The sequence below is a fragment of the Mesorhizobium sp. BH1-1-5 genome, from assembly GCF_020165615.1.
Lineage (GTDB): Bacteria > Pseudomonadota > Alphaproteobacteria > Rhizobiales > Rhizobiaceae > Mesorhizobium.
Window position 1 is genome coordinate 1 of the sequence record NZ_JAIUIM010000033.1, and the last position, 57,242, is coordinate 57,242.

General features: G+C 61.5%; 50 protein-coding genes. 20 read left to right on the plus strand and 30 right to left on the minus strand.

All coding sequences use genetic code 11. From position 1 onward, the window contains the following. Nucleotides 1–113 precede the first annotated feature (113 nt). The gene (locus LB572_RS30155; protein WP_224670316.1) at nt 114–749 is read right to left on the minus strand and encodes a LysE family translocator; all 636 of its coding nucleotides are present in this window, start codon (nt 747–749) and stop codon (nt 114–116) included. Between the two features lie 126 nt (nt 750–875). On the opposite strand from LB572_RS30155, the gene LB572_RS30160 reads away from it, so the two are divergent. Further along, complete coding sequence (locus tag LB572_RS30160) at nt 876–1,580, plus strand: helix-turn-helix transcriptional regulator (RefSeq protein WP_140807823.1); 705 nt, start codon at nt 876–878, stop codon at nt 1,578–1,580. 41 nt (nt 1,581–1,621) lie between these two features. On the opposite strand, the gene LB572_RS30165 is transcribed toward LB572_RS30160, so the two are convergent. Both LB572_RS30165 and LB572_RS30170 read right to left on the minus strand, forming a co-directional pair. Next, a complete protein-coding gene (locus LB572_RS30165) occupies nt 1,622–2,419 on the minus strand; it encodes a methyltransferase domain-containing protein (protein ID WP_140807824.1) in 798 nt (265 codons plus the stop codon). A 107-nt stretch (nt 2,420–2,526) separates the two neighbouring features. Next, on the minus strand, nt 2,527–3,639 hold the full coding sequence (locus tag LB572_RS30170) for a LacI family DNA-binding transcriptional regulator (RefSeq protein ID WP_224670317.1): 1,113 nt from the start codon (nt 3,637–3,639) through the stop codon (nt 2,527–2,529). Nucleotides 3,640–4,266: 627 nt separating this feature from the next. Between LB572_RS30170 and LB572_RS30175 the strand changes: the two genes are divergently transcribed. The 7 genes from LB572_RS30175 (at nt 4,267) to LB572_RS30205 (ending at nt 11,418) form a co-directional block, all read left to right on the plus strand. Further along, entirely contained in the window at nt 4,267–5,229 is a 963-nt protein-coding gene (locus LB572_RS30175) for a sugar-binding protein (RefSeq protein WP_140807825.1), read from the plus strand. Between the two features lie 106 nt (nt 5,230–5,335). Then, entirely contained in the window at nt 5,336–6,901 is a 1,566-nt protein-coding gene (locus tag LB572_RS30180) for a sugar ABC transporter ATP-binding protein (protein ID WP_224670318.1), read from the plus strand. Beyond that, complete coding sequence (locus LB572_RS30185; protein ID WP_140807827.1) at nt 6,898–7,893, plus strand: ABC transporter permease; 996 nt, start codon at nt 6,898–6,900, stop codon at nt 7,891–7,893. The genes LB572_RS30180 and LB572_RS30185 overlap by 4 nt, the downstream gene beginning before the upstream one ends. Nucleotides 7,894–8,078: 185 nt before the next feature. Continuing rightward, nucleotides 8,079–8,921: a transporter substrate-binding domain-containing protein gene (locus LB572_RS30190; protein WP_224670320.1), complete on the plus strand. Its 843-nt coding sequence runs from the start codon at nt 8,079–8,081 to the stop codon at nt 8,919–8,921. Nucleotides 8,922–9,115: 194 nt separating this feature from the next. Beyond that, the gene (locus LB572_RS30195) at nt 9,116–9,862 is read left to right on the plus strand and encodes an ABC transporter permease (RefSeq protein WP_224670321.1); all 747 of its coding nucleotides are present in this window, start codon (nt 9,116–9,118) and stop codon (nt 9,860–9,862) included. A gap of 3 nt (nt 9,863–9,865) precedes the next feature. Then, nucleotides 9,866–10,603 (plus strand): ABC transporter permease, encoded by a 738-nt coding sequence (locus tag LB572_RS30200; protein WP_318014091.1) that lies wholly within the window; start codon nt 9,866–9,868, stop codon nt 10,601–10,603. Continuing rightward, the gene (locus LB572_RS30205) at nt 10,603–11,418 is read left to right on the plus strand and encodes an ABC transporter ATP-binding protein (RefSeq protein WP_140807829.1); all 816 of its coding nucleotides are present in this window, start codon (nt 10,603–10,605) and stop codon (nt 11,416–11,418) included. Before LB572_RS30200 ends, LB572_RS30205 begins: the two co-directional genes overlap by 1 nt. A gap of 73 nt (nt 11,419–11,491) precedes the next feature. Here LB572_RS30205 and phnN read toward each other — a convergent pair whose 3' ends face one another. The 10 genes from phnN to LB572_RS30255 all read right to left on the minus strand — a co-directional run bounded on the left by phnN (nt 11,492) and on the right by LB572_RS30255 (nt 22,775). Beyond that, nucleotides 11,492–12,118 carry a phosphonate metabolism protein/1,5-bisphosphokinase (PRPP-forming) PhnN gene (gene phnN, locus LB572_RS30210; RefSeq protein ID WP_181179776.1) on the minus strand — a complete coding sequence of 209 codons (627 nt, stop codon included), beginning with the start codon at nt 12,116–12,118 and terminating at the stop codon, nt 11,492–11,494. Beyond that, the gene (locus LB572_RS30215) at nt 12,115–13,254 is read right to left on the minus strand and encodes an alpha-D-ribose 1-methylphosphonate 5-triphosphate diphosphatase (protein ID WP_140807830.1); all 1,140 of its coding nucleotides are present in this window, start codon (nt 13,252–13,254) and stop codon (nt 12,115–12,117) included. The genes phnN and LB572_RS30215 overlap by 4 nt, the downstream gene beginning before the upstream one ends. 125 nt (nt 13,255–13,379) lie before the next feature. Further along, a complete protein-coding gene (locus tag LB572_RS30220) occupies nt 13,380–14,087 on the minus strand; it encodes a DUF1045 domain-containing protein (RefSeq protein ID WP_140807831.1) in 708 nt (235 codons plus the stop codon). Nucleotides 14,088–14,572: 485 nt separating this feature from the next. Further along, nucleotides 14,573–15,385: a 5-deoxy-glucuronate isomerase gene (iolB, locus tag LB572_RS30225; protein WP_140807832.1), complete on the minus strand. Its 813-nt coding sequence runs from the start codon at nt 15,383–15,385 to the stop codon at nt 14,573–14,575. 360 nt (nt 15,386–15,745) lie between these two features. Beyond that, nucleotides 15,746–15,958: a DUF3329 domain-containing protein gene (locus LB572_RS30230; protein ID WP_224670323.1), complete on the minus strand. Its 213-nt coding sequence runs from the start codon at nt 15,956–15,958 to the stop codon at nt 15,746–15,748. A gap of 82 nt (nt 15,959–16,040) precedes the next feature. Continuing rightward, complete coding sequence (gene iolE / locus LB572_RS30235) at nt 16,041–16,955, minus strand: myo-inosose-2 dehydratase (protein WP_224670324.1); 915 nt, start codon at nt 16,953–16,955, stop codon at nt 16,041–16,043. 37 nt (nt 16,956–16,992) lie between these two features. Next, nucleotides 16,993–18,837, minus strand: a complete 1,845-nt coding sequence (iolD, locus tag LB572_RS30240; protein WP_224670326.1) for a 3D-(3,5/4)-trihydroxycyclohexane-1,2-dione acylhydrolase (decyclizing) — start codon at nt 18,835–18,837, stop codon at nt 16,993–16,995. A gap of 53 nt (nt 18,838–18,890) precedes the next feature. Beyond that, nucleotides 18,891–20,825, minus strand: a complete 1,935-nt coding sequence (locus tag LB572_RS30245) for a bifunctional 5-dehydro-2-deoxygluconokinase/5-dehydro-2-deoxyphosphogluconate aldolase (protein ID WP_224670328.1) — start codon at nt 20,823–20,825, stop codon at nt 18,891–18,893. A gap of 212 nt (nt 20,826–21,037) precedes the next feature. Next, nucleotides 21,038–21,895, minus strand: a complete 858-nt coding sequence (locus LB572_RS30250) for an abortive infection system antitoxin AbiGi family protein (RefSeq protein WP_224670329.1) — start codon at nt 21,893–21,895, stop codon at nt 21,038–21,040. A 34-nt stretch (nt 21,896–21,929) separates the two neighbouring features. Continuing rightward, nucleotides 21,930–22,775 (minus strand): MurR/RpiR family transcriptional regulator, encoded by an 846-nt coding sequence (locus tag LB572_RS30255; protein WP_224670377.1) that lies wholly within the window; start codon nt 22,773–22,775, stop codon nt 21,930–21,932. 158 nt (nt 22,776–22,933) lie between these two features. On the opposite strand from LB572_RS30255, the gene LB572_RS30260 reads away from it, so the two are divergent. After that, nucleotides 22,934–24,043, plus strand: coding sequence for a Gfo/Idh/MocA family protein (locus LB572_RS30260; RefSeq protein WP_140802092.1), 1,110 nt, complete (start codon nt 22,934–22,936; stop codon nt 24,041–24,043). Nucleotides 24,044–24,056: 13 nt separating this feature from the next. Here the strand turns inward: LB572_RS30260 and iolG are convergent, their stop codons facing one another. The 6 genes from iolG to iolE (LB572_RS30290) all read right to left on the minus strand — a co-directional run bounded on the left by iolG (nt 24,057) and on the right by iolE (LB572_RS30290) (nt 29,929). Further along, nucleotides 24,057–25,049 (minus strand): inositol 2-dehydrogenase, encoded by a 993-nt coding sequence (gene iolG / locus LB572_RS30265; protein ID WP_224670330.1) that lies wholly within the window; start codon nt 25,047–25,049, stop codon nt 24,057–24,059. 20 nt (nt 25,050–25,069) lie between these two features. Beyond that, on the minus strand, nt 25,070–25,888 hold the full coding sequence (locus LB572_RS30270; protein WP_224670331.1) for an ATP-binding cassette domain-containing protein: 819 nt from the start codon (nt 25,886–25,888) through the stop codon (nt 25,070–25,072). After that, nucleotides 25,888–27,006, minus strand: coding sequence for an ABC transporter permease (locus LB572_RS30275; RefSeq protein ID WP_412033608.1), 1,119 nt, complete (start codon nt 27,004–27,006; stop codon nt 25,888–25,890). The genes LB572_RS30270 and LB572_RS30275 overlap by 1 nt, the downstream gene beginning before the upstream one ends. A 67-nt stretch (nt 27,007–27,073) precedes the next feature. After that, nucleotides 27,074–28,036 carry a sugar ABC transporter substrate-binding protein gene (locus tag LB572_RS30280; RefSeq protein ID WP_140802096.1) on the minus strand — a complete coding sequence of 321 codons (963 nt, stop codon included), beginning with the start codon at nt 28,034–28,036 and terminating at the stop codon, nt 27,074–27,076. Nucleotides 28,037–28,167: 131 nt separating this feature from the next. Next, complete coding sequence (locus LB572_RS30285; RefSeq protein WP_224670333.1) at nt 28,168–29,010, minus strand: polysaccharide deacetylase family protein; 843 nt, start codon at nt 29,008–29,010, stop codon at nt 28,168–28,170. Continuing rightward, nucleotides 29,000–29,929: a myo-inosose-2 dehydratase gene (gene iolE, locus LB572_RS30290; protein WP_224670334.1), complete on the minus strand. Its 930-nt coding sequence runs from the start codon at nt 29,927–29,929 to the stop codon at nt 29,000–29,002. The genes LB572_RS30285 and iolE (LB572_RS30290) overlap by 11 nt, the downstream gene beginning before the upstream one ends. Nucleotides 29,930–30,457: 528 nt before the next feature. On the opposite strand from iolE (LB572_RS30290), the gene LB572_RS30295 reads away from it, so the two are divergent. The 5 genes from LB572_RS30295 to LB572_RS30315 all read left to right on the plus strand — a co-directional run bounded on the left by LB572_RS30295 (nt 30,458) and on the right by LB572_RS30315 (nt 35,849). After that, the gene (locus tag LB572_RS30295) at nt 30,458–31,993 is read left to right on the plus strand and encodes a PLP-dependent aminotransferase family protein (protein WP_224670335.1); all 1,536 of its coding nucleotides are present in this window, start codon (nt 30,458–30,460) and stop codon (nt 31,991–31,993) included. Nucleotides 31,994–32,189: 196 nt separating this feature from the next. After that, nucleotides 32,190–32,501, plus strand: coding sequence for a hypothetical protein (locus tag LB572_RS30300; protein WP_224670336.1), 312 nt, complete (start codon nt 32,190–32,192; stop codon nt 32,499–32,501). Next, on the plus strand, nt 32,501–33,622 hold the full coding sequence (locus LB572_RS30305; RefSeq protein ID WP_224670337.1) for a helix-turn-helix domain-containing protein: 1,122 nt from the start codon (nt 32,501–32,503) through the stop codon (nt 33,620–33,622). The genes LB572_RS30300 and LB572_RS30305 overlap by 1 nt, the downstream gene beginning before the upstream one ends. Before the next feature lie 17 nt (nt 33,623–33,639). Continuing rightward, entirely contained in the window at nt 33,640–34,128 is a 489-nt protein-coding gene (locus LB572_RS30310; protein WP_224670338.1) for a hypothetical protein, read from the plus strand. A gap of 353 nt (nt 34,129–34,481) precedes the next feature. Continuing rightward, entirely contained in the window at nt 34,482–35,849 is a 1,368-nt protein-coding gene (locus LB572_RS30315) for a tyrosine-type recombinase/integrase (RefSeq protein ID WP_224670339.1), read from the plus strand. A gap of 198 nt (nt 35,850–36,047) precedes the next feature. Here LB572_RS30315 and LB572_RS30320 read toward each other — a convergent pair whose 3' ends face one another. After that, nucleotides 36,048–37,412, minus strand: a complete 1,365-nt coding sequence (locus LB572_RS30320; protein ID WP_224670340.1) for a hypothetical protein — start codon at nt 37,410–37,412, stop codon at nt 36,048–36,050. Beyond that, complete coding sequence (locus LB572_RS30325) at nt 37,409–39,481, minus strand: sensor histidine kinase (RefSeq protein ID WP_224670342.1); 2,073 nt, start codon at nt 39,479–39,481, stop codon at nt 37,409–37,411. The genes LB572_RS30320 and LB572_RS30325 overlap by 4 nt, the downstream gene beginning before the upstream one ends. A 247-nt stretch (nt 39,482–39,728) precedes the next feature. Between LB572_RS30325 and LB572_RS30330 the strand changes: the two genes are divergently transcribed. After that, nucleotides 39,729–40,919: a restriction endonuclease gene (locus LB572_RS30330; RefSeq protein ID WP_224670344.1), complete on the plus strand. Its 1,191-nt coding sequence runs from the start codon at nt 39,729–39,731 to the stop codon at nt 40,917–40,919. Here LB572_RS30330 and LB572_RS30335 read toward each other — a convergent pair. From LB572_RS30335 to LB572_RS30370, 8 genes are all read right to left on the minus strand, one after another. After that, a complete protein-coding gene (locus tag LB572_RS30335; RefSeq protein ID WP_224670345.1) occupies nt 40,910–42,997 on the minus strand; it encodes an AIPR family protein in 2,088 nt (695 codons plus the stop codon). The two genes, LB572_RS30330 and LB572_RS30335, sit on opposite strands and share 10 nt — an antisense overlap. Further along, entirely contained in the window at nt 42,994–43,959 is a 966-nt protein-coding gene (locus LB572_RS30340; protein WP_224670346.1) for a PD-(D/E)XK motif protein, read from the minus strand. Before LB572_RS30340 ends, LB572_RS30335 begins: the two co-directional genes overlap by 4 nt. Beyond that, the gene (locus LB572_RS30345; RefSeq protein WP_224670347.1) at nt 43,956–46,730 is read right to left on the minus strand and encodes a Z1 domain-containing protein; all 2,775 of its coding nucleotides are present in this window, start codon (nt 46,728–46,730) and stop codon (nt 43,956–43,958) included. Before LB572_RS30345 ends, LB572_RS30340 begins: the two co-directional genes overlap by 4 nt. Continuing rightward, the gene (locus LB572_RS30350) at nt 46,730–48,271 is read right to left on the minus strand and encodes an ATP-binding protein (RefSeq protein WP_224670348.1); all 1,542 of its coding nucleotides are present in this window, start codon (nt 48,269–48,271) and stop codon (nt 46,730–46,732) included. Before LB572_RS30350 ends, LB572_RS30345 begins: the two co-directional genes overlap by 1 nt. Further along, the gene (locus tag LB572_RS30355; RefSeq protein ID WP_224670349.1) at nt 48,222–49,712 is read right to left on the minus strand and encodes a DNA cytosine methyltransferase; all 1,491 of its coding nucleotides are present in this window, start codon (nt 49,710–49,712) and stop codon (nt 48,222–48,224) included. Before LB572_RS30355 ends, LB572_RS30350 begins: the two co-directional genes overlap by 50 nt. Beyond that, nucleotides 49,709–50,116: a very short patch repair endonuclease gene (locus LB572_RS30360; protein WP_224670350.1), complete on the minus strand. Its 408-nt coding sequence runs from the start codon at nt 50,114–50,116 to the stop codon at nt 49,709–49,711. Before LB572_RS30360 ends, LB572_RS30355 begins: the two co-directional genes overlap by 4 nt. A 372-nt stretch (nt 50,117–50,488) precedes the next feature. Then, the gene (locus LB572_RS30365; RefSeq protein WP_224670351.1) at nt 50,489–50,737 is read right to left on the minus strand and encodes a conjugal transfer protein TraD; all 249 of its coding nucleotides are present in this window, start codon (nt 50,735–50,737) and stop codon (nt 50,489–50,491) included. 1 nt (nt 50,738) lies between these two features. Further along, entirely contained in the window at nt 50,739–51,065 is a 327-nt protein-coding gene (locus LB572_RS30370) for a conjugal transfer protein TraD (protein ID WP_224670352.1), read from the minus strand. A 171-nt stretch (nt 51,066–51,236) separates the two neighbouring features. On the opposite strand from LB572_RS30370, the gene traA reads away from it, so the two are divergent. Both traA and LB572_RS30380 read left to right on the plus strand, forming a co-directional pair. After that, nucleotides 51,237–54,284, plus strand: coding sequence for a Ti-type conjugative transfer relaxase TraA (gene traA, locus LB572_RS30375; RefSeq protein ID WP_224670353.1), 3,048 nt, complete (start codon nt 51,237–51,239; stop codon nt 54,282–54,284). Nucleotides 54,285–54,413: 129 nt separating this feature from the next. Further along, nucleotides 54,414–54,617: a helix-turn-helix transcriptional regulator gene (locus LB572_RS30380; RefSeq protein ID WP_224670355.1), complete on the plus strand. Its 204-nt coding sequence runs from the start codon at nt 54,414–54,416 to the stop codon at nt 54,615–54,617. On the opposite strand, the gene LB572_RS30385 is transcribed toward LB572_RS30380, so the two are convergent. After that, a complete protein-coding gene (locus tag LB572_RS30385) occupies nt 54,608–54,838 on the minus strand; it encodes a transcriptional regulator (protein WP_202379836.1) in 231 nt (76 codons plus the stop codon). The two genes, LB572_RS30380 and LB572_RS30385, sit on opposite strands and share 10 nt — an antisense overlap. Before the next feature lie 135 nt (nt 54,839–54,973). Here LB572_RS30385 and LB572_RS30390 point away from each other — a divergent pair, with 135 nt between their 5' ends. The 3 genes from LB572_RS30390 (at nt 54,974) to LB572_RS34665 (ending at nt 57,047) form a co-directional block, all read left to right on the plus strand. After that, nucleotides 54,974–55,573: a hypothetical protein gene (locus tag LB572_RS30390; protein ID WP_224670356.1), complete on the plus strand. Its 600-nt coding sequence runs from the start codon at nt 54,974–54,976 to the stop codon at nt 55,571–55,573. A 168-nt stretch (nt 55,574–55,741) separates the two neighbouring features. Next, complete coding sequence (locus LB572_RS30395) at nt 55,742–56,047, plus strand: hypothetical protein (RefSeq protein ID WP_224670358.1); 306 nt, start codon at nt 55,742–55,744, stop codon at nt 56,045–56,047. Nucleotides 56,048–56,159: 112 nt separating this feature from the next. After that, entirely contained in the window at nt 56,160–57,047 is an 888-nt protein-coding gene (locus tag LB572_RS34665) for a pentapeptide repeat-containing protein (protein WP_224670360.1), read from the plus strand. Nucleotides 57,048–57,242: the final 195 nt, after the last annotated feature.

Genomic DNA, 57,242 nt, shown 5'->3' on the forward strand with positions numbered 1-57,242 from the left:
TCGAATCGGATGGCCATCCGGTTCGAGGCTCAGTCGCTCTTCTCGCACAAAGTCTCCTCCGTGCAGATACAAGGGGTATTCGTAAGGTGCGGCGTGGGCTCCCTGGCAGGAGTTCACGCCGCCCTCAGCCCTTCCCAGGCCATGAATATCGAAACGGCAAACAAAAGCAGCCCTGCCGCCCGGCCTGCAAGTATGGTCGCCTTTGGATTGTCGATCAGCAGTCCCCGGCTGCGGCCGGCGGTGACGGCAAGCCCGCCATAGATCGCCGCCTGTGTGACGACCGTCAGCAATCCCATGATCGTCGCCTGCATCCAGATCGGACCGTAAGCCGGCTTCAGGAATTGCGGATAGACGGCGAGGATGAAGAGATAGGCCTTCGGATTGATCAGGCAGGTGACCAGTCCCTGGCGAAACGCCTTCCAGGCCGAGCGGCTCCCCGTGGGCCCATTATCGCCGACGGTGATCGAGCTGCGCATCAGCGAAATGCCGATATAGGCCATGTAGGCGGCGCCGGCGATCAGCAGCGGCGTGAACAGGATCGGCACGAAATGCATGAGCAGGCCGATCCCGATCGCGCCGTTCAGCGTGTGCACCGCGCCGCCGAGCATGATGCCGGCGGTCGCCGCCAGGCCTCGGTTGCTGCCGCCGGTCAGCGCATTGGCCAGCACGAACAGCATGTCCATGCCCGGAACGGCGATGATGCCGAACAGAAGCACGAAGAACAGCCAGAGGTTTTCGGCATAGCTCATGTCAGTTGCCTGTCGCTTCGGTCGCAGGGGCAAAAAGGAATCTGTTGATTTTCAAGCGGGTAGGCGGCCCTATAGGTCACTCCAACTGACGGGGATGTGTCAGTTGCGTTTCGATCGGGTGGAAAAATGCGCAAGGCCTCGCGCCTGTTCGAGATCATCCAGATCCTGCGTCTGGCCAGGAAGCCGGTGACCGCGGCTATGATGGCCGGACAACTGGAGGTGACGGTGCGCTCGGTCTATCGCGACATCGCCGCGCTGCAGGCGATGCGCGTGCCGATCGAGGGCGGCCGCGGCATCGGCTACATATTGCGCCCCGGCTTCGACCTGCCGCCGCTGATGTTTTCCATCGAGGAGATGGAAGCGATCGTGCTGTCGCTGGCGCTGCTCGAACGCACCGGCGACGACGAGCTCAAGCAGGCGGCAAAACGCGTCGGCGCCAAGATCGCCGGCGCGGTGCCGTCGCCCTTGCGGCAGGCCCTCGACGCCAATGCCCTTCATGCCTGGGGTTTTGCCGCACCTTCCGCTTCCGCCATCGACCTTGCGCTGGTTCGCCGCGCCATCCGCGACGAGGAGAAGCTCAGCCTCTCCTATCGCGACGAGGCGGGACGCGCGACCGACCGCATCATCCGCCCGGTCGCGCTGATCTATTATGCCGAGACCGCCAACATCGTCGCCTGGTGCGAACTGCGCCAGGCCATCCGCAATTTCCGCAGCGACCGCATCGAGGATTGCCGGGCGGCGGGCCTATGGTTCAAGGGCGAAGGCGACCGGCTGCGGCAGGTCTGGGTCGACGGCTGGGAGATCAATGCCGCGGCCGCCGCCGGCAATTGAGGCGTTGCCAAATCAGCGATTCTGCGCTGTCGACGTGAATTTCAGGGCACGATGCCGCGGCAGGCCCAGGCGACATTGGCGAAGGATCGCGGGCCGTCGGGCCTGCCAGCCTGATAGGCATCGCGCACGGCAGCCTCGACGCGCTCCCGCTCGGCCGCGTCCAGTGTCATGTATCTGCCGAGCGGGCCTTCGCCGGCGCCGATCGGCGCCCAGAAGTCGTCGAAATCCGCGTAATCCATGCGGATCATCAGCTCGGTCTCGGTGACATCGGCCAGGCCTTGCTCGACGAAGGCCCGCTTCATCTCGCCCGGCTGCACCATCGGCTGGAAGCAGTAGCGGCTGCGCATCTGGCGCCCGCCTTCGCTGAGCGCCGCCACCGTGTCGATCATCATGCGCATGCCGCTCATGCCGCCATAGTGGTCCCAGACCACGGCCGCGACCACGCCGCCCGGCCGCACGACGCGGCGCATCTCGGCCACCGCCTTGCTGGCTTCCGGCACGAAGTGCAGCACCAGCAGCGCCAGCGCGCGGTCGAACGCATTGTCGGCGAATGGCAGCGCCGTGGCGTCGCCCTGGCTGATGGTAATCCGCGGATCGCTGTTGCGCTGCTTGGCCGCCTCGACGAAGACGGGCGAAAAGTCGATGGCCTGGATTTCGGCAAGATCCGCCGATTTTGCCAGCTCGAAGGTCAGGCTGCCGGTGCCGCAGCCGACATCGAGGATTGTCTCGCCCGGGGCAAGCCCGGCGAAGTCGATGAACTTGGGCGCGAGCCTGCGGCTCCAGCGTCCCATTAGTTGCTCATAACCGGATGCCGCACGGACGGTGAAGGTGGACGTCATCTGAGCCTCCCATTCATCAGCCTAAGCTAAACGACGGCGCAGCTGCTGCATAGGCGCCGGGCAATCGGCATCATCGGGAGCGAAGATAACTCGAGTAACCCGGCGCTTTATGTAGGCGATTTCACGGTCGCGACCGACTCCCGCTCCACCAGCGGGCACTCCAGCTTCGTGATAGGATAGCGGCCGCGGCCGGGCGTCGGCGGCGTTTCCAGCTGCTCGATCGCCCATTGGCCCATCGCCAGATGCGGCAGGATGGAGGTGGTCAGCGGCGGGAAGAGATGGCGGGCGATCTCCTCGTCGTCATAGCCGACTACCGAAATGTCCCGCGGGATATGCAGGCCGGCTTCCTTCAGCGCCTCGTAGCAGCCGATCGCGGTGCGGTCGTTCTGGCAGAAGATCGCGGTGGGGCGCTCCTCGAGCCCGAGCAGCTTGACCGTCGCGGCGTAGCCGGCGCTGGCCGACCAGTCGCCCTCGACCACCAATTCCGGATCGAACGGGATGTCGGCGGTGGCCAGGGCGCGGCGATAGCCTTTCAGCCGATCCTGCGCCGCCTGCATCCACGGCTCGCCGGTGATGGTGGCGATGCGGCGATGGCCATGGGCAATCAGGTGCCTGGTGGCGCTCTGGCCGCCGGCGATCTCGGAGGGAACCACCGCCGGGAAGGCATAGTCGGCGGTATAGCAGTTGAGCAGGATCACCGGGATGTCGAGGCTGTAGAGGAAATCCGGCGCGGCGATCTCGCGGGTGAAGATGGTCATGTAGATCAGCGCCGAGATGCCGCGCCGCGTCAGCGCTGAAATCGCGCGCGGCTCCATCACCGCGTCGCCCATGGTCTGCGCCACCAGAAGCACATTGCCGGCGTTCCATGAGGCCTGCCGCGCGCCCTCGATGGCGACCACCGCCTCGGGGCTGGTGGCGAGCTGGTCGACCGCGAAACCGATCACGCCGTCGAGGCCTTCGAACGGCGTCACGGGCGGCCGAAGCGCCGAGAAGACCGGCGGTGAATAGCCCAGCGCGCGGGCTGCCTCGATCACCCGGTCGCGAGTCTGCTGCGACAGCCTGATGCCGGGCGAATTGTTGAGCACGAACGACACCGTCGCCTGCGAGCAGCCGGCGGCGCGCGCGATGTCCGTCATGGTGACGCGTCCCTTGGGCTTGGCTGCCGGCTTGCGGCGCCTGGAAGCCCCGGGAGGATCGCGCAGTTCCGTCGGTTCACTCATGGTCGTTTCCCAAACCCAGCCGGCTCTAGAGCAAAGGCGGCGGCAACGGCAAGATGGTCGAGGTCGATACGCTTATCGAGATTGCGCCAGACTAATAGCTATTATCATGCGGCGCATGCAAATCGCCAGCTGCGCCGCTTCGCGACGAAACCGGTCGGACAAGGTCAGCAGTGCTGACAATTCCGATGCTTTCCGCGCAGCTGCGGACCTTGCGGCGCTCGCTCTCCTCACTCCCGGCGCGTCTTGCGATCAGCGTCTCCTCCGCTTCGAAAACGCGCGTTTCGGCTTCATAACTAATACTCTTTACTAATAGCCGTAAGCGTTCTACTGTCAACTCGTCGTAACCGTCCGGGCTTCCGCTCGGTGCCGGCAAAGTGTGAAGGACGCCTGCCCGGAGCTCGGCGGCATGTCGGATTGGGCGCGCGCTCCATTTCACGAAAATGTCAGACAAATCGGACTATTTACGAACGCCACATGAGTGTCTAGTGTCTCGACCGCGGCCGGATCGGCACCGTTCTTAAGTCGGCGGACCTTTGCGCCACACCCTTGAGGAGGAGGGTTGTCCGGGCCGCAGCCGAGACATCGGCGACGAGTTCTACAGGCAAGTTCTACAAGGGAGGTTGAACTATGAAATCCATGATCCGTAACGCATCTGTCGCCGCGGCGGCCCTGCTCATCGGACTTGCGGCCACGGCGGTTACCCGCGCGGACGACAAGCCGACGCTGGCCTTCGTCGTCAACGGTGCGTCAGACTTCTGGAAGGCGGCGGAAGCCGGCGTGAAGAAGGCGCAGGGCGAGCTGCCCGACTACAATCTCGAGCTCAAATATCCGGAACAGTCCTCGGTCGCCATCCAGCAGCGGCTGATGGACGATCTGGTGACGGCAGGCGTCAAGGGCATCATGGTCTCGGCCGTCGATCCCAAGACCTCGACCGACGGGCTGAACAAGATCGCTTCGGAAACCGCGCTGTTCACCACCGACTCCGATGCGCCGCAGACCAAGCGTGTCGCCTATATCGGCTCGTCCAATGTCGATGCCGGCAAGCAGGCGGCCGAGATCGCCAAGAAGGCGATGCCGAACGGCGGCAAGTGCCTGGGCTTCGTCGGCCTGCTCGGCGCCGACAACGCCAAGGAGCGCATCCAGGGCATGAAGGACGGCCTAGCCGGCAGCAAGATCGAACTCGTCGACGTGCGCGGCGACGACATCGACCAGGCGCGCGCCAAGAAGAATGTCGAGGACGCGCTGGTCGCCAGCCCCGACATCACCTGCATGGTCGGCTTCTATTCCTACAACACGCCGCGCATCTATGAAGCGCTGCGCGACGCCGGCAAGCTCGGCCAGATCACCGTCGTCGGCTTCGATGACGATCCGATCACGCTGGGCGGCGTCAAGGAAGGCACCGTCGCCGCAACGGTGGTGCAGCAGCCCTTCGAATGGGCCTATCAGGGCATGAAGCTGATGGCCGCCTACCTCAAGGGCGACAAGTCGGGCATCCCGGCCGGCAATTTGATCATCATCCCGACCAAGATCATCGGCAAGGATGACGTCGACGCCTACGCCGCCAACCTCAAGGCGATGGCGGGCAACTAAGTCCAAGACAGTTGCGCCGGCTCGAGGGTCTCCTTGAGCCGGCGTTCGTATTGACGGGGCCGCCAAGGCCCGTCAGTCTGTGGCCCACCGGCTGCTATCAGGCGTGATGATCTCTATCGACACCACTCACCCAAACACCGCTCCGTTCCTGAGCCTGGAGGCCGTGCGCAAGACCTATCCGGGTGTTGTCGCGCTGGACAGGTTCTCGATGGAGGTCCGGCCCGGCGAGGTCATCGGCCTCGTCGGCGAGAACGGCGCCGGCAAATCGACGCTGATGAAGATCCTCGGCGGCGTGACGCGGCCCGACACCGGCACCGTCACCGTCGATGGCGCGGCGCATGACGGGCTCACCGTCGAACAAAGCATCGGTTCCGGCATCGCCTTCGTGCACCAGGAGCTCAACCTCTTCGAAAACCTCGACGTCGCCGCCAACATCTTCTTCGGCCGCGAGCCGCTGCGCGCCGGGCCGCTGAAGCTGGTCGACCGCGCGAAGCTGCGCGAGATGGTGGCGCCGCTGTTGAAGCGCGTCGGCGCCAATTTCTCGGCCGACGCGCCGGTGGCGTCGCTGTCGCTCGCCCAGCAGCAGATGGTCGAGATCGCCAAGGCGCTGTCGATCAAGGCCCGGCTTGTGATCCTCGACGAGCCGACCTCCAGCCTGCCGATCGCCGAGACCGAAAAGCTGCTCGACGTCATCAAGGGTCTGAAGGCCGAAGGCATCAGCGTCATCTTCATCTCGCACCGGCTGCATGAGATCGAGCGCGTCGCCGACCGCGTCGTGGTGCTGCGTGACGGCACGCTGGCCGGCACGCTGGCGAAACACCAGATCAATCACGACGAGATGGTCAGGCTGATGATCGGCCGCATGCTGAAGGAACGCGAGAAGGCGGGCGAAGCCGCCCGCGCGCCGGGCAGCGTAGCCCTGTCGGCGCATGCCATCCGCACCAGCACCTATCCCGATCGGCCGGTCAGCCTGGAGTTGCGGCGTGGCGAGATCCTCGGCCTCGCCGGCCTGGTCGGTTCCGGCCGCACGGAACTGGCGCGCGTGCTGTTCGGCATCGACGAGCGGCTCGCCGGCAATGTCACGCTCGACGGCAAGCCGCTCGATGTCGGCTCGGCCGCCGACGCGGTGGCGAACGGCATCTTCCTGGTGCCGGAGGACCGCAAGCTGACCGGCATATTGCTCGATCTCTCGATCGCCCAGAACATCTCGCTGCCCAACCTGCCGGCCCATGCCAGGCGTTCGCTGGTTTCGACCGGCGCCGAGCTCGCGACGGCCGAAAAGCAGAAGAAGAATCTTGGCATCAAGGCGCCGTCGGTGCTCACCCGCACCGGCACGCTGTCGGGCGGCAATCAGCAGAAGGTGGTTCTGGCCAAATGGCTGGCGATGAACCCCAAGGTTATGATCCTGGACGAGCCGACGCGCGGCATCGACATCGGCGCCAAGGCCGAGATCTACGGGCTGATGCGGGCGTTGGCCGATGCCGGCGTCGCCGTGCTGATGATCTCCAGCGACATGGAAGAGGTGATCGGCGTGTCGGACCGCATCGCGGTCATGCATGAGGGGCAGATCTCCGGCATCCTCGACAAAGATGATTTCAGCCAGGAGAACGTGCTCTTGCTGGCGGTCGGCAAGAAGCCGAAATTGCTGCAAGCGGCGGGAGGAGTTGAATGAGCAAGAAAGATCTCGGCCTGCTGATTCTGATTCTGGTGGTCGGCGCGGTGGTGACGGCCATCAACCCGCGCTTCCTGTCGACGATCAACCTCGCCAACACTTCCAACCTGGTAGCGCTGTTCGGCATCCTGTCGATCGGACAGGCCTTCGTCATCATCACCGGCGGCATCGAATTGTCGGTCGGCTCGCTGATCGCCCTGCTCGGCACGCTGTTCATCGATTTCATCGCGGTGCGCGAGGTGAACTGGCCGCTGGCCTTCGTGCTTATCCTGGTGCTCGGCGCAATCATCGGCTTCGTGCATGGCTGGCTGATCACGCGGCTCAAATTGCAGCCTTTCGTGGTGACCCTGTGCGGCCTCTTGATCTATCGCGGCGTGGCGCGCTTCTATACCGCCGACGGCACGGCGGGCTTTGCCTTCGGTCAGAATTTCCCGGACCTCGAATTCCTGACGGCAGGCCGTTCGGGTGGCGTACCGAACAGCTTCATCGCGCTGATCGTCATCTCCATCGTCATGTGGGTGGTGCTGCACCGTTCGGTGTTCGGCCGCTATCTCTATGCGATCGGCAAGAACGAGGAGGCGGCGAAATATTCAGGCATCCGCACCGACCGGGTGGTGACATCGGCCTATGTCATCTGCGGCGTGCTGACGGCGCTGTCGGCAATCTATTTCGCCATGTACACGCGCTCGATCTCGCCGGCGAGCCACGGCCAGTTCTATGAGCTTTATGCGATCGCAGCCGCAGTGCTCGGCGGCTTTTCGCTGCGCGGCGGCGAAGGCTCGCTGGTCGGTGTCATCCTCGGCACCGTGCTGCTGCAGGAGCTGCAGAACCTGGTCAATCTGCTCGGCATCCCCTCCTCGCTCAACTTCGCGGTGATGGGCGGCGTGATCCTGATCGGCGTGCTGGTCGACCAGCAGTGGGGCGTCTTCCGCGCCCGGCGCCGGATGATGGAGGCGACTCGCCAGAACGTCGCCGGAGCGCCGGCGGAGTAGCTTTACTTTCTCAAGCGACGGTCCTGATTGGATCGATGCTCGCGGGATACCCGCCGGGCAAGTCCGGATTTGTGGACGAATTGCAACAACGCGTGAACCGGAAAACGGCCCTTGTCGGAGAATCGGGGCTGCGCTAAGCAATTGGTATCTGAGGGCTCCAAGAACAAAATATGGGAGGAATTACCGTGACATCAACACGTTGGATTGCGCTCGCGGCGCTGGCGCTGACCTGCTCGACCCCGGCCATGGCCAAGGACTGGAAGACCGTGACGGTCGCCATGGAGGGTTCCTATGCCCCCTGGAACCAGACCGACGCCAGCGGCAAGATCGTCGGCTTCGAGGTGGACATCCTCAACGACGTCTGCGGCCGTGCGAAGCTGGAATGCAACATCGTTGCGCAGGATTGGGACGGCGTCATTCCCGGCCTCACCGCAGGCAAGTTCGACATCGTCATGGACGGCATGTCGATCACCGAAGAGCGGATGAAGACCATCGACTTCTCGATCCCCTACGCCTCTTCGCCGGTGGCTTTCCTGGCCGACAAGAACGGCCCGCTGGCGCAGCTCTCCAACAGCGGCAAGATGATCGATCTGTCGAAGGACGACGCCGAATCCAAGGCTGCGCTCGACACGCTGCGCAAGGAGCTGACCGGCAAGAATGTCGGCCTGCAGGTTTCGACCACGGAGGCGACCTTCGCCGACAAGTATCTCAAGGATGTCGCCAGCGTCCATGAATACAAGACCACCGACGAGCACGACCTCGACCTGATGGCCGGCCGCATCGACGTCGCTTTCGCCGACACCACCTATTTCCTCGGCACGCTGGCCAAGCCGGATGCCAAGGACCTGGAATTCGTCGGCCCGCAGTTCAAGGGCGGTCCGATCCTCGGGCCGGGCATCGGCGCTGCTTTCCGCAAGACCGACAAGGACCTGCAGGACATCTACAACAAGGCGCTCAAAGCCGCGCTCGATGACGGCTCGGTGTCGAAATACTCCATGCAGTGGTTCAAGATCGACATTACCAAGTAATGTCGCAACGGGAGCAGCCAAGGCTGCTCCCGTTTTGCATTGAGTGCATGTCGCCCGAAAGTGCCCAGCGGTTCCGGGAAAACGACATGCACAAAATGAAGTGCATGTCGCCCGAAAGTGCGCGGCGGTTTGGGAGAGCGCATCAAAGGCAGGCAACCCGTCGATGCCTATCTCGGCGCCCGCAGGAGCCGTAAGTGGAGTTTCTCAGCGATCTCAAGGACCAGGTGTCGACGGCCTATGAGCTGTTGGCCGCCGGTTGGGGCGTGCAACTGCTCTGGGGCATCGGCTGGACACTCGCCGTCACCGTCGTCTCGATGCTGATTGGCGCCGTGCTGGGCTCGCTTGTGGCGGCGGCCAAGCTTTCGTATCGCGGCGGACTGAGGTTCATCGGCGAGAGCTACACCACCGTGTTTCGCGGCGAGCCGGAACTTTTGATCATCTACCTGTTCTACTATGGCGGCACGCAGGTCCTGACCGGCGTGGCCAGGTCCACCGGATCGATCGGCTCGACCGACATCTTGAACATGCCGAGCTTCCTCGGCGGCGTTCTCGCGGTCGGCATCATTTCCGGCGCCTACCAGGCCGAGGTTTTTCGCGGGTCGTTCCTGGCGATCCACCGCGGTGAGTTGGAAGCGGCGCGCGCCTACGGCATGTCGGCCTGGCTGCGCTTTCGCCTCGTGATCATGCCTCAGGTCCTGCGCCTCGCGGTGCCGGGGCTGGGCAATGTCTGGCAATTGACCATCAAGGATTCGGCGCTGATCTCGGTCACCGGCGTCGCCGAGCTGATGCTGACCGCGAACAAGGCGGCGCGTTCGACGCATCATTCGCTGCTTTTCTACACGGTAGCCGGCATCCTTTACCTGGTGATGACCTCGATCTCGACGCCGATCTTCGAGAAGGCCGAGCGTTACACCTCGCGCAGTTTCACGCGGCCGAAGTGAGGGGTGGCGGTGGATTTCGACTTCTACCTTTCGACCATGTGGAGCGTGCTGAAGGCGCTGCCGCTGACGCTCGAGATCTGGTTCTTCGGCATCGCCTTCGGCCTTGTCATCGCCACCGGCCTGACCTGGCTGCGCGCTTCCGGCCACAAATTCGGCGAGTATTTCACCCGCGCCTATGTCTTCGTCTTCCGTGGCTCGCCGCTGCTGGTGCAGCTCTATCTGATCTATTTCGGGCTCTCCCAGTTCGACTTCGTCCGCCACAGCCCGATCCTGTGGCCGATCCTGCGCGATCCGATGTATTGCACGATCGTCGCCATGGCCTTGAACACGGCCGCCTATGAGAGCGAGATATTCCGCGGTGCGCTGCGGGCGGTGCCTGTCGGCCAGATCGAGGCGGCCAAGGCATTCGGCATGTCGGCTTTCACCCGTTTCCGCCTCGTCACGCTGCCGATCGCGTTGCGGCTCGCCCTGCCGGCCTATTCGACCGAAATCATCCTCATGACCAAGGCGACCGCGCTCGCCTCCGTGGTCACCATCATGGAGATGATGGGAACGGCGCAGAAGATCCAGCACGACACGTTCCGGCCGATCGAGGTGCTGACCTGCGCCGGTGTGATCTACCTGCTTCTCAATTTGTCGATCGCCCGGCTGTTCGCCTGGGTCGAATACCGGCTTTCACCGCATCTGCGCCCCCCGCCTGAGCAGGGCCAGCAAGTCAAACTCGTCCCGGAGGTGTTGTGATGTCGGCAAATGTCGCTACTGCCGCGCAAGCGGCATCGTCCCCGGACGACAAGGCAGCCATCAGCGTCAAGGACCTGCGCAAGTGCTTCGGCGATCATGAGGTGCTCAAGGGCATTTCGCTCGAGGCCCACAAGGGCGACGTCATTTCCATCCTCGGCTCCTCGGGCTCCGGCAAGAGCACGATGCTGCGCTGTATCAATCTCCTGGAGACCCCGGATTCCGGGGAGGTGCGGGTCGACGGCGAGCTCATCAAGATGAAGCAAAGCCGCGACGGCCATCAAATGCCGGCCGACATCCGCCAGGTGGAGCGGATCCGCGCCAACCTCGCCATGGTTTTCCAGAGCTTCAATCTGTGGTCGCACATGACTGTGCTGGAGAACCTCGTCGCCGCGCCGACGCATGTGCTGAAGCGGCCGCGCGCGGAGTGCCTGGAGCAGGCCGAGGCCTTGCTGAAGCGCGTCGGCATATGGGAACGCCGCAATTACTATCCGCCGCACATGTCGGGCGGCCAGCAGCAGCGCGCGGCAATCGCGCGGGCGCTGGCGATGAACCCCAAGGTGATGCTGTTCGACGAGCCGACATCCGCGCTCGATCCGGAACTGGTCGGCGAGGTGCTGCGCGTCATGCGCTCGCTGGCCGAAGAAGGCCGCACCATGCTGGTCGTCACGCACGAAATGGGCTTTGCCCGCGACGTGTCGAGCAAGGTGATGTTCCTGCACAAGGGCGAGGTGGACACGGTTGGCGAACCGAAGGAAATGTTCGCCAGGCCGCCAACGCCGCAGTTCAAGCAGTTCATCGCCAACTTCAACAAGTGAAGCCGCACCTTGCTCGGCGCCAAGATGTGCTGAGATTCAGGTCAGGCCGGCCTCACCTGAATATCCGCATATCTTAGATCATGTCCGACAGATCCGAGAACGCCATCGCCTTGCGCAGCACCTCGGCGAAGCGTTCGCCGGCGGCCTCCTTGTCGCCGCTGTTGTCGATCGGCGTGACGTCCGGTCCCGTCAGCTTGACGCTCGTGCTGCGCGCCAGGCGGGCAAGCACTTCGCCGCGCGATTCGCGGCCGCGCGCCGCAAGTCGCTCGGCGAGGATCTCCGGCGTCGCCGTGATCTCGACCACGGCCAGATTGGCGTAGCGTTCGCGCAGCGCCGGGATGACGGCGCGGGATACGTTGGCGACCGCCACATGGCCGTTCGCCACAACCCAGTCGACATCGGCAGGCAGGCCATAGCGCAGGCCATGCGCGTCCCAGCACAGCGAGAAGGCACCGTCGGCCTCGGCTTCGGCGAAGGCGGCATCGGCCAGCGTGTCGTGGTCCTCGCTCGCCGTATCGCTCGGCCTGGTGATGACCCGGCGCACGAATTCCAGCCGCGTCTCGCCGGCAAAGCGCTGCTTGGCGTAGCCGATGACCGTATCCTTGCCGGCGCCGCTCGGGCCGACCACCGCGACGAAGACGCCGTTGCGGATCGGCAAGGTCTCGGCCAGCTCGCGCTCGATGAGGGCCGAAACCATCATGCGACCCGGCTGCCCTGGCGCCACACGGTGCGCACGACCGGCACATGGTCGTCGACGCGCACGCGCACGAGGTCGGCGCGGCGGCCCGGCTCGATGATGCCGCGATCGGAGAGGCCGATCGCTTCGGCCGGGTTCTTCGACACCATGGCGACCGCCTGCGGCAGCGAGATGCCCTCGACGACATCGCCGAGGAAGAAAGCCGACTGGATCAGGCTGAAGGGGATGTAGTCCGACGACAGGATGTCGAGCAGGCCGTCGGCGGCAAGCGTGCGCGCCGAGACGTTGCCGGAATGCGAGGCGCCGCGCATGACGTTCGGCGCGCCCATCAGCACGCCGAGGCCCGCTGCCTTCGAGGCCTTGGCCGCCTCTTCCGTCGTCGGGAACTCGGCGACGCGCACGCCCTGCTCGATCGCTTCGTCGACATGCCCCGCGGTCGCGTCGTCGTGGCTCGCCAGCACGATGCCGCGCTCACGGCAGGCGGTCGAGATGAAGACGCGGTTCGGGCCGGAATTGCGGGCCGAGTCCGCCATCCGTTTTTCGCAGAACTTCTGGAAGTCGCGGTCGGTCAGCTTCAGCTTGCGCTGGTAGTAATAGGCATAGGTCTCGAGATTGACGAACTGGCGCTGTCCGGGCGCATGGTCCATCAGCGACGCGAGCTTCACCCGGTCGTCGGTCTCGAAATTGGCGAAGGCATCGAGGCAGTCCGGCGCCGAGACTTCGCAGCGCAGGTGGATGAAATGGTCGGCTCTCAGCCGATCCTGGCGCACGCTGTCCTCGATCGCGTCGGCCAGCTTGCGGACGTCGTCGGACTTCAGGTCGGCATCCTCGTCCATGCCGACGCGCAAGGCGTCGAGCACGGTGGTGATGCCCGCGGTCGCCACCTGGGCGTCATGGGCAAGCACGGCGGCGATCGGGTTCCAGCGCACTTTCGGGCGCGGCGCGTAATGGCCTTCGAGGTGATCGGTGTGAAGCTCGACGAGTCCGGGGACGATGTAGTCGCCGCCCATGTCCTCGCCGGCGCGGGCAGCGCCCGGTTCGACGGCGGCAATCAGGCCGTCGCGCAACAACAGCGAGCCCTCGACGATCTCGTCGGGCAGCACGATGCGGGCATTGGTGAGAACGGTTTCGGCGGTCATCTCGGGCGGTCCTATCTCGGTCGGCGGTCAAATCAGAGCAATTCCAGGAAAAGTGCTTTGCGGTTTTCCGTTCGGAATTGCGTAAAACTAAAGATAGGGCGGTTCAGCGTTTCCGCTGATCCGCCCTAGGCGGTCTTGCGGGCAGGGCCGCGGCCAAGCGCATGGTGGGAAAGCACCATGAACGGCGCGCCGGGCTCGCTTTCGACGAACAAGGTCAGCGCATCCACCGGCACCGGCTGCCGCAGCACGTCGGCGAACAGGCCGTCTATCGCTGCACGAAGACGTGGGCTTTCCTGTGGCCCGACGCGCCCCGAGAGCGTCATGTGGAAGCGGAACGTGTCGAAGACGTAGGGATAGCCCCATTGGCAGAGGTTGCGGAACTCGTCCGGCTTCAGCGCGTCGGGACTGCGGCGCTCGATCTCGGCCTCGGTCAGCGGCGCCCGGAACGGATCGAAGGCGCGCACCACCTCGCCGGCGAAATCGTTGAGCGGTGCAAACTGCGTTTCCGGCACCAGCGCGAAGAACCCGTCGATCTGCCCGACGACCAGACGCGGAACGATGACCGGCGGCGTCGCCTCGGCGAAACCGTCGAGCGCGGCGCGCAGCGAGGCTTCCGTCTCGTTCGGTGCCAGCCGGAACGGCGCTTTCAGCGTCGCGTGGAACCCATAACGCCTGGCGGAGGCGGTGTGGAAGGCGACCTCCGCGGCCGACAGGTCGCCCACGGCCTCGACTGGCCGCGTCGCCGCGCCGAACGGGTCGCGGCCCAACCAGTTGGCGGCAATGCGCGCCAACGGCTCGTCCTGTCCCGGGGTGTAGTAGATGGCGTAGCGCATGGTCGTTCCTCGTCAAGCGCGCTGCGCGCCCCGAAGGATCGTGCGACACGCTTCAAGTCATTGTCTTGGCAGGTCGTGCCCCAAAAACGCCGGAGCGTTTGCGGCGACATGCACCGGAACCGCTGCCATAGGTGATTTCCATGACGGATTGACGAAGCTTTCATGGGTTTTCGAAGGCAAGTCCAGCCGCAAGGTCGTTAGCCGACGATTTTTTCCAACTGGACCAACGGCTTTGCCGATCTGCTTAGGGTGTGTTGAGATTCAGGTCATGCCGAGTCGGAGTCGAAGACGGGCGCGAAGCGACCAAACTGGGTGGCTTCCGACAACCGGCCCACGCCGGCCGTAGCCTTCATAGAGCGGAGGCGCTTGTGAGGGCTTCGGCCGGCGAAGGCCGGAGCGGAGCGTACTTGAAGTACGTGAGCACCGGAAGCGCAGGAAGCCGCCATTTGCAGGCCGGCATCACCTGAATACCAACACCCCGCCAATCAGGCCTTCATCAACCATTCGTGCTCGGCCGCGTTGTGGAATTTCCACGTCCGCTTCGGCCCAGCCATGACGTTGAGGTAGTAGAGGTCGTAGCCGTGGCAGGCCGCGCAGGGGTGATAGCCCTTCGGCACCAGCACGACATCGCCGTCCTCGATCGCCATCGCTTCGTCCAGCTCGCGCACGCCGTTGCGGTCGGCATCGGTATAGACGCGCTGGAAGGCAAAGCCCTGCGGCGGGTTGAGCCGATGGTAATAGGTCTCCTCGAGATAGGATTCCGCCGGCAGGTTGTCCTGGTCGTGCTTGTGCGGCGGATAGCTCGACGTGTGGCCGCCGGGCGTGATCACCTCGACCACCAGCAGCGAATCCGCCGGCTTGCCCTCGGGCAGGATGTTGGTGACGTAGCGCGTGTTGGTGCCCTTGCCGCGCACTTCCTGGCCGAGATCGTCGGGCCCGATGACGCGCACCGGCAGGCCGCCGCTTAAGCCCGGCGCCGAGCAGACAGCGAGCTCCAGCTCGGTGTCCGCGGTGACCGACCAGTCGGCGCCTTGCGGCACATAGACCGACCACGGCTTGCCCTCGAAGGGCGACATGCGCTCGCCGAGCAGGCCGAGGTCCTTGCCGCCGGCCGACGCCTTGCCCTTGCCGGTGACGAAGACCAGGCAGACCTCGCGGTCGCCGGTCTTGCCGGACGCCGTCTCGCCCGCTTTAAGCCGATGCAGGTCGAAACCGACATAGGTCCAGCCGGCGCTTTGCGGCGTGACGTGAGCGACGTGGCCGTGGCCCTTGTCGGCCTTGACGATGAGTTTCGACATTTTGTCTCTCCTAATTCCATTGGCTCTGCCGGATTGCGGACCCGGAGGTTTTTGCAGGATTTGAAAATGACAACCGCAAAACCTTCGAGATTGGCCGAGGCCTCCGAACTTCGTCATTTTAGGGCGGAGCAGGAGCGTAGCTCCGTCGCGAAGACGCTAGAATCCATGCCGTTACCTCAGTCCAGGAGCGCAGCGGACCAGAATTCTGCACCGCTGCGGCTGGTTTGACGTCACGGCATGGATCCTCGGGTCTGCGCGCGTCGCTTCGCTCCTTGCGTCGCCCGTGGATGACGAAGCGGAGGCGTTTCAGCCAATCTCCAACGCATCCGATCCGCCCTGCGCGCCTGTCCCATGGACCGCCTATTCCCTCGGCTCGGCCGGAGGCTTGTTCTCCTCCGCCGGCTTGTAGAGGTAGAAAAACTGCCACACCGCATAGCCAGCGAAGCCGAGCGCGATGACGCCCCAGAACGGCGTGCCGGAGGCGAACTCGATCGCCGACCAGATGAGGCAGACCGCGACGACGGCAATGCGCCGCCACAGCGGCCGGAAGAAGGGGTGCTCATAGTCTTTCATCGCGCCAATCCAGGATTTTGCCCAAGCGCATCAGATAGACCGGGCGCCCCGACTAATCCATCATTCATGACTAATCCACCGTTCAGGCCGGAAACCCTTGTGTCTCCACCGTATAACCAGCGGCCGTCATCACCCGCATCAACTCCTTGTGGCCGACCTGCGCCATCTTCAGCGGTGGGTTCTTTTTCGGATCCTGCTCGGCCTCGACGACGAACCAGCCCTCATAGCCATGATCGGCGAAGCGCTGGACAATGGCGCCGAAATCGAGCGAGCCGTCGCCCGGCACGGTGAAGGCGCCGAGCGCCACGGCATCGAGGAAGGACTGTTTCGAGCGGTCGAGCCCGTCGATGACGCCCATGCGCACGTCCTTCACATGGACGTGGTTGATGCGCTTGTGGTGGTTGTCGATGGCGCGCAGCACATCGCCGCCGGCAAAGGCGAGGTGGCCGGCGTCGAGCAGGAGCGGAATGCCTTCGCCGGAATGGCGCATGAAGGAATCGAGCTCCGGTTCGGTTTCGACCACCGCCGCCATGTGATGATGATAGGAAAGCGGCATGCCCTGCTCGGCGCACCATTCGCCGAATTCGGTGACCCGGCGGCCATAGGCCTTCATCTCGTCACCGGTGAGCTTTGGCTTGGTGGCCAAAGGCTTGGAGCGGTCGCCCTGGATCGAGCGGCCGACCTCGCCATAGACGATGCAAGGCGCGTTGACCGCCTTGAACAGCTCGATCATCGGCCGGATGCGGTCCTTGTTCGTGGCGAGGTCCTCATTGACCAGCGTGCCCGAGAACCAGCCGCCGCAAAGCGTGACATCGGCTGCCTTCAGGATAGGCAGCATCGCCTTCGGATCTTCGGGAAAGCGGCGGCCCTTCTCCATGCCGGTGAAGCCGGCCGAGCGCGACTGGCGCAGGCATTCCTCCAGCGACACGTCATCGCTCAATTCCACGAGATCGTCGTTCCACCATGCGATGGGGGACATGCCCAGTTTGGCTTTCAAGTCGTCACTCCAAATGTCGGTTCGCTGCGAGGCCGGCTCAGCCCTGGCGGCTGCCCAAGGCTTCCTCGTATTTCTTGCGCGCGGCGTTCACCTGTGGCCGCGACGAGACTTCCGGCACCGCGACATCCCACCAATGGCCGCCGGCATCGGTCGAAACCAGCGGATCGGTGTCGATGACCAGCACGGTCGTCTTGTCGTTCTTCTTCGTCTTGGCCAGCGCCGTCTCCAACTCGGCGATCGACGCCACCTTTTCGGCGACGGCGCCGAGGCTTGCCGCATGCGCGGCGAAGTCGACGTCGGGCAGCACCTCGTGGCGAGCGTCCTTCAGGAGATTGTTGAAGTTGGCGCCGCCGGTCGCCATCTGCAGCCTGTTGATGCAGCCATAGCCGCGATTGTCGAGCAGCACGATGGTGAGCTTCAGGCCAAGCATCACCGAGGTGGCGATCTCGGAATTGAGCATCAGATAGGAGCCGTCGCCGACCATGACGACGACCTCCTGGTCGGGCTTCGCCATCTTGACGCCGAGCCCGCCGGCGATCTCGTAGCCCATGGTCGAGAAGCCGTATTCGGCATGGTAGGAGCCCGGCGCGCCGGCCTGCCAGAGCTTGTGCAATTCGCCCGGCAGCCCGCCGGCGGCATGCAGCAGGGTTACGCCCGAGCCCATGGCGCGCTGCACGGCGCCGATCACCTGCGCATCGGACGGATAGGCGGCGTTGGTCGCGGCCGTCACCTTGGCAGCGGCGGCCTGCCAGTCCTTCTTGCCCTTCAGCGCGTTGTCGGTCCAGGCGGCGGGCGCCTTCCAGCCCTTCAGCGCGGCGGACAGCTCGGCGAGCCCTTCGGCGGCGTCGGCGACCAGCGGCAGCGCCCAGTGCTTGCCGGCGTCGAAGACCTGCGTGTTCAGCCCGATGATGGTGCGGCCGGCATTCTTGAACAGCGCCCAGGAGCCGGTGGTGAAGTCCTGCAGCCTGGTGCCGACCGCAAGCACGACATCGGCTTCCTCGGCCAGCCGGTTGGCGGCGGAAGTGCCGGTGACGCCGACCGCCGCCATGTTGAGCGGATGGTCATCGGGGAGCGAGGACTTGCCGCCCTGCGTTTCGCAGACCGGAATGCCGACGCCCTGCACCAGCTTCGCCAGTTCATCGGAAGCCTGCGAATAGAGCACGCCGCCGCCGGCGATCACCAGCGGCTTCTTCGCTCCCTTCAGCGCCGCGACGGCTGCGGCCAGCTCACTGCGGTCCGGGCGCAGCCGGCGCGGCGTCCAGACGCGCTCGGCGAACAGGCTTTCGGGATAGTCAAAGGCCTCGGCCTGCACGTCCTGGCAGAGCGAGAGCGTCACCGGGCCGCATTCGGCCGGATCGGTCAGCACCTGCATGGCGCGGTTGAGCGCCGGGATGATCTGCTCCGGCCGTGTGATGCGGTCGAAATAGCGTGATACAGGGCGGAAGCAGTCGTTGACGCTCGCAGTGCCGTCGGAAAAGTTCTCGGCCTGCTGCAGCACCGGATCGGGCAGCCGGTTGGCGAAGACATCGCCCGGTAAAAACAGGACGGGCAACCGGTTTACGTGCGCGAGCGCGGCGGCCGTCACCATGTTGAGCGCGCCAGGACCGATCGAAGAGGTCGCGGCCATGAAGCGGCGGCGGAAATTCGCCTTGCCGTAGGCGATCGCCGCATGCGCCATCGCCTGCTCGTTATGAGCGCGGAAGGTCGGCAGCTCGTCGCGGACCTGATAAAGCGCCTCGCCGACGCCGGCGACATTGCCATGGCCGAAGATCGCCCAGACGCCGCCGAAGATCGGCACCGTCTTGCCGTCGATCTCGGTCATCTGCCGGCTGAGAAAGCGGGTCACAGCCTGCGCCATCGTCAGGCGAACGGTCTTCGTCATTGTCGTTTCCTCCGGCTTTCGTTGACGCCGTTTTTCTTATGCTGCCCGTGTTCTTATGCTGCTTTGCGCCCACGCGCGGCAAGCCATGCCTCGGTCAGTTGCTCGAAGCGCGCGGCCATGTCGGCCACGGCCTCGTCGTCCGACATCTTGCCGGCCAGCCATTGTTCGGCGGCGTTGATGAAGATGGTGCGCCCGACCGCAAATCCCTTGACAATCGGCGCGTTGCTCGTTGCGGCAAACGCCGCGACCAGCTCGTCCTGCGGCGCTTCCAGACCGAGCAGAACGACGCCCCGGCACCATGGATCGTTCCTGACGATCACCTGTTCGATCTTCGCCCAGGCGCCGGCCGAAGCCTGTGGCTCCAGCTTCCACCAGTCGGGCTTGATGCCCAGCGCATAGAGTTCCTCCAGCGCGCGTGGAATGGTGGTGTCGTCGAGCTTGCCGTGCTTGCCGGCGATGATCTCGACCAGCAGTTCGCGGCCGACCTTCCGCGCCGCCTCGAACAAAGCTCTGATCTTCTTCTTCTGCTCTGTCTTCAGCGCCTCCGGGTCGTCCGGGTGATAGAAGCACAGGCACTTGATGCAATGGTCGACCGGCCATTCGGTGAGCTGCGAGCCGACGTCCTGCGAGAATTCGAAGCGCAGCGGCCGCGATCCAGGCAACTCCACCGGGCGGCCGAGCCAGGCGAAGGGATGGCGGGCGAATTCGAACATCGCGTCGCGGCCGTATTTCTCGTCGATCAGCATGCCGTAGCCGTCCCGGCCGGCGGCGACCTTTGCCGCCGCCTTGACCGTCAGCACCTTGAAGTCTGGAATGCGCGCAACGTCGGCGCCGACCTTGGCGGCAACGTCCTCCAACTGGACGCGATGGTCGCAGGCCAAAGCCATCAGCGAGGGAATGTCGCGCCTGCGCGTCGTCGCCCAATGGATGTGGTTGATCGCCTCGTCCTTGCGCAGCGCCAGATGCTTGCTGCCATGCTTCAGGAAGAACTGCAGCTCCTCGAAGGTCGGATATTCCGGCGCGCAGAGCAGGCGCGACACGGCGAACGCGCCACAGGCATTGGCCCAGGTCGCGGCGGTGGCAAAGCTTTCGCCGCCGAGCCAGCCGCGCAGGAAGCCCGACATGAAGGCGTCGCCGGCGCCGAGCACATTGTAGATCTCGATCGGAAAACCCTTGCCGACGATGCCGTCCTCGAGGTCGTCGCTGATCGGCCCGTCATAGACGATGCAGCCCTTGGCGCCGCGCTTCAAGACGATGGTGGCCGAAGACAGCGCGCGGATCGTCTTCAGCGCGCTCAGGCAGTCGTCGGCGCCCGAGGCGATCATGATCTCCTCCTCGGTGCCGACGATGAGATCGCAATCCGGCAGCACCGTCTTCAGCTGCGCCGAGACGCGGTCCGACTTGACGTAGCGCTCGAAACCCTCGGCATGGCCGGCAAGGCCCCAGAGGTTCGGGCGGTAGTCGATGTCGAACACCACCTTGCCGCCCCGGGCCTTCATCAGGCGGATCGCCTTGCGCTGCGCGGCATCGGAATTGGGGCGCGAGAAATGCGTGCCGGTGACGACCACCGAGCGGGCAGAGGCGATGAAGGCCTCGTCGATGTCTTCCTCGGCCAGCGCCATGTCGGCGCAGTCGGAGCGGTAGAAGATCATCGGCGAGACGCCTTCGCTCTCGACCGAAAGCAGCACCAGCGCCGTCAGCCGCTCCTTGTCGGTCTTCAGGCCGTCGACAGACACGCCCTCGCGCTGAAGCTGCTCGCGGATGAAGCGGCCCATCTGCTCGTCGCCGACCCGGGTCAGCAGCGCCGAGCGCAGCCCGAGCCTTGCCGTGCCGACGGAAATATTGGCCGGGCAGCCGCCGACCGACTTGGCGAAGGAGGTGATGTCCTCCAGCCGCGAGCCGATCTGCTGGCCATAGAGATCGACCGAGGCGCGGCCGATGGTGATGACGTCGAGCGGCGGGTATTTCCCTTCCACGGCTTCGCCCATTCGAACCTCCCATCGGCCTTGTTGTGCAGAGCAGCGTCGTTGTGGACAGCACGCGCCAGCGGCAGCGTGGTGCCGTCAATATGAAATAATAATTCCAATCCATAGTCAATATGGAATGAGCATTCCTCTGCTGGAAAGTCGTTGGGGCGAGTCGAGGAGCAGGCTCAACACTGACGCTCGATTGCCCGCACCCGCAGCGCCTGGCTTTGCAATCAAAAGTGCATGGTCGCGTCGAGGTCTACCTCGATTGGCCAGTTTCCTGTTCTTGGGCCCGGCGGGCCTTCGACTCGGTTGCCATGGTCGTCAACACTTTTGATTTTCTCGATCTGATCGAGAATCCCGAGCTTCGTTTCCCATTGTGCTGGGTTCTTTATCGACAAACAGGGGTAGATGATCATAGAAAACCATCCATCTAGCGGTATCAGGTACTTGAGCTTTCTCTGTTGCTCAGGTGGAAGGCCATTGAAATATTCATGATGGGCGGCGTTGGTGCTATCGCGTGGATCAATGATCTTTCGATTCCTCAGCAGCTCCTCGAAATAGAGGATTCGCCATTCCGACTCGGCATAATATTCGTAGGTGAGTTTGTCTCGGTTCATTGGTTTGAAGAAATTCAGCAAGCTTTTGTCTTGAAGGTCGCGTGAACACGCCTCAAAAAGTTTGTCATTGCTGTTTTCCTCGCGGTAGCCAAAATAGGCAAGCGGTCTGCCAAAGCGTTCAAATAGGAACGGCCGTTTAACCCCGATACCCAGACGCCCATAGCTTTTCGCGTGCCGGCGGGATTCGGATAGTTTGAGTTCTGTGAAACAGCATTGCGGCGTTGCCGGAATGGTAATCTGCCCAGTTCCTAAATTTCGTGTACGCTCACCTTCGTCGGTCATCCAGAGCCCATAGGTCAGGATGTTGCGGAGGCGTTCGAGGTAAAGTTGGTCCAATTCAGGCGAGGTTCTGGATCGGTGACTGCTCGTGTGCCAGTTTGGTGAGTGCACCCCATCCAGGTCCTTTCCTGTCCAATGGATCAGGAAATCCGAATGAACCGCGCGATCATAGTGGTCTAAGAATTCATCCATTTCTTTAGTATCACCAAGCCGAGCCCCAAAAATACTAGCCTTTGCGCCGGCGTCCGGCTTCGCGGCGCTTCTCGCCGACGGCGACGGTCAGCGCCATGGCCAGCGCCATCGTCGCCGAAATCGAGCGGAAGCCGCCGAAATCGGCCTCGGCGACCTCGAACCAGACCTTGGCGAATTGCGCCAGCGGCGAGAAGGACGAGTCGGTGATGGCCACGATCGGCACGCCCTGTTCGGCGATCGAGCGCGTCTCGTCGATGGTCGCCGGCGCGTAAGGCGAGAAGCTGATGGCGATGACGGCGTCGCGCGGCGTGGCGAAGCCGATCATCTCGGCGTTGAGCCCTGCGGCTGATTCCACCAGCTGGTTGCGGATCTTGAGCTTACCCAGCGCATAGGCGATGTAGGACGCCACCGGATAGGAGCGGCGCTTGGCCAGCACATAGATGGTCTCGGCCTTCGCCAGCAGCGTCACCGCCTCTTCGAAATGCGCATCGTTGAGCGAGCGCGAAATGTCGCCCAGCGAGGTGCTGGCGGCGGCGACGAAGCCGTCGAAGATCGCCCGATGCCCGCCGCCTTCCTCGGCTTTGGCGCGCAGCGCCGCCAGCCGCTCGTCATAGGAGGAGTTGCGCTCGCGCAGCCGCTCGCGGAAAACCTGCTGCAGGCTGGTGAAGCCGTCGAAGCCGAGCTGCTGGGCAAAACGGATCAGCGTCGAGGGCTGCACGCCGGCCGAGGCGGCAATGCTTGCCGCCGTGCCGAAGGCGATGTCGTCGGGGTTGTCGAGCGCATAGGCGGCGATCTGCGCGATGCGTTTGGGCAGGCTCGCGCGCCTGTCCAGGATCGTCGCGCGCAGCGTTTCGAAATCGCGAGGCACCCGTTCGTCCATCGTCGCTCCGCCCACGCCCATAAGGTTTTTCCCTCTCCTGCCTCATCATAGCGAGTTCGCGCAAGAACACCATAAAAAATGATTTGGATATTCCATTCTTTGCCAAAATGGACTAATTCATCCACATCAATTCTTTCCTCATCTTGGAGACAATCGACATGGTCGGAGTGGGCCTCATCGGCACGGGCTTCATGGGCAAGTGCCACGCCATCGCCTGGAACGCGGTGGGCACCGTCTTTCCCGATGTCGAGAAGCCGAAGCTGGTGCATCTGGGCGAGGTGAATGACGAGCTTGCCAAGCGCAAGGCCGGCGAATTCGGCTTCGCAAAGGGCTCCGGCGACTGGCGCGCCGTGGTCGACGATCCGGACGTCGATGTCGTCTCGCTGACCACGCCCAACCAGTTCCATCCGGAAATGGCGATCGCCATCCTCCAAGCCGGCAAGCATCTGTGGTGCGAGAAGCCGATGGCGCCGAGTTTCGCCGAGGCCGAGACCATGGCGGCCGCGGCGAAGAAGTCCGGCAAGGTCGCGGTGCTCGGCTACAACTACATCCAGAACCCCGCCATCCGCCATATCGGCGCGCTGCTCGAGGAAAAGGTCATAGGTGACGTCAACCTCGTGCGCATCGAGATGGACGAGGATTTCATGGCCGACCCGGAAGCGCTGTTCTTCTGGAAGCACGAGGCTTCGTCCGGCTATGGCGCGCTCGACGATTTCGCCGTGCATCCGCTGTCGCTGATCAAGGCGCTGTTCGGCCGTGTGTCCCGCGTCATGTGCGACATGGTCAAGCCCTATGCCGACCGCAAGACCGCGTCCGGCGCCCGCCGCGCGGTCGAGACCTACGACATCGCCAGCGTCTTGATGCATCTCGAGAACGGCGTTGCCGGCACGCTTATGGTCAACCGCTCGGCCTGGGGCCGCAAGGGTCGCATCGCCATCCAGATCTTCGGCTCGAAGGGCTCGATCCTCTACGACCAGGAGCGGATGAACGAGTTCCAGCTCTACCTCACCGCCGACCGGCCGACCGAGCAGGGCTACCGCACCATCCTGGTGGCGCCGCACCACAAGCCCTACGATTCCTTCCTGCCGGCGCCTGGCCATGGCCTCGGCTTCAACGACCTCAAGATGATCGAATGCCGCGAGCTTCTGATGCGCATCGCCGACAAGCCGGCCCGCATCATCGACTTCGACGAAGGGCTGGAGATCGAGCGCACCGTGCATGCCATGGCGCGCTCGTTCCAGGAGCAGCGCTGGGTCGATGTGAGATAGGGCAGGCAACGCCTCAGAACCGGACAGGCTCGAAGCGGCCGGACTTCGCCGAGGCAAGCGCCGCTTCGCACAGGATCATCGCCTTGCGGCCATCGGCGGCGCCGACCGCCGGCTTCCGCCCCGCACCGACCGACTGGATGAAATGGTCGAGCTCTGCCTCGTAGGATTGGGCATAGCGCTCGACGAAGAAATAGAGCGGCCGTTCAGTGGCGATCCCGCTCTCGCCGCTGAGGCTGACCGAGGTCGGCGTGCGGTTGCCGGCCTGCAGCATCCCCTTCGCGCCATGCACCTCGATGCGCTGGTCGTAGCCATAGACGGCGCGCACGCTGTTGTTGATGTGGCACTGCCGGCCGGACGCCGTGCGCAGGATGAACATCGCTGTGTCGTAGTCGCCGAGCTTGGCGTAATAGGGCTCGACCAGCGATGAGCCGGTGGCGAAGAGCTCGACCGGCTCCTCGCCCAACAAAAAGCGCGCCATGTCGAAGTCATGGATGGTCATCTCGCGGAACACGCCGCCGCCGCCGGCCAATGCTTCCTCGGTCTCCGGCTCCGGGTCGCGGCTGGTGATGACCACCTGCTCGACCGCGCCGATCTCGCCGGCCTCGATCCTCTTCTTCACAGCGGCGAAGGATGGATCGAAGCGCCGGTTGAAGCCGATCTGCAGCGGCACGCCGGCCTTCGCGACGGCCGCCAGGCACTGGTCGGTGCGCGCGATGTCGAGGTCGATCGGCTTCTCGCAGAAGATCGCCTTGCCCTTGGCGGCGGCCTCGATGATCAGGTCGGCATGGGTGCGGGTGGCGGAAGCGATCACCACGGCCTTGATCGACGCATCGTTCATCACCGTCGCGGTGTCGGCGATCTCGGCGCCCGTTGCGGCGGCGATCCGCTCGGCCGCGTCGCGGCGCGGGTCGACGATGGCGCGCAGGCGCACGCCTGGATGGCGGGCAAGATTTTTCGCATGCACCGAGCCGATCAGCCCGGCGCCGAACAATGCGGCGTCGATCATTTTTCTCTCTTTTCAGTCCTTCAGGAGACAGCCGCTTCCGCGCCGGAACCCGGCTTGGTGAAGCGCTCCAGCTCCTGCTGCAATTCGCGGATCTCGCGGCCGCCGGCCATCATGTCCAGCACCTCCTTCTCGCTGATGTCGCCCTTGCGGAACGTGCCGAGCGAGCGGCCGCGGTTGAGCATGGTGAAGACGTCGCCGATCGGATAGGCGTGATGGATGTTGTGGGTGATGAAGATGACGGCGAGCCCGCGCTGGCGCGCCTGCGCCACATAGCGCAGCACGATCGAGGCCTGGTGCACGCCGAGCGCCGAGGTCGGCTCGTCGAGGATCAGCACGCGGGCACCATGATAGACGGCGCGCGCGATCGCCACGCATTGCCGCTCGCCGCCGGAAAGCGTGCCCACCGCCTGCTGCGGGTCGCGCACATTGATGCCGATCCTGGCGAGCTCTTCATAGACGATGGCGTCGGCCTTCTTCATGTCGATGCGCTTGGTCACCCAGGCGCCCTTCACCGGCTCGCGGCCGAGGAAGAAGTTGCGGGTGATGCTCATCAGCGGGATCATCGACAGGTCCTGGAAGACCGTGGCGATGCCGGCGTCGAGCGCGTGGCGCGGCGAAGCGAAGGTCACCGGCCTGCCGTCGACATACATCTGGCCTTCGCTCGGCGTGTGCACGCCCGACAGCGTCTTGATCAGCGTCGACTTGCCGGCGCCATTGTCGCCGAGCAGGCAGTGCACCTCGCCGGCATGCGCGGCAAAAGACATGTCGCGCAGCGCCGTCACCGAGCCGAAGCGGCGGGTGACGTTGCGCAACTCGATGAGCGGAACGGCATCAGTCATCAGCGCGCCTCCGTCGCCTTGCGGCGCACGTAATTGTTGACCAGCACTGCGATCAAAAGCATCGAGCCGAGGAAGACCTGGAACCAGTCGGTGTCGATGCCGGTGTAGAAGATGCCCATCTCCACCGTGCCGAAGATCAGCGCCCCGAACATTGCGCCGATCGCCGAGCCGTAGCCGCCGGTGAGCAGGCAGCCGCCGATCACCGCCGCGATGATCGCCTGGAATTCCTTCTGCGTTCCGCGCAGCGTGTCGGCGGAGCCGGCCTCCAGCACCTGGATGACGGCGAACAGCGTCGCCGACAGCGCCGTGCCGATGAACAGCAGGATCTTCACCCGGTCGACCGGCACGCCGACATTGCGCGCGGCGCGGTCATCGCCGCCGACCGCGAACACCCAGTTTCCGAAGCGCGTCTTGACCAGCAGCCAGGTGGCGAAGGCGGTCACCGCCACCCACCACAGGATCGACATGGACAGGCCCTGCACCATCGCCGAGCCGTCGGGGCGCGCGGCGATCACGCCATGCGCGGCGAGCCAGGCGAAGACCGGCGCGCCGAACTTGCCGCCGAACAGCCAGACGACGAAACTGCCTTCCTGGCCGTCGGTGATATAGGGGATCTGCGTGCGCCCGGTGACGGTGCGCGTGATGGCCAGCGTCAGCCCGCGCAGGATGAACAGGCCTGCCAGCGTGACGATGAAGGAAGGCAGCCTCGTGCGCACCACGAGGATGCCGTTGAGCGCCCCGACGATGATCGCAATGACGAAGGCGGTTGCCACCGCCACGGGGATCGAAAGCCCGAACTGGGTGACGCAAAGCCCGATGGTGACGCTGGCAAAGCCGATCATCGAGCCTAGCGAAAGATCGAACTCGCCACCGATCATCAGCAGCGCGACCGCCGCGGCAAGGATGCCGAGCTGCGCCGACACCTGCAGGAAATTGGCGATGCCGGCCATCGAGAACAGGCCGCTGTTGCCGGCGGTGATGCCGAAGGCGAGGAAGACGATGACGGTGCCGGTGATGGCGCCGAGCTCCGGCCGCCGCATCAGGCGCACCAGGCGTCGCGAAACGGGTTTCGGCTCGGGTGGATGAGCCGGGTTCAGTGCATCGGTCACGATCGTCATCCCAATAAGCGTCCAGGGCACCCAACAAGAGGCTCGCCGGCGCCTTCGCCGGCGAGCTATTATAGCATCAGCGGATGCCGGCCTTGCTGAGATCGCGCACGGCGGCCGCGTCATCCTTCATGATGAAGGACGGACCGGTGCGCACGGCCGATGTCGGGAAGGTCTTGTACATCGCCTTGTTGGTCAGGAAGACGACGGGATAGTAGCCCATCATATATTGCTGGTTGTCGATGCCGAACATCATGGTGCCCTTGGCCACCGCATCGAGGATCTCGGGCGACAGGTCGAACGTGCCGATCTTGTAATTGCCGATCGTGCCGGCGTCCTCGAACATCTTGAGCAGCGGTGCGGCGACCGTCGGGCCTAGCGTCAGCACGCCGGTGACGTCCGCATGCGCGGTGAGGTAGCCTTCGACGCGGCGCGTCACGTCGGTCGGGTCCATGGTGGCCGCGACCACGTCGGAGGAGCCGCCGCTCTTCTTCAGCCCGTCATTATAGCCTTCGCAGCGCTTGTCGAGGCTGACATTGCCGACTTCGTGGTTGATGCAGATGCCCTTCTTGACGCCGGCCTTGGCCATGATCTCGCCGGCCTTGACGCCATTGTCATATTCCGAGCCGCCGCCGACGAAGAGGTCGAGGCCCCAGGGCTCCACCGCTTCCTCGCCACTGTCGATGACGACCACCGGAATGCCGGCCGCCTTCGCCGCTTCCACCGGCGCCTTCAGCGCGTCCATGTCGGGAATGGAGACGACCAGGCCGTCCGGCTTCGACGCCGTTGCCGCCTCGATCATGCGCGCCATGCGCACCACGTCGAAGGTTTCCGGCGCCTGGTATTCGACCTTGACGCCGAGCTGCTGGGCGGCGGCCTGCATGCCGTTCTTCACCACGCTCCAATAGACGTCGTTGGCCTGGCCGTGGGTGACGAAGACGATGCGCACATCGCTTTCCTTCTTCACCTGGGCCGGCGCGGGCAGGATGCCGGCGCCGGCAAAGGCAAGCGAGAGCGCAGCCGCGCTCAACACATTTCGCATTCCGGACATCGAGAATAAGGCACTCATAGTGGTTCTCCTCAGGTTATCGTTGTCTGCTCTCAAGTTTTGGCCTCGACCCTCCCGGTCAGGCCGCTTTCGTCATGTTTCCAACTCTTTCTTCTCGGGCATGATCATGCCCGGAAATCCCGGAGCGAGCCGCGGCGGATGGACAGTCCTTCCACGAAGGCCGTGAAATCCGGGTCTGGAAGCAGGTCGAATTCGTCGATGCGGATCTGCGCCGAATTGGGCTCGATCACCTCGATCTCGCCGGGCGCATTGGCGTGCAGGCAAAGGAAATTGAGCCCTTCGCCGATCTGGCCGAACAGGGCCTCGTAGCGCGCGCGGGCCGGCTGGTTGCGATGCCAGGGCGTCTCCAGCACGGCGCTTGCCAGCGTCTCGCCGGCCTCAACCAGCCGCTTGCCCGGCGCCGCATAGACGCCGTCGTCCAGCTTGCCGAGATTATGGATCGGCCCGTAGACCGAGATGCTTTTGGGAAACAGCGTCGGCAGGCCGTAATCGATGCCGACCGCCGCGTAGCGGTCGACGAATTCCGGCGAGAACACCGCGCCCATATGGCCGTCCATATGCGTGAGCGACAGCCCGGCAGCCTTGGCCGCGTCGATCTGCGCCCGCATCTCGGCCTCGACCGCTTCCGGCTCGCCCTTGGCGCGCAATTCCGGCACGGAGCGGAACAGATAGCCGTCGCTGTCGACGATGCCGGACGCCTGGCTCGCCTTGGTCAGCGGTCGCCAGCGATAGTATTTCTTCTCCGAGGTGAGCGTGATGTGGACGCCGAGATTGAGCGAGGCGTCCGCAGCACCCTCCTCGGCGATCTCCAGGAACCACGGGCAGGGCACCATCACCGAGCCGCTGTCGACCGCGCCGGCGCGCTTCAGCTTCAGATAGGCGACATTGGCGCCATGGCACATGCCGACATCGTCGATGTTGATGACGACCTTGCGTTCAGCCGGCATGGCGGACCTCTTGTGCGCGTTCGTGGACGTAGAAGCCGGCGCCCTGCGCCAGCCTCTTCAAATTGCGGTAGCCCATCGTGGCATAGGTCAACGGATGCGCCTTGGCCGGGTCCTGCTCGGCCTCCACCACCAGCCAGCCGGAATAGCCCTGGTCGGCGAGGATCTTGAGCAGCGTGGCGTAGTCGATCGCGCCGTCGCCCGGCACGGTGAAGATGCCTTCCATCACCGCGCCCATGAAGCTCATGTCGGCGTCGCGCGCCTTCTTCAGCATCGCCGGGCGCACATCCTTGCAATGCACATGCACCACACGCTCGACATGCCGGCGCAGCAATTGCTCCGGGTCGCCGCCGGAAAAGGCGCAGTGCCCGGTGTCGTAGAGCAGGCCGACCGCCTCGCCGGTTGTGTGCATCAGCCTCTCGATCTCTTGATCGGTCTCGACGATCGTGCCCATGTGATGGTGGAAGGCCATGCCGACGCCGAAATCGGAAAACCGCTCGGCGAGCTTGGTGATCTTGGCGCCATAGGCCTTCCATTCGCCATCCATCAGCGTCGGCCGCTGCGAGATCGGATCGTGGATCGCGCCATGCCGGCCGCGCGAGGTATCGGCATAGACGACGCGCCTGGCGCCAAGGTCGCGAAGCAGCGTCAGATGCGGACGGATCGCCTCGAATTCCTCGTCGACGTCCTTCTCGCAGATGCGCCCGTCATACCAGCCGGAGACCAGCGCCAGCCCGTAATGGTCGAGGATGGGCCTGAGCTCGCGGCTGTCGCGCGGAAACTTGCCGCCAAGCTCGGTGCCGGCATAGCCGGCTTCCGCGGTTTCGGCGAGGCAGGTCTCGAGCGGCGTGTCGCCGCCCAGTTCCGGCACGTCGTCATTGGTCCAGGTGATCGGATTGATGCCAAGTCGAACTGTCGTCATTGCTCGCTTTCCGCCCCGCAGCCGGGATAGCTGCGGGGTTGATGGTCTCGGGAGGAGATGGCTGCGATTGCTGGCGGCGGGGCGAAAACCCTGCCGTTTCGTTCGGCAGGACGCCCTCCCAGCGCCGTGCCTCACATGTCCCTTATCGACGTCTTACCCCAACGTCAGTAAGCGAAGTCTACCCCGCTCTGTCTCCCTCGCGAGGGCCAGTTTTCCGGAAAATGAAGGAACCAGTTGTGCTGGAAGGTGGTTGTGGCAGGATGGGGAGGATGGGAAATCCGGAAATCATCGAGCGTCGGCGCGAGGCCCCCCTCTCTGCCCTGCCGGGCATCTCCCCTCACGGGGGGAGATTGGCAGTTCGGGCGCCACGCTTGTCTTTGCGACGTCGGCGATTGGCGAAAGCCGGCGCGACATCCGATCTCCCCCCTTGAGGGGGAGATGTCCGGCAGGACAGAGAGGGGGGCGAAGGAACTCGACCTTCAAAGCCTGCGGCACGCAATTGCGCACTATTCGCGGAGCGGCGTGACCATGCGCCCGCACCCCAAGCCCCAACCTTTCCCGCTCGACATGCTCACCGTGAACCGCGCCGGCCCCGAGCAGCTCTCGCGTCAACTCTATCACGGCCTCGTCGCCATCATCCGCAGCCGCGCACTGCCGCCGGGCTCGGAGCTCCCGTCAACCCGCGCACTGGCCGCGGAGCTCGGCCTTGGCCGCAACACCATCGTCGCCGCCTACGACCAGCTCGTCACCGAAGGCTATCTCGCCAACCGCCAGGGCGCCCGCCCGGTGATTGTCGACCTGCCCGACGGCCCGCGCGAAACACCTGCGGAAGAGCCGCCCGAGCCGCTGCGCTCACCCTCGCTGCGCGGCCAGCAGCTGCTCAGCCAGCCCTATCATCACGGCCGGCCGGGGCATGTCGCCTTCCATCCCGGCATGCCCGATGCGGGAAGCTTTCCCTTCGGCGTCTGGGGCCGGCTGGTGGCGCGCCGCGCCAGCCATGGCGGCGAGACGCTGTTCGGCACCTATGACGTCACCGGCCACCCGGCGCTGAAGGAGGCGATCGCCGGCTATCTCTATTCCGCGCGCGGAGTGCGCTGCCGTCCCGAGCAGATCGTCATCACCACCGGCGCGCAGGCCGCCTTCGATCTTCTCGCGCGCCTGCTGCTCGACCCCGACGACACGGTGTGGATGGAGGAGCCCGGCTATTACGGCGCCAAGGCCGCCTTCACCGTGGCCGGCGCAAGGATCCTGCCCATGCCGGTCGACCAGGAGCGCGGCTGGCGTCTTGAGCATGATCCCGAGAAGTGGGAACCGGTTCTCGGACAAAGATCATGCTCCAACAAACAGTCAGATACGCCAAGCTTTTCGCCCCGCCTCATCTATGTGACGCCGGCCTGCCAGCATCCGCTCGGCATCACCATGCGCATGGAGGAGCGGCTGCGCCTGCTCGACATCGCCGAGACCGCCAACGCCTGGGTGATCGAGGACGATTTCGACGGCGAATACCGCTTTCAAGGGAGGCCCGTGCCGGCGATCCAGAGCATGGACCGCTCCGGCCGCGTCATCTATGTCGGCACCTTCGCCAAGCTCCTGTTCCCGGCGCTGCGCCTCGGCTTCATGGTGCTTCCCGTGGAGCTCGCCGGCCGCATCGTCAACGCGCTCTCCACCACCGGCCAGTTCGCGCCGCTGCTGCTGCAGGCCGCGCTCGCCGATTTCATCACCGAAGGCCATATGAGCCGGCATTTGAAGCGCATGCGCCGCATCTACGCCCAGCGCCGCCAGCTTTTCCGCGACATCGTCACCGAGCGCCTGCGCGACGAGATCACGCTCTCCCCCGCCGAAGCCGGCATCCAGGTGGTGGGCTATCTCAAGGCAGGCATCGACGACATCAAGGTCAGCCAGGCGGCGGCGAAGAGGGCGATCAACGTCTCGCCGCTGTCGAAATACTTCCAGAACACCGCGCCGACCCAGGGGCTGGTGCTGGGCTATGCGGCATGCGATGCGGCGCAGACACGGGACGGGGTGGAAAGGCTGGCGGCGGCGATAGGGGAGACGCTGAGGTGAGGGCAACGCCCCTGCGCCTGATTGCGGCTAACCACATATGGCAGTGCCAGCCCCGCTCCGTCCGCTGTACGGCCACCTCTCTCGCCATCTTATGGGAGCGAGGAAACGCTAGCCGCCAAGGTCACGCTCTTGGTATAGTCTACTTAACGACTTGCGTTAAGTAGCGTTGACCAAGCGGGCGGAATCGGTTAGCACCATGCCAATGGACATCGAGTTTGCGGATAGCCGATTGGCGCTTATCGAGACGGAACTAGCGGCGGACACCCAATTGCCGGTGACGGTTATCCAGTCTGCTCGCCATCGGTTGCGGATCATGCGAGCTGCACCCGATCTGCGCACGATGCAAAACTGGAAAAGCCTTGGCCTGCGAACACGGCGGGGAACCGACTCCGAGCATCTAGTGAGTATCTCGCCACAGTGGGCGATGGTGTTGAAAATTGAGGAAAAGAATAGTGCTATGACCGTGATCGTAAGGGCGATGGAAGAGCAAACTAGGGGGACGGCGTAATGGCCGGTCCCGACAGCGTCGCAATCGATCCCCCCGGCATCTTCATCAAGCTGGAGTTGGAGGCCCGTGGTTGGTCCCAACGTGATCTCGCTTTCATTCTTGGTCAGACTGAGCAACAGCTTAATCCACTGCTGTCTGGGAAACGCGCAATCACGCCCGACATGGCTCGCCTACTGGGCGATGCTTTTGACATTGCTCCTCAGTTCTTTTTGAACCTGCAAGGGCAGTACGACCTGCAAAATGCAAAAGAGCCTGATCCTGCAGTTAAGACCCGAGCAGAACTCCAATTAGTATTCCCTGTCCGTGACATGATCCGTCGAGGCTGGATACAGGACGGAGAAGCTTCCTTGCTCCAACTGCAGATGAATAGGTTCTTTGAAGTTGCTAACGATGAAGGTCCCAGCCAAGTCGCCTTCGCAGCTAAGAGAACCCATTATAATGAAACGCCGCCACACCAGTTAGCTTGGGTATTTCGTGTGCGGCAGCTCGCTAAGCAACTTTCAGTAGGTCCGTTTTCGGCTGATAAGCTCCGTAGTACACTACCCCGGCTACGGTCGCTTATGATCGATCCTGAGGCGGTTCATTCGGCTCCAGTGTTGCTGGCGGAGTGTGGCGTACGCTTTGTTGTCGTAGAGGTGCTTCCGAACGCGAAGATTGACGGTGTTTGTACATGGCTTGACGATGCTTCGCCGGTTATTGGTATGTCGACTTTATATGATCGATTGGACAATTTCTGGTTCGTTCTACGTCATGAGATTGAGCATGTCCTCCAAGGGCACGGAAAGTCATCGATAGGCATGATTGACCACCTTGCCGGAGATGGCGACAGCAAGATGGACACCGATGAAGAATGCATTGCGAATGCTGCTGCGGCCGATTTTTGCATTCCGGCGCAAAAGATGGAGTCCTTCTATATCAGGAAACATCCATATTTTTCGGAGCGAGATGTAATCGGCTTCGCATCACTGATGGGAGTTCATCCTGGCATTGTCGTCGGGCAAATACAAAAGCGGATGAAGCGCTACGACTACCTCCGTAAGTATCAAGTGCCGGTAAGACGCCATCTTGTGACGGGTGCGGTTGCCGACGGCTGGGGTCATACGGTTCACGCGGAACTCTAGATTATTGGCGGCGAGAAATGGCGACTTTTTCTGAACAGATGCAAGCGATCTTCGATCGGTACACCGTCGAAGTGGATTCGTCCCCGGTGTCGTTGGACAACGTTGCAGCGTGGGCGATTGAGCAAGGGCTCTATCGGCCGGCTCCGCGAGACGTTGTCAAGCTCTGCCGAGAGGCCCTGGCCGAAAGCCTGCGACAAGAAAGACGAGTTGACGCAAAGGGGCGAAAATACCGCGCCAAACATTCAGTCCGAACCAACATTGGAGGCGTCCAACTCAGCCTCTGGGCAGATATCGACAATGCCCCTCGCTCCTTTATGGAGAAGTCATTCGCACAGAGGCGCAAATCAATCGCCGATGACTGCTTCCAAATTAAGCAGGACATCGATCACTTCAATGATGAAAATTCGGATGAACTACCGATCCAGATCGTTTTGGATTTCACGGACGACGTCGCTGAGATGGAGGCGGCCGCATGTCATGACAAAGATGACGACGAAGCTGCTTAAATAAATGCGCGGAGCGTCGAAGGCGGCAAGCACAGCAGTGTCGGATAACGCGACATTCCAGTGCAGGGACATTCATCTCGAGGAGCCGCAAGAGGTAGTCAAAAATGCGCGCCCGACAGATCATTGGCGCACCCGACAAGATTCGAACTTGTGACCTCTGCCTTCGGAGGACGATTTGGCCAGTCTTTTCAATAGCTTGCTTTTATACGATATTGTTCGCTAAGCTACTACGACGACTGACTTTTTGTCGATCCGAAGACCGAAGCCAGTATCCTACCGCAGGCCGGAGTTTCCGTCCGGGTGCTTCCGTGGTGCTTCCGCGGAATCACTTCGACAGAGCCCCGAGGTGTGCGATGGCTAAACTGAACAAACGGATCGTGGATCAAGCGGGACCGGAAAAGTCGGACTACTTCCTTTGGGATGACGAGTTGCCTGGCTTCGGGCTGCGCGTGTTTTCATCCGGTAAGCGCAGCTATCTCGTTCAGTATCGGGCTAAAGGTCGGACCCGCCGATTCACCATCGGCCCCCATGGGGTCTGGGCTCCAGAAGCGGCTCGAAAACAAGCCCGCATATTGATCGGTCGGATCGCGCAAGGCGACAACCCTGCGGAGACGAAACTTCTCGACGCCAAAACGATCACAATCAAAGAACTCTGCACCCGATATTTGGCTGATTGTGAAGCCGGACTTGTGCCGGGTAAAGGCGGTCGCCCTAAGAAACCGTCGACCATGGAGATCGACCGTAGCCGTATCAGCCGCCACATCCTTCCGCTTCTCGGGAACCGGAGAGTGACCGAGATCACGTCGGCAGACATTGCCAAATTTCTGCGCGACGTCGCCAACGGCAAAACCCGGGCCGATATCAAGACAAAGAAGCGAGGCCGCGCGATTGTGCGGGGAGGGATTGGCACTGGGTCGCGCGGCGTAGGTCTTCTCGGCGGCATCTTCACGTATGCCATCCGGGAAGGCATTATCGAAAAGAATCCGGTTCACGGCTTTCGTAAACCAAAAGATCGCGTCCGTGACCGTCGTCTGACGGAGCGTGAGTATCGAGCGTTGGGCAGGATTCTCGCGGACGCCGCTATCGACCCGCAGTTTTCAACGGCCGCCAAAATGGCGCGGGCACTCGCTATGACCGGATGTCGACGAGGCGAGATCATTAATCTGAGAATGGGCGAGGTCGATGTTCAGCGCAGTTGCATCAGGCTAGAGGATTCCAAGGAAGGCGCCTCGACCCGAGCCATTGGCTTGCCGGTGGTCGAGTTGCTCGAACCACTATTGTCCGACGATGAGGCTAATTTCGTGTTCCCCGGGACGGAAGAAGGGAAGCCATTAGTCGGCTTCCCGAAGCTGTGGGAAAAGCTCGTCAAAGACACACCGCTTGAGAGCGTTACACCGCACGTGCTTCGTCACAGCTTCGCGAGCGTAGCGAACGATCTCGGCTTTACCGAGTCGACAATAGCCGCCCTGGTGGGACATTCTCGCGGCACTATCACAAGCCGCTACATTCATACGGTAGACACCGCGCTCGTAGTGGCAGGCGACACAGTCGCCAGCTACATTCAGGCCTTGCTTGATGGCGTGAAGTTCGAGCGCGCAAATTATGCGCTCGATCACAGCGCGCGTAAGGATGCAATGCGGAAGTTTTTGACGGCGGCTGTATCGTCTACCGCGCGGTCAGTCGATCACCTGTCCGCCAAAGATCATCCGGATACCAGCTGATTCTACGCAGACTGCGGCTGCGCGCCGCATCGGATACCTAGATCTCATGATAAAAAATAGCACATCTCGCGTATTGGTCGTCGCGGTTGCATATATGCATTTGGTGACAGGGTGCCCGACACCTCGTCTGCGAGGGGTTTCGTTTAGCGTTGACCAAAGGAGGCACCAACACCTCGTGCGAGGTCCGACGTGGGGAATCTAGCTGACAGAGACGTACCCCACGCGGGCAAATTGAGCAGAGTTGGAATTCCTGATCGATGTGGTTGGAAGCTCACGCAGTCGGAACCACGGTGCAAGCCACGGGCTGGGCGTTGCAGTCGGAATGCTGACTCGGAAGAAATGCGCGACGATCAGTTTCGCATCCTGTTCGCCGAAATCGGCGGTCGACCAGCGTATCTTGAACGGGGAAAGTTCAGTAATGCTTGGTACGTTTGTCTTGATGCAGTCCCATTGAGCCGCTGGAACGATCAGCCCGCCAATCAGCGATGCCGCGACACGTTTGCTCTGAGCTACATCGCAGACGGGTGAAATTTCGACCAGGATCGGACGCACGTCGGTTCGCCATGCGGCCAAGCGAGGGCTCGCGGCACCTTTGCCGAAGCAGTGGTCTATGAGGGTCTGCCGGTCCTTACCGAACGCGGTCAGGAAAGCTGCGTCGTCCGTAACACGATACACTGTGCCTGGGCCGAATGGGGTAGTTCCTGGAGCTAGATCCGACGCGAGGAGGATTGAGTTCATCTGCGCACGGAAGGCCGCAGGCGGCTCCGGGTTCGGGGCCTCTGCCAGCCAAGCTCCATGGTCTGTCAGTTCGCCCGCTGGCATTGCTAGTTCCAACTGGTCGATAAGCAACTGGGAGAGAACTGTGGTCATATGGAACGGCGCTGTCTGCGCGCTGAGGTCAGCTTCACCTTGTGCGGCCGTCAGCTTCTGCAGTGTTGTCTTCAGACCATCGCCAAGGGAAAGTGCGGTTCCTGTTCGCGCCGTCTGAGCTGCTGAGGTCAAGGACGTCGTGACTTGGCTGGTGGCCTCTTTCACCAGCGCATCCCATGCCCATAGAGCGGCGATGGCCGGCTGATCGACGAGCGCATTGTCGATAGCCTGCTTTAGGTCGTCCACCCAGTTGTCGGGCCTGTCATCAGGCATCGGCTTTGGCATCTCTACGAAAATTACTCTGCCTTCGTACGCCGGTTCAGCACCTAGAAGCGTTCTCCTGAACAGTGCCGCTTCCGTCTCCTGGTCTTCTTGCGGCACATCAGGATCAACGATCTCCGCGGCATACTTGCTCCAGATCACGACGACCACAGGAGCAGTGTCGGTAGGAACGATCCTTCTGAACGCGTTGGCTGTATAAGATGCGGCATTCTTTCCGAGCTGCCCTGCGAGGTGCAGATCAAGAAACAGTAGCCTCAACCGACCAAACGGCGTTGCCGGCAGACTTTCCAGTTCGCCCTTTAAGTGTACAGCTCCCACCTGAAGCTGATTCAGGGCCGTAAGTATAGTCTTGTATTCCGCCTCTTCGTCATCGACGACACAGACAGCGGGCGATGCAAGGTGACTGATCATGTCTGGTCCATGAACTGAAGGGCGACTACGGCGCCGTCAACTTCTGCGGGCAGGTCTATCTCGCCGTCAGCAGGGAACAGAAGCCGTCCCCCATTCACCCGCATCACCTCGCTTGCGATGTACAGGCCAAGACCCATCCCGCCGACGCGACGCGTAAAGAATGCGGTGACGAGATCGTCAGGTTCGTCGCTCCCGAAGCCCGGGCCATTGTCTCCAACGACAATCGCTCTTCCCCCTTCAAGCTCGTCAGTTATTCCGATGTATAGATATTTCTGTCTAGGATTTTTGGATTCGAGCCAGTGAATGCTGTTGTCAATCAGATTGGTGATGGATGCAACTAGCATCTGCTTTGATCCATGAATAGGGAAGTCGAGATCATCTTCCACAGATTCGTTGATCAGCTTGATCTTGTGCCGCTCCAGGCGAATTTCGGCGCTGAAGATTGCTTCCTTGATAAGTGCAGAAGCTGAAGTTTTTCCCGGCGTCGGATTTTTGAGGAGATTGGTGACGGGGCGCATCGCCCTGTAGAGACGATCCACCAGTTCGCGAACGCGTACATTCGAAGCATCCTTCCGAGTGGCGGCTCTCAGCTCATCAAGAATCTTTTCGGCGCCATGAAGCATCATGCCGATGGTCAGTCCTGGGACCGCAGCATGCAGCAACTGGTCCCTGTACATTTCCATCTCGCGTTCCGCTGTTTTGAGCGCAGGCTCAAATTCGGAAAGCAAGCCTTTCTGTTCAAGAATTTCTCTGATCTCCGTCAGTTTCTCGAAGACCTTTTTGCCTGTGCCCTTGCCAAGTGCTTCGCGAAGTTTCCGCTGGTCCTTGCTCTTTTCGGCCTCGACCTGTGTCAGCACGCTGATAACGGCGTCTCGGAAAATTGCGAATGCGTCGTTCTCGATAAAGCCCTCTCGATTGGTCTTCTCGCGAAGGTCTCGACTTTCTGTCGCATCCAGGCGCAGTGTGCCGAGGATCTGATTGTTACTGGTCCGCGCGGTTGGCGTGTTGACACGACGAAGGTCGAGATTGAGCCAGTCGTTTCCGGGCTCACCGAAGTCATAGACTCGGATGCCATCACGATAGATGCGAATGCCGCCATTCTCGTCGAGATAGTCTTTTAGTCCCTTGAGGTCTTGAGTTACCGCACGAAGCACCGCCGGATCTCGGTCGAAGAGCAGGAACTCGAATTCGACCTTTCCGATCTCGTAGTCTGAAAGGTCGATCGGAACAGTCCGTCTCCCTAGCTTCTTCTCAAGCCGGAACCGAGTGGAGGGAGTCTTTCTGGCACTGAGCTGTTTCGAGTAGCCCGGCGGCGGCGTAAAGGTGTAGCGGAAAAGCCCCTTGCTGCCTTCGAAATGACCTTGAATATGGTAGAGAGCGCAACTCGCCGCGTCCTCCGAAGTAAACATGTTATCGAGCCAGTCGTCCGGTCCCTTGAGAATCAGCTGAACTTCAAAGTCAGTTGGCCCTTTGAACGGAGAACAAAGGCTGTTCACTGCCCTGTGCAGACGGCGCACCTCGCCACGTTTCCAGGTTTCTCGAAGCTTCGATACCTCGATCTTCGTGCCGTGCGCTTTGCCGGCGAAGGTCTTGGGCGTGCGACGCGTCAGCCTGACAACGGCCGAATCCAGGTTCTGTGCAGATTCGATGGCATCCCAGTCGAAAACGAGGACGAGCTCCTCGCCACCGGAGACGCGCGTAATCAGCGTGATCATGTGCCCAAGCTTGTGAATCGAAAGGCGGCCGAGTCCTTTCTCGCCAAGCGGGAACCGATGGTATTTTTTTGACCTGATGTCCTGCTTGCGCTGCTCAGCACGAAAGTCCGTGGCAATGACCATCCACACATTGCGAAGTGTGGCCTCGTCCATCCCCGAGCCGTTGTCCTGGACGGTGATCCGGGCGGTCGGTCTGGATTCCGGGTTTTCGAGTGTCACGACGCATTCTGTCGCATCGGCGTCGTAAGCGTTTTTCACAAGCTCGAAGACAGCGAGGTTCGCATCGCGAATCAATTGATCGCCAAGGAGCGTCAGGAGCCGAGGTTTAACCTGGAAAACCAAATCATCGTTCATGTGAGTGCGAATAGCCACGCCGGTTATCTGCCGATCTGCCGAAGAACTGCGGCACGTGATTTCATTTCATTGAGCGCACAAACCCGCATATTTTTCAACGCCGTAGATGCAGTGTGCATGATATGACAGAGTACATAGTAGGTGCATAATGCTACGCCAATCCCTGTGGAGGGTTGTGCCGGTCCCGAAGGATCATTCATTCCCGACAAATGAACCGATCAGTCACAAAATCCAGGCAGGGGGATAGATGAGGATTGTTTCTGTAGACACCTTAACGACGGCGGGTCTGCATGTGGATGCGATCTACCAGGGCGGCCGCAGGGGTAACGCCGGTGACGATCCGCTGCCGAAGTTGATGCGTGTCGATAGTCAGGGGGGCTTCCGCTACCGCGGCAAGGTTCGAGGCAAGCTGGAGATGCTCGTACTGATGACGAGCATGAACGATGCCGACTGGCCTGATGAGATGGACGTGGAGACCGGTGTCTTCACGTACTTCGGCGATAACAAGAAGCCGGGGCGCGACCTGCATGATACCGGGCGCGATGGCAATCTTATCCTTCGCACGGTCTTTGAGGACTCCAGAGCAGGCCGTGCGGGCCGTGAGGTGGTGCCACCGATCTTCTTGTTTGCTAGCGCCGGCGTATCTCGCGACGTGAGATTCCTGGGCTTGGCGGTGCCCGGCGCCAGCGATTTGGATGCGTCTGAGGAACTAGTGGCAATCTGGCGCAGCACCAAAGGTCAGCGGTTCCAGAACTACCGTGCTCGCTTTACTGTGCTTGATGCTGCTAGCATGTCACGGGAGTGGGTCGACAGCATAATTGCCGGCGCGCCCGATCACTCGCTGGCGCCTGAAGCCTGGAAACTGTGGCGCAAGGCAGGTCGCCGCAAAGCGCTGGTTGCGTCGCGAACTCTGGAATACCGCTCTCGCGAGGAACAGTTACCCACAGACCGTGAAGGGCAGGCGATGCTCGAAATTGTCCGCGGGCATTTCGCTGGACGGCCGCATGCATTTGAACATTGTGCTGCCGCGCTGGCGCGATTGATGATACCGGAAATTGCGGGATTGGATGTCACAAGACCATCTCGTGACGGAGGTCGCGACGCGATCGGTCAACTGCGTGTGGGGTCGGGACCGAGCGGCATCCTGGTAGATTTCGCCTTGGAGGCAAAATGCTATATGCCTCCGACGGCGGTGGGCGTGAAGGACATGTCACGCCTGATTTCCCGTCTGCGGCACCGTCAGTTCGGCGTGATCGTCACGACATCCTGCGTCGATCTTCAGGCCTACAAGGAGATCAAGGAAGACCAGCATCCGATCCTGGTCATAGCTGCACGCGATATTGTCGAGCTGTTGAGACGGAATGGTCGCGGCAGTGCCGAAGCGGTTAGGATGTGGCTGAACGAGGAGTTTCCGGACGAGGAGAAAGCTCAGGCCTGATCGGCCTCAGCCTCCTCCGTCAAGAGTCCGGCGTTGACCAACCCTGCTCTTTCGACAGCGATGACTGCTTCCAGCGCCGGTTTTGCCTGCTTCGCGGTCGGCTTTCGCTGCCAGCCGCCTGCTGCGTAGCTTGCAATGGTGCGGCAGATGCCTGCGACGGTCCAATGAATGGTTTTGGTCTGCTGACCATGTTCAGCAACTGCTAGCCAGACCGCCGCAGGAATTTCCATGCAGCGGGCGATGCGATCGTAATCCGCGACAGTGTGCCTGCCTTTCGGAACCATCGAGCCGCCGGTGCCGGTTGAGCCGTCCGCGGTCATATATGACAGTTCGGGCGGAAGCGGATCAGACATCTCAGGGAGCTTTTCCTGAATCTCGTTCCAACAATCTGCCTTCTTGTACCATTCGCTCGGATTTCGCTGCCCAGCCGACTCGCGCATTACGGCGTCAAGTTTCGGTGCCCAGTCCGCAATCAATTGCTCGAATTCAGGGCTGATGGCCTGCTTTGACCACAGTCGGTCAAAGTCGACGCGTCCGCCGCTACGATGTGCAATGCCGGCAACGACATAGGCTGTGATCTGAGAGCCATATGCCGGGAACTTCATGCTTTTAATTTTTTTCTCCGCGGCGCGGTAAAGGACTGCGATCGCGATCAGACGCTTGAACCAGGTCTGGTCGGGCGGCGGAATCGGCGCGTCCTTCAAACGCTGCATGAACATCTGGAAATTTTTCTGGCCACCGAGGCAAACCTTGTCCGGCAGACTTTCCCAGGCGCTGAGGTAGCGCGCGACATCAAGTTTGCTAAGACGGCGCTGTTTCGGGGTCTGCTGGCGGAAAACCTTTGTTTCCGAAACCTTGTAGGCAGCCTTATGCTCTGCCGCGAGGTAGGAGCCGCGAGCGCGTTCGTAGAACCAGCGACCTTTTCCGTCATCGAGCCAAGTCGTATTGGCGAGTGTTTCGATCTGCTGATGGAAAGGATCGTTTGCGGAGAAGTCGGCCAGCTGGACCGCGTTCTGGCGGTTCGCGGCACGAGAAATGGAGGACACCATTTCGCTCAGGTCAGCGCCACCGACCTTTATGATCTTCACCGGCACGGCCACGTGTTCGAGGCTAAGTGAGTCCTTCCGACGGGCCCGGTGCAGGGAAGCTGTGGTCTGGCCACCATTGACGATCTGGAGGCCTTTGAGCGACCGGATTTCGAGACCGGCCGAATTCTTAGCGACGTCGAGTTCATCGACCGTTGCAACAATACCGTTGTTGAACGCCAGGAACATAGATGGCTGATCTGCAATTGTGCGGCGTAGCTCCGCGTTGACGCTCTTGCGTCCCTGTAGACCCAGGAAGGCCCGCACATTGAGTTCAAGGAGCCGGACACCGTAGCGATCGTAGATCTGCGATAAGACCTCACCGGGAAGAACAGCCAGGTATGCGTCATATTCATCGTTTTGCGCAGGAACGTGCAGGCACGTCAGTCCCATGCCAGTAAGGGCCGTAAAGTCCACGGAGATATCGGCTCGCGTTTCACCTTCGCCGAGAACACGAAAGAGGCGGACTATGTCGTACGCCTCAAATTCCACCAACTTCTCGCGCCATACTGTCTGGGATATAATATTGCCGACTATGCCGTCCGTCAGGAGTACAACACGGATGGCAGAGAGGTTCTGAGCCTTGTCCTCTATAAGGCGGGCGAGATCGCTGGCGTCCGTGTTCGACGGTTCCAGGAGGGAGGCAAGACCACCCACGCACGCGCCGGCAAATCGCAGAGCACGTTCGAGTGCGCGGTTAGTGTCCGCACTTGGTATCTTGCTGGCAGGAATGTCGCCGAAATAGAGCGTCGTGAATAGGTCAAGGCGAGCCCGTTCCTCGTCGTAGGAATAACCATCGATACGGTAGGTTGTGTTTCGGATGGGCCCCTCTTGGTACAGGGGGATGGCGCCATCGAACTGTCCAGCTTCTTCTAAACGTTCGAGGATCAGGCGTGTGAAGACATTGGCGGAGAACGGCTCCTCGGTCGAAAGTCCTTCTTCGACTTCAGCGATAAGGTCCTGATGAAACTCTGCGAGCGCGCCGTCACTCATGAACGATCTCCCTGAATAAACGCTTCAAGGACAAGCGCCGTGTCTGCCCAAAAGGCGGACAGAGCGCGGACATCAAGCGTATAGGTGGCGTCAGTAATTGCTACTGGAAGGACCGTGCGGCGCAAGCGCGGAAAGCCGTCTGTGACTGCATAGCAGTCCATGCTTCGAATCTGCACGCGAGGTGCGCGTCGAGCTTCGTCATCGTCGGGCAGAAGACCACGGCGGATGAGCGCGTTGTCGAACTGGGAAACGTTGCCCGGAATGGTATCGCGGATGGAGGCTATGATATCGCCGAGAGTCCGGCCATCCGGGGCTTCAATGAGCTTGACGTGAATGAGTTCAAGTCGGCCCAGATCGGCAGTCTCGAGCTGATCCAGACGCGAGATGGTGATTGTTGGTGAAGGCCCAAGGCCGGTCTTTATTTCAAGTGCATGACCACGCGAGTGGAAATCATGGAGGCCGTCAACGGGGGCTTCCCAGCTGGGCAGCAGTTTAGAGTCAACGCCGAGCAGTCTTTCGAGAACCAGGAGCTCTCCGACAAGACCGATGATGCCTGACCGCGAAAGTCCGTCCTGCCGGTCGCGTAAGAACTGTCTCCAGGCATCCAGGCGATCCAGGAACCGGTCGAGTGCTCTGGCCCGATCTGATGCGGCGGCCTCGACCAGATCAGCACAAAGCTTGATGAAGAGGTCGAGACGGCTGGTGTCTTCAAGTGAGAGGACGAGCAGCGGCCCCCGGCTGTCGGGAACTGTTACGAGGCGCACGCCTCCGAGATCGAAGAGAGCGTCTGCCGTCATGGGCTTGGACAGGAGAAGGCATGGCGCATTGTCGGCGGCCCGCATGCCTGCAGAGATTTCAAGTGGGTTGCCGGCGAGAACCTTGCTCCGATACTCGCGCCAGATCGGTGCTGTGTGGGCCAGCTCATTCCAGGCTTCAGTGAGGAGAGTGACCCAGCTGGTCATTGCTCCTCTTTCTGCGCGACGCTGTTGATGCGGTAAACGCGATCATCGGCAAGTTCGCTGTTCGGGAAACTGACGACGACACCGATGACTGGGCGGTCGGTCTGCTCGACCAGCGCCTTGTCTGGATCTATCGGGTAGATGATCAGAAGGCCGTTCTGCGGTCGGGCGCCTCGGGCCTTACGGATATACTCACCTGATGGGACATCGGTGGCGGGCTTCCTTCGAGTTGCCCGCTCGGCGTTTGTGATCGTGAGTGCATCTGCGAACTCTGCATCTGTAAGGTCGATTGCTTGGTCAAGCGGGCTGAGCGCAGTACCGATGATGAAGCGTTCTGTGGAAACCAGGACACCGTACTCATCGCTTCTTGGCGTACGGAGAATGCAGTTCCGAGTGACACCACCGATGGTGACGGCCTTTTCACGGCCGGTGGCAAGGAAGATGCTCCAGTCTGTGAGTTCATTCAGTTCGAGCTGGTCGGTAATGTAGGTTGCAAGCTTACTGCCGTTCACCTGGATGCTTTCAGGAGGGAACGCCAGGCCACGCAAATATTCTGCGACTTGGCGCCCGGGGATGCCGCTCCAGAAAGTGCCCATGGCCTTATTTCTTTCCGGTCCCGGGCGTGTCGGGTTGTCGGTTCCATGGCCAAGACTGCGGATGAAGTCGTCGGTGACATTAGCGTTATGCTCGATTGTCGCCTTGTCGCGGAACATGACGGTCTGCACTTTGCCTTCACCGGCGTAGCTACTGCTGCGGAGTGCAGTGTGTCGTTGCTTGTCTCTCGACGTAATTTCTAGGATCTCGTGAACCTCAACTTTCAGGCCGAACTGCTTCGGCGTGGCCTTTGTGACGGACATCTCATAGAACTGGGCACGCAGTTCTTTTTGAACCGTCGCCATGTAGCGGAACCAGTCTTCCATGTCGTCCGTCGTGTACAGGCGGCAGAGATCGGCAAAGCCCCGACGGTAGCCGAACCAGCGGCCCATTTGCAGGAGGCTGTCGTACTGACGAGAAATACGCAGGAAATAGCTGACAGACAGGCCTTCGAGTGTGAGGCCTCGGGAGAGCTTGTCACCGCCGATGGCTATGAGTGAGCGGCCGCTGTCCTTGAACGAGTCGTAGTCGATGTCGCTCTTCGACTTGCCGTTGGCGGTCATGACCTCGATCTTGTCGGAGGCGTCAGCCAGCGTTTCCAGAACCTGCTGCCAAGTCACCGGGACGATATTCCTGCCGAAGACGGTCGGAAGAACCTCCTTGGTGGTCTGCTGGAAGTCCGTCTCCCACATGGTCTGAAGGCGTTCGAGGGTCTGACGATCTCCATTGGAGATCATCGAGCAGGTTTCCCGAAGGTACTTCTCGACTTGGCGATGGACTTCGTTGTGGACGTCCACGTATCGGGAGACGTGTACCAGCATGGATTTGTGTTCGCGCTCCTGACCTCGCGCGGCGCGCGCGGCGCAGCTTAGGAGGAAGGAGTCGATTGCATCCTCAAGGCTGGGAGGGATGACGTCCTGTCCATTAAAGCGCGGCTTGTAAGACTTGTCGTGTTTTTCTGGTATCCAGTTTTCCTCGGTCTGTTCGAGGGGGCGAGCGAGGGGAATGCCGGTATTGTCGGCCTCGTCGTTGGTGCCGAAAACACCGCTGGGACCGAAGTAGTCATCGGGTGGCGTGAGCTGGACGACAAAGGCAGCCGGAAACAGGTCATCTCCGAAACCGTCTGCACGTCGATCGTCGTGAATGAAGATGTTGGCGAACGGCGTCGCGGTGTATCCGACATAAACGCGGCGATCGAACTTCATCAGCAGCTTGCGGATTTCGCCGTTCACGCGCTTGGGTTCGTAGTCCTCGTCAAACGTGCCATCTTCGAGCAGCGGCTGATCCTTGGTGTCGACCGAGGCCTGATCCGCTTCATCATCAATGATGAGGGCGGCGGCTGCACGGGACGCGGCTGATCTGCGAGCGATCCAGTTATTGAGGTTTTCGAGCACCTTGGCGTTTTTCTTGACTACGAGGACGCAAGGCTGGCTGACGGGTGAGAAGTTGGCCTTCTCAGCGATAACTTGGCTGAAGTCACCTTTCAGGGACGCATTTGTGACACTGTCGACGCTCAGGAGCGTGTTGAACTCGCCGACCCCGATCACAGGCATGGGCTTACCCGGCACGATGTTCTTTGGATTGGTATCGTAGCCCAGGAAATCGCTGTCGAAGCGCTTCTGCGTCTGCAAACGCAGGATGTTATGCATGCCGGCGAGGATGATGATGATGCGATATCCGGCGTCTGCAGCGCGGTTGACCACGCCCGCATAGCTTGCTGTCTTGCCCGACTGAACGTCACCGACGACAAGGCCGCGCCAGTCCCAACTGCCTGGTCTTTCCGGGTTCTCCATCGACTCCAGTATCCTGGCGGTGCTTTCCTCGAGCTGGTCGATGGATTCCTGAGGCCAGCTGGCCTCCTGTAGCTTCTCGAGGTAGCGCTGCATGAAGGGGCCGGGTTTGCGCCGGTCGCCGACATACCATTGGGCTGGGCGTGCGCCTTCGGTGTTTCGAAGTATGAGAGCGGGGCCCTGCTCAGTGACGAAGATGGTGAGGAGCAGGCGTGTTGCGGCTTCGATCTGCTCTAACGTGATGGCCTGGCCCGTGGTGAGGCTGAAGATGGGTGCGTCGAGTTCGATGATCTTCGCGATAGCGTCGCGGTCGATGGCAATGCCGGCTTCCTTCTGGCGTTTCAGGATTCTGCGCGCTCTGAACGCTAGGTCTTCCACGAGATCAGCCATCATTCCCCCCAAAGTCGTCGCATCATTTCAGCTCTTAATTTTGTCAGGTCTCCCGGAAGATTGACGAGAAGCAGGTCGATGCGCTCCTGCACGGAGAGGGCTGCGGGCAATGTGCGGCTCAGTTCTTCGAGCTGATCGGCGAGTTTCGCGGTCTCACCATCACCGAGAACGGGGATTTCTGCGCCTTCAGATTCTGAAACGTCGAGCCAGATACGTTCGACAGGAACGCTGCGCTCGATAATCGAGAGGACCGCATTAAGCGGGCGAAGTCCGCCGGCTGCTTCGCGGCACGCGATGATTACCGGATGGTTTCGGTTGATTCGATATTGTGGGCCATCAGTTCCGGAGCTAGCGAGCCAGACGGAAAGGGCCTCGCGTGAGGCACCGCGGATACGCGGGCCTTGTCCGCGAAACGCGAAGACCTCACGTGCTTCCTGCCTGCAGTGTCCAGCAATGGCGGTAAGACGTGCCCTAATGGCTCCGGGCGGCCGTGCCTGTGATTTGCGCACATCGATGCGCCAGTTGCGGTCCATGCCCGTCGGCAGGTCCACCTGGATGCGCGCCAGCCGACTGGCTTCGTCACGCGTCCAAGTACGAGCGCCGCCAAGTCCGAGCCAGCTGCCAGCGACGAGCAGGCGCTTGCCGCGGTACACGTAGAAGCCCTGGCGTGCGCCCCAGCCACCTGGGCCGCCTGCGGCTTCGTACTCGGTATCGTTGGCGAAACGATCCCGATGCGGAAGGACATATGGCTTCACACTTAACGAGGAGCCGGCGTGCCGAATTTTCTCAACCGGCATAGCAATGGTCGCAGGATGTTGAGTCTGGAAAGGGTCCCAGGCTTTTACGGCGCGCCCGTTGAGAGCTATGGCGAGGCGCTCGGCGTCACCGTTGATGAAGCGATGAAACACCATGCTGAGATGGGCGCGGATTTCTTCCAGGCGAAGGTAGAACGCTTGCTTGGCCAGCCCTGAAAGTCCACTCAACTCGTCAATATTTTCCCAGAGGACGGCGGTCCCGGCGGGAAACGCGAGGAGTTTTGCGACGAAAGGATGAACAGGCAGTGGATCGGGGACGGTGGCTATCCAGCCACGGGCGGCGATGACAGCGACATCCATCGCGATAGTGTTGGTCGTCCCTTCCACTCGCGAAACGACGACCAGACGGCTACTTTGTGAGAGTGAGGCAGTCTTGAGCCCCATGCCGAAGCGGCCGAGATCGCTTTCGCTTCGGGTGGCGTCTGGGCCGTCGCCACCAAGCTGCATGGCTGTGGCCAGTCGTTTCTCGCTCATACCGCGGCCATTGTCCAATATCGCCGCGGTCGGGCGTCCGTCGTTCCACTGGAGATCGATTTCGACAGTGCTTGCGCCTGCGGTGATGCTGTTGTCGATAAGATCGGAGATTGCGGTTTCGGGGGAATAGCCCAGTCCCCTGAGGGAGTTTATCAGTGCGGAGGCCTTCGGTGGGATGTCTATGGTGCGTTCCGCGGCCATGTCAGGCGACCTGCCGATCAGCTGCCTCTTTTTCGCGAGAAGTTGCGGCAAGCTGAGCCTTCAGCACTTTTGCGACGGCGAGTCCCAGCAGCGGCGGAACGGCGTTGCCGATCTGACGGAAGGCCGCGTTCATGGCGCCTGCAAATACGAAGCCATCGGGGAATGATTGCAGGCGTGCAGCCTCACGAACAGAGACTGTCCGCTTCTGCGTGCTGTCATAGTGGATATGGGAGTAGGTGTCCTTGCCCATGTGAGCGGTCAGCGTGCGGGACGGCTTGGAGGGATCGAGCTTCCACCATTTATTTGGAAACTTTTCTGGATCGTACGGCGGGACCATGTTGGCATGGAGGTCACGATATGCAGTCGAGTCCTTGTGCGTCGTCGTCATTCGACGTCGTACGATTTCGTCCTCGAACATGCTCTGAGCGAGCGCACGAGCAGCCGGATAGTCAGCGCCATACTTCATCTTTGCGAAAATGGGGAAATCGCGTGGCGTCAGGCGTACTAGGTGACCGTCGGAGCCTGTGTCGGTTTCGAAACCTGGCCAAGTGCGCATGATGATTGCATAGGCTGAGATGCCATCGGCCAGTTGCCGGTATGGAAGGATATCTGAAAGCCTACGTTTGCGGATCACGGCGGGGGCAGTTGAATGCTCGACGATGCGTGGAAGGTCGGCGAGGGCGCTTTTGACGCCAACGGCCTCCTTCGCGCTGTTGTTCGGTGTCGGGATCGGGTGGAAGTAGCGGCTGTCTGACTTGACATGCTTGAGTGCCACCCGACGGGACCCTTCATAGCCGCGGGGCAAGTCGAGGAAATGGAGCGGCGTGGGGAATTCGGGGTCTTCGCCAAGTTCGTTAGCGATTGCCACGATGAAAAGCCGTTCGCGTATTTGCGGCACTCCGTAATAGGCGGCATTGAGAATGGTGTAACCGGTTCGATAGCCAGCCTCACCGAGTGTTTCACAGATTTCTTCAGGGACGTTGTGCCCGCCGAAATTCAGAATGTCCGGGACATTTTCGATAATGATGACCAGTGGCTGCGTGTCTTCGACATAATGTAGGAAGCGGCGATAGAGAGCTGCGCGAGGGTCTTTCTGGAAGGCGTCATCGTGCCCGGCAACCGAACGAAGCTTGGAGCGCCCGATGCGTGCGAAGGCTTGGCATGGAAGGCCGGCGGCGAGGACGTCAAAGGCTTCTGAAGCGAAGGTGCCGAGTTCAAGGTCTGCTACCAGCTGAGAGGCCGAGCAGCTTTCCATGTCGCGTGGTTTGGCCCATTCACTGTCTGGTGCGTGATCACCGCCGAAGTTGAGCGCGTAGCTCGCAGCGGCTTCAGAATCGATTTCGATATGAGCGGTAAGTTCGAAGCCGGCAGTCTTCAGGCCAAGGGACAAGCCTCCGCAGCCCGAGCAGATTTCGAGCGCTCGAGGCGCGGCACCGGAGTGCAGCCTAGCTATCTTGTTCCGGCGTATGAGCTGCTTGTCGATGGAAGTCATGACCTAAATATTTGCTTGAGCCTTTTGCGCAGACCGTCATCGTCGGCAGTTTCGCATTCCCAGAGGGTCACGACGCGCCAGCCACCCTGCTGAAGTTCCTGCCCAACGCGTTGATCACGCGCTACGTTGTTTTTGAATTTTTCGGTCCAGAATTCAACGTTGGACTTAGGATTATAGCAATATCGGCATCCTTCGTGGCGGTGCCAATAGCAACCGTGAACGAAGATCACCGTATTCCGTGCCGGAAATACAAGGTCAGGGGAGCCTGAAAGGTCCTTGCGATGAAGGCGAAAGCGATAACCCAAGGCGTGCGCAGCCTTACGCACAGCCAGTTCGGGACCAGTGTTTTTCCCCCGGATACCACTCATCATCCGTGAGCGCTGTTCGCGTGTGACAATATCCATGGATGCCCCAGCGGCGTTGTTATCAGACGCCGACTCACGCGATACTACATTGCCGTAGCCCAAGCAGGAACGATTTTGTCTGAAAGGTAACAGGGTGTAGCGCCTAGGGCTGTGCTCGTGTCGAGCGGCGAAACGTTGGTCTATTGTCTGCAAAGGAGCGCGAAATGCTCGGCTGCGCGAGGCCCGCACAAGATGGTGGCTCTGCTCGCGTAACGATATGTCTGCTTTCCTGCCTCGCTCGCGAAACGCGGCCCACTTCTAGTCCCAATTGAGACATTCCACATCTTTAAACGCGGCGTCGGCCGCTGGCGCAGCGCGGGCGGCGCTACGCTGGTCGGGCTGCGCACCGCCCGCGCCACTCGCCGACTACTGCTACGATCGCTTCCCCATTTGCCCGTCATGCCGCTCCGCATCGAAAGCCTGCTTTCCCTTCGCGGCCCATAGGTCCCGCTCATGCACGCTTTCATGGCTCTGGAGCTTATCGGCCATCCACAGTAGCGCGCCGTAGATCATAGCGCGATCGTCATTGGTCAGCTCGACGATGCCTGCTTTGACGAGGAGACCGCCGAGCTCGATCAGATGTCGGGTGCGCTTGCGGCGCTCGACCTGCCACGCGCGCATGTCATGTCGAGCCAGAGCCGCTTGCCGGCGATTGAGTGCCGCTCGGTTGCGCTGGAGCGCCGCGCAGGTTGCGCTGAGATGCCGGAGCAGCTCGCCGGGATCCGCTTTCAAAAAACATCACCCCACGCTTGGCCCATGCCTCACGCTTCGAGGTGTCTTTGGTTTCGGCGATTCCGACCAGTGCACCAGCCAACTCGTCGCTGCTGAGCTCATCGGCGCCTGTGGCGATCACCAGCTCGCCAAGTTGCTGGACCTTTCGCGTTTTGAGCTCTCGCGCTTTGTCTTCCAGCGCCTTCAGTTCGGCGTCGAAGTCTCGTGGTTTGCGCATGGTTGTCTCCATCGATTGTCGATGCGTGAATGATAGTTGAGCGCCTGCCTGAAGGCTTCAGGGTTGACGAGACAGCCCGGGACGGGCTGGTCCATCCGGAGATTTTTTCGAGGGAGGGCGCGCTTATACGTCGTGCCGACGTGCGCTTTGCCGTGCAAATGATTGCTCGCGATGGCGATCTATCATCTTCATGTCAAGGTCATTAGCCGCAAGGCTGGCTCAAGTGCTGTGGCGTCCGCCGCCTACCGTTCGGCCTCGCGGCTGCGCGATGAGCGGATCGAACGCAGCCACGATTTTTCAGCCAAGCGCGGCGTCGTCCATTCCGAGGTGATGCTGCCGGACAATGCGCCGGCGGCGTGGTGCGACCGCGAACGGCTGTGGAACGACGTCGAGGCGTTCGAGATGCGCAAGGACGCGCAGCTGGCCCGCGAAGTGGAATTTGCCCTTCCACGTGAACTCAACCAGGCGCAAGGCATCGAACTGGCGCGCGACTTTGTGCAGGCCGAGTTCGTCAACCGGGGCATGGTCGCCGACCTCAATGTGCATTGGGACCGGGCGGAGGATGGCAGTCCCAAACCGCATGCCCATGTCATGCTCACCATGCGCTCCGTCAACGAGAACGGTTTTGGGTCGAAGGTTCGAGATTGGAACGCTACCCAGATGGTGGAGCGCTGGCGCGAGCGATGGGCCGAGCTTGCCAATGAGCGCCTTGCGGAACTCGACATCGACGCCCGCATCGATCATCGCAGTCTGGACGCGCAAGGCATTGCCTTAGAGCCGCAAACCCAAATCGGGGCTCCGGCTCAACGCATTGAAGGCAGCAGCCTCGACGCTGCCGGCATTGAAGCAGACCGCGCCGAACTGCATCGCGAGATCGCGCGCAACAATGGCGCTCGCATCATTGCCGATCCATCCGTGGCGCTGGTGGCAATCACGCATCAGCAATCGACCTTCACCCGAAAGGACATGGCGAAGTTCGCGCATCGGCACAGCGATGGGCTCGAGCAGTTCAACGAGGTTGCGCGAGCCATCAGCAACGCGCCCGATCTGGTCGAGCTCGGCAAGGACGGACGGGGCGAAGACCGCTTCACCACCCGGCAGATGATCGAGACCGAACAGCGGCTGCATCGCGCTGCGGAACGCATGGGCGCGCGGGAACGTCATGCGGTGGACGACGGACATCGCGAGGTAGCTTTGGCGCACTCAGCACAACGCGGGCTTGCTCTGTCAGGTGAGCAGGCCGAAGCGTTCGCGCATGTCACTGACGGCCGCGGTCTTGGTGTCATTGTCGGGTTCGCCGGAACGGGCAAAAGCGCCATGCTGGGCGTTGCGCGCGAGGCATGGGCGGCAGCGGGCTATGAGGTTAAAGGCGCTGCACTCTCCGGCATTGCTGCCGAGAATCTCGAGAGCGGTTCAGGAATTGCTTCGCGCACCATTGCCAGCCTGGAACATGGCTGGGGACAGGGCCGCGATCTACTCACCGCGCGCGATGTTCTGGTGATCGACGAGGCCGGCATGGTCGGCACGCGCCAGTTGGAACGCGTGCTCTCCCATGCAGCGGACGTTGGCGCAAAGGTCGTGCTGGTTGGCGATCCGCAGCAGTTGCAGGCGATCGAGGCCGGCGCAGCATTCCGCTCCATCCATGAGCGTCATGGCGGCGTCGAAATCGGCCAGGTGCGCCGGCAGCGCGAGGACTGGCAGCGCGACGCAACGCGCGATCTGGCAACCGGCAGGATCGGCGCTGCGATCAGCGCTTATGAAGCGCAAGGCATGGTGCACCAGGCTGCGACGCGCGAGGAGGCGCGAGGTCAACTCGTCGAGCGCTGGGATCGCGACAGGCAGGCAGAGCCAGACGCAAGCCGGATCATTCTCACCCACACAAACAACGAGGTGAGCGCGCTGAACCAAGCCGCGCGCGAGCGCATGCGCGTGGCCGGCGATCTCGGCGACGATGTTCAGATAGGCGTCGAACGCGGCGTGAGAAGTTTCGCCAGAGGCGACCGCATCATGTTCCTGCGCAACGAGCGCGGTCTCGGCGTCAAGAACGGCACGCTGGGAATCGTGGAGGAAGTCACCACACAAAGTATGACGGCGCGCATTGATGACGGTCGTTCGGTCCGCTTCGATCTGAAAGATTATGCCCACATCGACCATGGCTATGCCGCGACCATCCACAAGGCGCAGGGCATGACGGTTGACCGCACCCATATCCTGGCAACGCCGGGCATGGACGCACATGGGAGTTATGTTGCGCTATCGCGTCATCGAGATGGGATGGAACTGCATTATGGCAGCGACGACTTCGCGACCCGCGAACGGCTTGTTCGTGCGCTGTCACGCGATCGTGCCAAGGACATGGCGTTGGACTACGAGCAGATCGACCCGGCACAGAGCTATGCCGAGCGTCGTGGCATCACTTTCCGCCAGCGTGTGGTCGAGATCGTGCGTCGGATCGTTCCGGAGACGCTTCGCGACAGGATCGGCGGGCTGCTGGAGGGGCTGCGCTCGCCCGGAGACGTCGAGCCCGGCCAGGATCTTGGGCGTGGACCGGGAGGGGAAAATGTCGGAGCGCAGATCAGAGATGGCGTCGCCGCGCCGGGGCAAAAAGCTCCCGCTAGGGGAGCGCAGCGCGATGCGGATGCACCGGTGGACGCGGAAGCGGCGTTGCGGCGCGCTCGCACCAACGCGCTTGTGCGTCACGCGCGCGCGATCGATGCGATCCTGAGCACTGGAAATGCGGATGGGCAGGGCAGTCCCGAGCAGATGCGTGAACTGAGAGACGCCCGCAGCGCGTTCGAGAAGGTTCGGCCGCATGGCTGGCGTGACGCCGAAGCGGCTTATGTGAAAAGCCCCGAGCTTGTCCGTGGGGCGGGCGCCGGCCGGGTCAACCGCATCGTGCTGGCTCTCCAGCTTGAAACGGAAATCCGCACCGGATTGGACAACGATCCGGGCCGCCGCGCAGACCGTTTCGTGGAACGTTGGCAAAAACTCGATCGGACAAGCCGGGGCCAGTATCAGGCCGGCGACATGTCGGGCTACAAGTCAACGCGCTCGGCCATGTCGGACATGGCTAAGAGCCTCGAACGCGATCCCCAGCTTGAATCCCTCCTTGCCAACCGCAAGCGCGAGCTTGGCATTCACACTGATTCCGGCCGCCGCCTCGCTGCGGAACTCGCATTCAGCCATGGCTTAGGTAGAGGCCGTGGCATTGGGATCTGAACACGTCCGATTTGCCGCCGTTTCCACGCCACAGGCAGGCGAGGTGACAAACCTAATTGCGTCCAGTGTTGGTTCGTCCTGTCTGGTTCCAGCAGATACCAGCAACAACCACTGAGAAACAGGCGGGCTATGCCCGAGCCGGATCGCATCATACGCCTCAGAACTGTCCTTGACCGGACTGGTCTGTCCCGCTCGACCATCTATCGCAAGATTGCCGAAGGCACGTTCCCCGCGCAGATCAAGATAAGCATCAACGGGGCGGGTTGGCGGGAATCCGATGTCAATCGATGGATCGCCGATCCTGTTGCATGGCGAACAAGGCGTCAGTTCTGATTGCGAGACAGACGAACGCCCGGGCCACCGCCATTCTCTGGAATGAATTCAATGCCGGCGCTTTCGAACGTGCTTCTTATCAGATCCACAGTCGATTGCTTCAACGCCTCGCCTCTTTCGAAGCGAACAATCGTCTGGGTCGATATTTTGGCTTCCTTTGAGAGGTCTAAAACACCCCATCCTAATGCAGCCCGAGCCATACGGCACTGCACCGGATTCATAAAATCACCATTTTATGGTGATTTTGGTTGCTTAGATAATGCACTGTGTGTAGTCTCGGTTTCACTTGGCGGCCGGATGGGTGATGCAACACCAATCCGGCCTGGCCACGCCAAAGCTGTTGAGGAGCTCGGATCATGGCTGATTCCGACAATAGCACGACTTTGCCTTGCGTCACGCACGGGCGAGGGCAACGGCAGAGGGCGCACGCGGAAGTTCGTTTCGACGACCCGGCTCTTGCGCTGCTCCAAGGCTGGTTGCGAGCACAGCATGTCTCGCAGGTCCTTTGCCGACTTCAACAACGCCTAGAGAGGCGCGTTCTCGACGCTTCGGCCGCTGACGCGATGGATAGGCAGGTTGGCTATTCGATAGCCTGCCAGGCGGAAGTCGAGGCCACTACTGCTGCGTTGAAGCTTCAAGACAAACTTCCCCACATACAGGCGAAATCGCTTCTCGGCGTCGTCGCCAAGCTCGAAATCATCGTCGGCGCCGATCGTGACATCGACGATCCAACAGATTTTCCCTGGCCGCATATTGCTTCGGTGCTTGATGATTTGAAGGAAATCGCCGGGAGCCTGCCTCTTGAACGCCCGAAGCGATCCGTCGTTCACGAGGACTGTCGGCGCTATCAGGCGATAGCGACAGACCTGATCGATCTGGAAAAGCAGGATGCTAAAGCAGGCACGATGCAAATTGTACCGAACCTTGGGGCATGCAGCAGGCCGTCTCCAGCCTGATCGGGCCTCTGACATGGGCCGGGCCGGCCTTGGTTCGCAGAGCGCTTCAGATGCCCGGTGATAAGAGTCGTTTCTTACACGAGATCTTGTTTCACCAAACGCTAATGCCCACCTACACTGCGCCGTCACGCGGGACGGATACTTACGCTATGTTTGGCAGGGAACATCATGGGTGGTGTTAAGGCGGCAATGATGGAACATGAAGAAAACTTGGCTATGGCCGCGTCCTACCTAGTGAACATTGGAAGACTGGAAAGCTGCGAGGCCCACGGTACCATCTACGGCGGAGCCGCTTGGGACTTGGAAGACGATTTTTACAAGCAGGTGATGAACGACCGGAACCGTGGTGCTAATGGGCCAGTTCCTTGGGCCGCTGAGATGAAGGCTCGCGAATACACAGACCTCCTAAAGGAGGCATACGAAAGTCATCCGGGAGAAGCATGCTTCGCATGCGAGAAGAACCTGGCAGATTAATCGGGATTGAGGAGCCTGATGTGCTGCTAACCGGTGTCTCAGGCGCTCCAGGCAGGCTTGAGATAGGAGCGCAGCGGCGCGCCGACTGGCGGAGATCGTTGGGGAGGTTCGCGTGCCAAAAAGGAAGACTCTGAACTGGCGAAAGACGGTGATTGCCATCGGTTCAAGTTGGTGGGCTGTGGCCGTCACTGTTCTTCTGCTGTCCGCAGGTATCGCAGTTTTCTTCTGGTACGTTTACGACCAGTTGGACGAGTATTGGAAAGGTGTAGCCACAAACACCACGGCGGGATTTTTCGATGTGGTTGTGGTGGTGTTCACATTCGGAGCATATGAGCAATTTCGTCGTCGGAGCGATGACATTGCCCGTTTGCGTGAACGTATCGAAGATGTGAAAAGGTTCGATGATCCGCGTGCGCATAGTATTATCGGTTCCGCGATACGCAGACTTGCCAGATTCGGACTTACAGACATCGACCTACGTGGCGCGCGGCTGACTAATTTCTCCTTTTCAAGTAACGGCATCCGCTCTATCTCTGGCGCCGTGATCTCAGACGGTCTCTACTTTGGCGACGAAATGAAAAACTTTGCGAAGCTCAATTCGGTGGCCTTCACCGGAGTGGATTGCAGCGAAGTTTGTTTCAGCAGCGGAGATTTGTCTTTGGCTACCTTTAATGACTGCGCTTTTCAGGCCGCATCACTTGTTGGTGCTAAATTCAACGGAGCCTCGTTGAATTGGACGGTCGAAAGAGTCATAGCCGATGAAGCCGACTGGCAAGAACTTGTCGATGAAGCGGAAGACGGTTCACCGATCTATGCCCAGATTTACAACCCGGCCTTCTATGGCGCAGACCTAACGAATTGCAGCTTCAAAAAAGTGCGATTTCAGAATGCCGATTTTCGCGGCGCCCAGAATATCGAGAAGGCAATTTTCGACGCTGCAACGGGACTAGAAACATGCCATTTCGATGATGGCCAGACACCAGCATCTTCCAAAGCCTAGCTCATTGGGCAAGGTGGCGTCATAGTGACGATCTCTACGAATCTGGGGTTAGTTCGATCCTCTTCGGGTGCGCCATTTTCCACCACTTCAGAACAAAGCTGGGCACCAAGATAGAGACGGTAGCTCTGCGCCTAAAGTCGGTCGTTGAGATGACGTGCCCGGGTCCAACAAGCGGACGTCCGAGTGAACAGGTGA

Excerpts from the sequence above, each read along its gene's own strand:
- LB572_RS30165 (WP_140807824.1), bottom strand. The coding sequence starts at position 2,419 with ATGACGTCCACCTTCACCGTCCGTGCGGCATCCGGTTATGAGCAACTA.
- iolE (WP_224670334.1), bottom strand. The coding sequence starts at position 29,929 with ATGACGACAGTTCGACTTGGCATCAATCCGATCACCTGGACCAATGAC.
- LB572_RS30180 (WP_224670318.1), top strand. The coding sequence starts at position 5,336 with ATGATCTCTATCGACACCACTCACCCAAACACCGCTCCGTTCCTGAGC.
- LB572_RS30285 (WP_224670333.1), bottom strand. The coding sequence starts at position 29,010 with ATGCCGGCTGAACGCAAGGTCGTCATCAACATCGACGATGTCGGCATG.
- LB572_RS30355 (WP_224670349.1), bottom strand. The coding sequence starts at position 49,712 with ATGACTTCCATCGACAAGCAGCTCATACGCCGGAACAAGATAGCTAGG.
- LB572_RS30280 (WP_140802096.1), bottom strand. The coding sequence starts at position 28,036 with ATGCGAAATGTGTTGAGCGCGGCTGCGCTCTCGCTTGCCTTTGCCGGC.
- iolB (WP_140807832.1), bottom strand. The coding sequence starts at position 15,385 with ATGTCGAAACTCATCGTCAAGGCCGACAAGGGCCACGGCCACGTCGCT.
- LB572_RS30230 (WP_224670323.1), bottom strand. The coding sequence starts at position 15,958 with ATGAAAGACTATGAGCACCCCTTCTTCCGGCCGCTGTGGCGGCGCATT.
- LB572_RS30360 (WP_224670350.1), bottom strand. The coding sequence starts at position 50,116 with ATGGATATTGTCACACGCGAACAGCGCTCACGGATGATGAGTGGTATC.
- LB572_RS30270 (WP_224670331.1), bottom strand. The coding sequence starts at position 25,888 with ATGACTGATGCCGTTCCGCTCATCGAGTTGCGCAACGTCACCCGCCGC.
- LB572_RS30220 (WP_140807831.1), bottom strand. The coding sequence starts at position 14,087 with ATGCGCTACGCCATCTACTACACCCCGGGACAGGACGAGCCGTTGGCG.
- LB572_RS30320 (WP_224670340.1), bottom strand. The coding sequence starts at position 37,412 with ATGATCAGTCACCTTGCATCGCCCGCTGTCTGTGTCGTCGATGACGAA.
- traA (WP_224670353.1), top strand. The coding sequence starts at position 51,237 with ATGGCGATCTATCATCTTCATGTCAAGGTCATTAGCCGCAAGGCTGGC.
- LB572_RS30250 (WP_224670329.1), bottom strand. The coding sequence starts at position 21,895 with ATGGATGAATTCTTAGACCACTATGATCGCGCGGTTCATTCGGATTTC.
- LB572_RS30215 (WP_140807830.1), bottom strand. The coding sequence starts at position 13,254 with ATGACCGCCGAAACCGTTCTCACCAATGCCCGCATCGTGCTGCCCGAC.
- LB572_RS30365 (WP_224670351.1), bottom strand. The coding sequence starts at position 50,737 with ATGCGCGCGTGGCAGGTCGAGCGCCGCAAGCGCACCCGACATCTGATC.
- LB572_RS30335 (WP_224670345.1), bottom strand. The coding sequence starts at position 42,997 with ATGAGTGACGGCGCGCTCGCAGAGTTTCATCAGGACCTTATCGCTGAA.
- LB572_RS30315 (WP_224670339.1), top strand. The coding sequence starts at position 34,482 with ATGGCTAAACTGAACAAACGGATCGTGGATCAAGCGGGACCGGAAAAG.
- LB572_RS30370 (WP_224670352.1), bottom strand. The coding sequence starts at position 51,065 with ATGCGCAAACCACGAGACTTCGACGCCGAACTGAAGGCGCTGGAAGAC.
- LB572_RS30160 (WP_140807823.1), top strand. The coding sequence starts at position 876 with ATGCGCAAGGCCTCGCGCCTGTTCGAGATCATCCAGATCCTGCGTCTG.
- LB572_RS30300 (WP_224670336.1), top strand. The coding sequence starts at position 32,190 with ATGCCAATGGACATCGAGTTTGCGGATAGCCGATTGGCGCTTATCGAG.
- LB572_RS30340 (WP_224670346.1), bottom strand. The coding sequence starts at position 43,959 with ATGACCAGCTGGGTCACTCTCCTCACTGAAGCCTGGAATGAGCTGGCC.
- LB572_RS30305 (WP_224670337.1), top strand. The coding sequence starts at position 32,501 with ATGGCCGGTCCCGACAGCGTCGCAATCGATCCCCCCGGCATCTTCATC.
- LB572_RS30170 (WP_224670317.1), bottom strand. The coding sequence starts at position 3,639 with ATGAGTGAACCGACGGAACTGCGCGATCCTCCCGGGGCTTCCAGGCGC.
- iolG (WP_224670330.1), bottom strand. The coding sequence starts at position 25,049 with ATGATCGACGCCGCATTGTTCGGCGCCGGGCTGATCGGCTCGGTGCAT.
- iolD (WP_224670326.1), bottom strand. The coding sequence starts at position 18,837 with ATGACGAAGACCGTTCGCCTGACGATGGCGCAGGCTGTGACCCGCTTT.
- LB572_RS30295 (WP_224670335.1), top strand. The coding sequence starts at position 30,458 with ATGCGCCCGCACCCCAAGCCCCAACCTTTCCCGCTCGACATGCTCACC.
- LB572_RS30310 (WP_224670338.1), top strand. The coding sequence starts at position 33,640 with ATGGCGACTTTTTCTGAACAGATGCAAGCGATCTTCGATCGGTACACC.
- LB572_RS30155 (WP_224670316.1), bottom strand. The coding sequence starts at position 749 with ATGAGCTATGCCGAAAACCTCTGGCTGTTCTTCGTGCTTCTGTTCGGC.
- LB572_RS30205 (WP_140807829.1), top strand. The coding sequence starts at position 10,603 with ATGTCGGCAAATGTCGCTACTGCCGCGCAAGCGGCATCGTCCCCGGAC.
- LB572_RS30175 (WP_140807825.1), top strand. The coding sequence starts at position 4,267 with ATGAAATCCATGATCCGTAACGCATCTGTCGCCGCGGCGGCCCTGCTC.
- LB572_RS30395 (WP_224670358.1), top strand. The coding sequence starts at position 55,742 with ATGGGTGGTGTTAAGGCGGCAATGATGGAACATGAAGAAAACTTGGCT.
- LB572_RS30325 (WP_224670342.1), bottom strand. The coding sequence starts at position 39,481 with ATGAACGATGATTTGGTTTTCCAGGTTAAACCTCGGCTCCTGACGCTC.
- phnN (WP_181179776.1), bottom strand. The coding sequence starts at position 12,118 with ATGATGGTTTCGGCCCTCATCGAGCGCGAGCTGGCCGAGACCTTGCCG.
- LB572_RS30255 (WP_224670377.1), bottom strand. The coding sequence starts at position 22,775 with ATGGACGAACGGGTGCCTCGCGATTTCGAAACGCTGCGCGCGACGATC.
- LB572_RS30390 (WP_224670356.1), top strand. The coding sequence starts at position 54,974 with ATGGCTGATTCCGACAATAGCACGACTTTGCCTTGCGTCACGCACGGG.
- LB572_RS30275 (WP_412033608.1), bottom strand. The coding sequence starts at position 27,006 with ATGACGATCGTGACCGATGCACTGAACCCGGCTCATCCACCCGAGCCG.
- LB572_RS30330 (WP_224670344.1), top strand. The coding sequence starts at position 39,729 with ATGAGGATTGTTTCTGTAGACACCTTAACGACGGCGGGTCTGCATGTG.
- LB572_RS30345 (WP_224670347.1), bottom strand. The coding sequence starts at position 46,730 with ATGGCTGATCTCGTGGAAGACCTAGCGTTCAGAGCGCGCAGAATCCTG.
- LB572_RS30385 (WP_202379836.1), bottom strand. The coding sequence starts at position 54,838 with ATGAATCCGGTGCAGTGCCGTATGGCTCGGGCTGCATTAGGATGGGGT.
- LB572_RS30245 (WP_224670328.1), bottom strand. The coding sequence starts at position 20,825 with ATGGGCGAAGCCGTGGAAGGGAAATACCCGCCGCTCGACGTCATCACC.
- LB572_RS30185 (WP_140807827.1), top strand. The coding sequence starts at position 6,898 with ATGAGCAAGAAAGATCTCGGCCTGCTGATTCTGATTCTGGTGGTCGGC.
- LB572_RS30260 (WP_140802092.1), top strand. The coding sequence starts at position 22,934 with ATGGTCGGAGTGGGCCTCATCGGCACGGGCTTCATGGGCAAGTGCCAC.
- LB572_RS30380 (WP_224670355.1), top strand. The coding sequence starts at position 54,414 with ATGCCCGAGCCGGATCGCATCATACGCCTCAGAACTGTCCTTGACCGG.